The sequence below is a fragment of the Flavobacterium sp. MR2016-29 genome (assembly GCF_015350695.1).
Taxonomy (GTDB): domain Bacteria; phylum Bacteroidota; class Bacteroidia; order Flavobacteriales; family Flavobacteriaceae; genus Flavobacterium.
On record NZ_JADKPU010000001.1, the window covers coordinates 1 to 57,671 of the forward strand.

A 57,671-nucleotide genomic window follows, 5' to 3' on the forward strand; every position below is an offset into this window, starting at 1 on the left:
TGTTTTGCACCCTTTTCTAAAAATAATGTTCTATAGATTCTACTACGAATTATAGAAGTCCATTTATCTTTTTATACTACTTGTTTATTAAGTGACAATTTGTAATTTTTGCTTTTAATTCCTTCAAATATGAATTTTAAGACAAGATTTTAAGCTACAATATTCAAATCACAATGAAGGATGTTTAGACTCCTTATAAATTTTATTTGAATTACAATTATGTCATTAGGGTCTAAACACTTTTACTTTATTAAACAAAAGAAAATTATGGAAGATTGTATACTTAATGGATACTGGGCGCAAGTAGCAGTTTTAAATGACTTGGGTTAAATAATAGCGGCAAATATCTGTCAATAAACATTCTTCACATTTTGGAGTAGGTCTGCAGGTTTCTCTTCCTAAAAATGAAATTGCCATTCCAATTTCCGACCAGATATTTTTAGGTAATGCTTGCATTAAATCTTTTTCAACTTTATTTCCGTCTTTACTTTCTTTTATTATTCCGATTCGTGGAGCTACTCTAATAACATGTAAATCAGCTATAATACCTTCAGCAGGTTTGTTAGTTTCTCTTAAAATTACATTTGCAGATTTTCTTCCAATACCTTTTAAGGCTGTCAATCCATCCATGGTTAAAGGAATATCTTCGTCATTTTTAATAGTTTGAGCAATTTCTAAAAGCCATTTTGCCTTTGTTGGATAATTTCGAACTTTGCTAATATAAGGTATGAGTGTGTCAGAATCTGCTTTGGATAAACTTTTTAATGTAGAATACTTTTCAAATAAAGCTGGAGCAATTTTATTAATATTTGCATCTGAATCTTGCGCTGACAAAATCACCATAATCATTAACTGATAGGTGTTTTCATATTCTAAAGGATGTTTTTTTCCTTTATATTTTTTTAAAATTGGTTTTAATTTTGTTTCCCAATTCAATTTTTCTCCAAATAAATCCATTTTAATTTTCTTTTTAAATGAAATAAATATTTGCAACTCTTATAAAATTAAGTGATTTTAATGAAATCTAGTATTTTTTTTATAACATTTTGATTTCCTAATATTTTTCTATGTCCTAAACCATCTGTCAAAAATAAGGTTCCTTCCATTAAATGTTGATAAATATGAATTCCTGCTTTTACTGGAACTTCTGGATCATCGTTATCATGAATTACTAAAACTGGAATTTTTATTTTTTGTGCCGCTTTATATGCTGAAAAGTCATCCATTTTAACTTTATATTTATCTTCAAAAAGATCTCGAAGATGTTCACTCATTTTTTTCTTTAGACCTAATTTTGCAATAAACTCCTCCAAAATATCCTGCACAATATCACCACTTCCAATGATTACAGCTTTCTTTACCTGAAAGCCATCTTTTATTGCATTCAAAACAGACATTCCTCCTAATGAATGTCCAATTGCAATTTCAAAAGCACCAAACTGTTTTTCAATTTCTAATATGGAAGCAATAAATTCAGACATTATTGTGGTTTTTCCTTTAGATTTACCATGTGCAGGAGCATCAAAACTAATTGTAGAATATCCAATTTTTAAAAGCTCATCGGCTATTTTAAAGAGCTGTGTGCCTCTGCCTGACCATCCATGAACTAATAAAATCTTTCGTTCACTTTTTCCATATTCATAAGTAATAATGCTTTTGTTAATACTAGGTACATAAACCGTTTTTTGAATGCTCTTATGGTCCATGTCTAGCTCTCTTTTTGGAACCTTATGTTTTATTGGTGTTGTAAAAAGTCTTCCTGCATATTTTGTTCCTAGCTTAGTTGAAATAAAAGTGCATATTCTACTTGATAATATGATAAACTGTGGAATTTTTAAAGATTGCGTAGGATTAGTAGTCTTTTTTGTCATATCAATAATTTTTTTTTGGAGTCTTTAGTTTGCTTATTTTTTCCTAAATTTAGGAAACATAAAAGTAGTACAATAAATACAGGTTTGTTTCAAAAATACTTTTCAAATTAAGATATTAATAGGTTTATAAAGTTCTAAAATGGAAATATTTCATATCAGTGCAGAATGTTACCCAATGGCAAAGGTTGGAGGTTTAGCTGATGTAGTTGGCGCATTGCCTAAGTATCAGACAAATGCAGGGCATAAAGTTAGAGTTGTAGTTCCTTGTTATGATACAAAATTTAGAAAACAAAATGATTTTGAATGTGTTCATTGGGGAAGTGTTAAGCTTGGAAATTTTGATTTTCCGTTTAGTATTTTAAGGGAGACAACAAATAAACTCGGTTATGAATTATATCTGGTAGAAATTGATGAATTGTTTAATCGTCCAAATATTTATGGATATGAAGATGATATCGAAAGATTTTTATCTTTTCAAATTGCTGTATTAGATTGGATTTTAGCAAGAAAAACAATTCCGGATGTTATTAATTGTCATGACCATCATACCGGATTGATTCCGTTTTTGGTTAAATATGCGTATAAATATGAACTTCTGCAAAGTGTTAGAACTGTAATAACAATTCATAATGGTTTGTACCAAGGCTGGTTTGGCTTTGACAAATTGCATTATTTGCCTGAGTTCAATTTAATTCATGTTGGATTTTTGGAGTGGAATAATTCTTTGAATTCATTAGCAGTTGGTGTTAAGTGCGCACATGCAGTTACAACCGTTTCTCCTAGTTATTTAAATGAAATTAATCATGCAGCAAATGGATTGGAGTCGTTGTTCAATTCAGTTAAAAGTAAATCAAAGGGAATTTTAAATGGAATTGATATTGAAGTTTGGGATCCGCTAAGAGATCAAATGATAGAGGCTAATTATTCAATTGAAACTTTTGAAATAGGAAAACAGAAAAATAAGGAAAAATTATGCGAACAATTTGAATTAGATCCGACAAAACCGCTTTTTAGTTTTATAGGAAGATTATTTGAGGAGAAAGGAGGCGATTTACTGCCACAAGCCTCTGCTTTAGCACTTTCTGAGAATTTCGAGAATATAAATATCTTAATTTTAGGATCAGGAAGTTTAATTATCGAAGAGCAGTTAGTGCAATTACGAAATGATTATAAAGGAAATTACAATGTTTTTATTGGTTATAATGAAGAATTAGCGCATTTAATATATGCTGGATCAGATTATATTTTAATGCCATCTAGAGTAGAACCTTGCGGATTAAACCAAATGTATGCTTTGCGATATGGTACAATTCCGATTGTTAGAAGAACAGGAGGTTTGCGAGATACGGTAATTGATTTTGGTGATGATGGAAACGGAATTTGCCATGATCAGGCTTCAGTTGGAGATATTTGCTATTCTATAAATCGTGCTGTAAAATTGTACGCTGACAGAGCAAATTTTAATAAAATTAGAAAAATAGGAATGGAAACTGACCATTCCTGGGAAAGTGTTTGCCAAGAATATATCGAGATATACAACTTAATAATTGAGAAAAATGAAGTTTAAAAAGAAAAATGTAGTTGCTATTATTTTAGGAGGAGGCCAGGGTTCGCGTTTGTTCCCTTTAACAGAAACAAGATCAAAGCCGGCAGTTCCGATTGGTGGAAAATACAGATTGGTTGATATTCCTATTTCAAATTGTATCAATTCTGATATATTTAAAATATTTGTTTTGACACAGTTTAACTCTGCATCATTAAATGCACATATCAAAAACACTTTTAATTTTAGCATTTTCAGTCAGTCATTTGTTGATATTCTAGCTGCTGAGCAAACTCCAGATAACCCAACCTGGTTTCAGGGAACTGCCGATGCCGTTAGACAATGTATGTCGCATTTTTTGAAACACGATTTTGACCATGCTTTAATTCTTTCTGGTGATCAATTGTATCAAATGGATTTTAACGAAATGTTAGAAGCACATATTGCCGCAGACGCAGAAATTTCTATTGCAACCTTACCTGTTAATGCTAAAGATGCACCAGAATTTGGAATTCTTAAAACGGATCATGAAAATAGGATTCAGGCCTTCATTGAAAAACCACATCCTTCATTATTGCCAGAATGGGAATCTGAAGTAAGTGAGCAAATGCAGGAAAAAGGTAAAAAATATCTTGCATCAATGGGGATTTATATTTTTAATAAGCCATTACTGGTAGAATTAATGTGCAATCCTGAAACTAAAGATTTTGGAAAAGAAATTATTCCCGAAGCAGTTGGAAAACATAAAATACTAAGTTATCAATATGAAGGATATTGGACAGATATTGGAAATATAGAATCATTTTTTGAAGCCAATATTGGTTTAACGGCAGATATTCCGGAGTTTAATTTATTCGATAATGAGAATAAAATTTTTACCAGACCGAGATTATTGCCACCGTCAAAATTTAGAAACTCAATTATAAATCAGTCTTTAATTTCTGAAGGATGTATTATTAATGCAAAAGAAATTAAAAGCTCAGTAATTGGTATTCGCTCTAGAATTGGTGTGGGAACGGTGCTTGAAAATTGCTATGTAATGGGAAATGATTTCTATCAGGATCTTGACGAAATGAATCATGAAAGCACGATCAATAAAATTCATGTTGGAATAGGTGAAAATTGTTTTATAAAAAATGCGCTTGTGGATAAAAATGTACGTATAGGAAATAATGTACATATTAATGGAGGCAAACATTTAGATAATTTTACAAACGATTTATACAGTATTAAAGACGGAATTATTGTTATAAAAAAAGGAGCTGTTCTTTCTGATAATTTTAGAATTGAATAAATACTTAAAATTAATTATTGCCTTAAAAACTATATATGTCTAAAGTAATCACGCATTCTCTATTTACTGATTTTGATATTGATTTATTCAAAGCAGGAAAACACTTCAAATTATACGAAAAATTAGGAGCGCATTTAGTTGAAGTTAATGGAGTAAAAGGTGTTTATTTTGCAGTTTGGGCTCCAACTGCACACTCTGTCTCTGTTGTGGGCGACTTTAATTATTGGACACAAGGCGAACATCTTTTACAGGTTCGTTGGGATTCTTCTGGCATTTGGGAAGGATTTATACCTGAGATTGCAAAGGGAACACTCTATAAATATAAAATCCAGTCGAATATTGATGGAATTGTAACTGAAAAAGCAGATCCTTTTTCTCTTTATTGTGAAAAACCACCTCATACCGCTTCAGTTATTTGGGATTTGGATTACAATTGGAAAGACGAAAAATGGATGAATACTCGCCAACAAAATAATGCATTAGACAAACCATATTCGGTTTATGAAGTGCATTTAGGATCTTGGAAACGAGCTGATCATAATCGTTTTTTGACGTATTTAGAATTAGCAGATGATTTAGTTGCATATGTAAAAGAAATGGGTTTTACGCATGTGGAGTTTATGCCTATAATGGAATATCCTTATGATCCTTCTTGGGGTTATCAATTGACAGGATATTTTGCTCCAACTTCTCGTTTTGGCAAACCGCAGGATTTTATGGTTTTAGTCGATAAATTGCATGAGGCTGGTATTGGCGTAATTTTAGACTGGGTTCCATCACATTTTCCTGATGATGCGCACGGTTTAGGGTTCTTTGACGGCTCACATTTATACGAACATCCCGACCGCAGAAAAGGGTATCATCCGGATTGGAAAAGTTTAGTTTTTAATTATGGGCGTAATGAAGTTCGTGCCTTTCTTATTAGCAATGCGGTTTTTTGGCTGCAGCTTTATCACGTCGATGGATTGAGAGTTGATGCAGTTGCTTCGATGTTATATCTTGATTATTCTCGAGAAGAAGGTGAGTGGGAACCAAATATTTATGGCGGAAGAGAAAACCTTGATACTATAAGTTTTCTTAAAGAATTCAATGAAGTAATTTATGCTAATTTTGATGGAGTTCAGACTATTGCTGAGGAAAGCACTTCTTTTCCGATGGTTTCCAGACCAACGTTTACTGGAGGTTTGGGATTTGGAATGAAATGGATGATGGGCTGGATGCATGATACTTTAAAATATTTTCAAAAAGAAACAGTCTACCGAAAATACCATCAAAACGATCTAACTTTTTCAATGACTTATGCGTTTACTGAAAATTTTATGCTTCCATTTTCTCACGATGAAGTCGTTTATGGAAAAAAATCTATTGCTAATAAAATGCCTGGCGATGAATGGCAAAAGTTTGCAAATTTGAGATTGCTGTATGGATATATGTTTACGCACCCAGGAACCAAATTATTATTCATGGGATCTGAATTTGGCCAAAGCGACGAATGGAATTTTGAGAAAAGCTTAGATTGGCATTTGCTTCAATATGATTATCATTCTGGAATAAAAAAGTTAGTTACAGATTTAAATCAATTGTATAAATCATGTCCAGCTTTATATCAAAAACAGTTTACTGGTGAAGGTTTTGAATGGATTAATTATTCAGATCATCAAAATGCTGTTTTATCTTATATTCGAAAAGGAAATAATCCTGATCAAAATGTAGTTATAGTTTGCAATTTTACACAAGTAGTTAGAGAAAATTACAGAATCGGAATTTCACAAAAAGGTCAATTAGAAGAGATTTTTAATAGTGATGCTGTTATTTACGGAGGAAGCGGTGTTTGTAATATTAAAACAATTAAAATTGAATCTTCGCCTTACGATGGAAGAGATTATTCTGTCGAATTAATCTTGCCTCCGCTAAGTGTGACTGTTTATTCTTTCGCATAAAGTCTCAATAATTATTTTTCTTAATTCTGTTTTATCAGTTTTGCGTGCTTAAATTATCGAATTGTCGTTTTTTGGATGGCTAATTTAGCACTCATTCATAAAAAACGTTTTCGTTAATAAACCTTTTATTCATAGTCGTTTACTAACTTTTTTTGTATGTTTGAAATAGAGATTAGCGTTATATAATTAATTCATTAGCGATATGATTACAAATACATCATTAGAATATAAAGGCGATTTATATCCATCAAAAATCGTTTCGCATGAGCATGAAGGCGATTCCATTTTTTTTCATACAGATAATAAAGTAATCTTAAAAGTCACTATTCTTAGAGACAGTTTAATCCGATTTCGCTTTACTACAAAAGGTTATTTCAGCAATGATTTTTCGTATGCAATAGATAAAACACAGCTTCACGGTTATAATTTTTTAGAACTTACAGAAGAAGAGACTTATTTTCAAATTAGAACCAGTAAGGTTAAATGCAAAATTCAAAAAGCAGATCTTCGTTTGTCTATTTACGATTTAAGCGATTTTTTAATTCTCGAAGATGAACTTGGTTTTCATTGGGAAGAAAGTTACGAATATGGAGGTAATATCGTAAAAATGAGCAAATCTTCTAAAGATGGAGAATGTTTTTACGGTCTTGGCGACAAAGCCACTCAAATGAATTTAAAAGGCAAAAGACTCGAAAATTTTGCTACAGATCAATATGCGTACCAAAAAGATCAAGAGCCTTTGTATAAAGTAGTTCCATTTTATATTGGCTTACATAATAAACAATCTTACGGCATTTTCTTTGATAATACCTTCAGAACTTTCTTTGATTTTTGTCAGGAAAGAAGAAATGTTTCCAGTTTTTGGGCAGAAGGCGGTGAAATGAACTATTATTTTATTTATGGCCCACAAATGGAAGATGTAGTAACTACTTATACTGATCTTACAGGTAAGCCTGAATTGCCGCCATTATGGGTTTTAGGATATCATCAATGTAAGTGGAGCTATTATCCTGAAAGTAAGGTAAAAGAAATCACATCAAAGTTTAGAGAATTAAAAATTCCGTGCGATGCCATTTATTTGGATATTGATTATATGGAAGGTTTTAGATGTTTTACATGGAGTAAAGAATATTTTCCAGATCCAAAAAGAATGGTGGCAGAATTGGCTGAAGATGGTTTTAAAACGGTTGTAATCATCGATCCTGGAATTAAAATTGATAAAGATTATTGGGTTTATCAGGAAGCTTTAGAAAAAGATTATTTCTGCAAAAGAGCCGACGGTCCTTATATGAAAGGAAAAGTTTGGCCGGGAGAATGTAATTTTCCAGATTATACAAATCCTGTAGTTAGAGAATGGTGGGCTGGATTATTTAAAGAATTAATTTCAGACATTGGCGTAAAAGGTGTATGGAATGATATGAATGAACCAGCTGTAATGGAGGTTCCTAATAAGACTTTCCCGATGGATGTTCGTCATTCTTATGACGGAAATCCTTGTAGTCATAGAAAAGCACATAATATTTATGGCACACAAATGGCCAGAGCAACTTATCATGGTGTAAAACGTTTTGCTTATCCTAAACGTCCTTTCGTAATAACAAGATCTGCTTATTCTGGTGCACAACGTTATACGTCTTCATGGACAGGAGATAACGTTGCAACTTGGGAACATTTATGGATTGCTAATATCCAAGTTCAGAGAATGTGTATTTCGGGAATGGGTTTTACAGGTTCTGATATTGGAGGTTTTGCGGAACAGCCAACGGGAGAATTATATGCGCGTTGGATTCAGCTTGGTGTTTTTCATCCTTTCTGCAGAACCCACTCATCTGGAGATCATGGCAATCAGGAACCCTGGGCTTTTGATGAAGAAGTAATCAATATTACTCGAAAATTTGTAAGTCTTCGTTATCAATTGCTTCCTTATTTATATACCATGTTTTGGCAATATATTGAAGAAGGAATTCCGATGTTAAAACCTTTAGTATATTACGATCAAGATGATACTCAAACTCATTACCGAAATGATGAATTCATCTTTGGAAATCAAATTTTAGTTTGCCCAATTCTTGAACCTAATGCTGTAGGCAGACGTATGTATATACCTAGAGGAGAATGGTATAATTACTGGACAAATGAGTTTACTACCGGGGGAAGAGAAGTTTGGGTTGATACTAAATTTGATGAAATCCCGGTTTTTGTAAAAGCAGGTGCAATAATTCCAAAATATCCGGTGCAGCAATATGTTGGGGAACTTGAGTTTGATGAATTGACACTTGATTTATACTTTAAACAGGGTAAAGAAAAATCTGTTGTTTATGAAGACGCACAAGATGGTTATGATTATAAAAAAGGACGTTACAGCTTTTTATCTTTTAGAACCATCGGGAAAGAGAAAGAATTAATTGTGCAGCTTCATAAAGAAGGAAAGTACGATACACCATACAGTAAATATAAAATCAATTTAATTGGATTGCCTTTTAGAGTAACTGAAATTGAAATTGATAATGAAAAAGTGGCATTTGATCAAGTTAGCTTTGATACAGACCATTTCTTAATTGTTGATAAAGAATTCAATGAACTTCATATAATTGGAGAATAAGTAAAAATTATGATAGTTTTTATGTTAATTATGTAAGATTTCGAAATTATGATTTTCGTATTTTTACTTTAAATTAAAATTAAAAAATATGAAAAATTATTTACTTATAGCGGCTTCAACAGTGCTCTTGTGTAGTGCCTGCGCAACTAATCCGATTACAGGAAAACAGAACTTGAATTTTGTTTCAAACAGCGAATTATTCCCAACTGCTTTTCAGGAATACAATAAATTTATTGCTGAAAACAAAGTTATCACAGGAACTGCAGATGCAAGAAGAGTTGAAACTGTTGGTTCAAGAATTAAAGCTGCCGCCGAAAAATATTTAACTTATTTAGGACAGACACAATATTTACAAGATTACCGCTGGGAATACAAATTAGTCGAAAATAAAGAAGTTAATGCATGGTGTATGCCAGGAGGAAAAATTGTGGTGTATTCAGGAATTTTACCAATTACAAAAGATGATGCTGGCTTAGCCACAGTTTTAGGACATGAAGTGTCTCACGCTTTGGCCAATCATGGTGCACAGAGAATGAGTGCAGCACAGTTACAGCAAATTGGAGGTGCAGCATTAGATGCAGCAACAAGTTCTAAATCTGAATCAACAAGACAAATATTTTCGCAAGCTTACGGATTAGGTTCTGAAGTGGGAGTGATGCTTCCATTTAGCAGAAGCAACGAAAGTGAAGCAGATAAAATAGGATTAACATTAATGGCAATTGCTGGATATAATCCAGATGACTCTATTACATTTTGGACAAGAATGTCTGCCAATGCAGGAGGTGGAACGCCAGAATTTATGAGCACCCATCCATCAGATGCGACAAGAATTGCAAATTTGAAAAAATTAATTCCTGAAGCAAAAGCTACAGCACTTAAAGTAGGTGTAATCAGATAATAATATCTCAAAAAAAATATAAAAGCTATTCTTTAAGAGTAGCTTTTTTTATGCGAATTCAGATTCTAAAAAGTTTATAATTTAATAATATAGATTTAGAAAAAATCACTTTGATTATGATAAAAAATGGATAAATTCGTAACCAATTAACTAAATCATTTTTATGAGAAACCTACCTAAAGGAGATAAAAAATTATTAAATGCATGGGCTTTTTACGATTGGGCTAATTCTGTTTATCCATTAGTTATTTCATCGGCAGTTTTTCCTATTTTTTATGAAAAGTTATTTTTAAATAGAGATCATTATATCGATGTCTTTGGTATGAATCTTAAAAATTCTGCTTTAATAAGTTTTGTTACCGCTGCAGCGTTTTTAGCAGTTGCTTTTATTTCACCATTTTTATCAGGTATTGCTGATTATGTTGGTAATAAAAAAATATTTATGAAATTTTTTTGCTACATGGGCGCCTTGTCATGTATAGGATTGTATTGGTTTAAGCTTGAAGATATTTATGTAGGAATACTTTTTTATTTTTTAGGATTAATAGGCTTCTGGGGAAGTTTGGTTTTTTACAACTCTTATTTGCCAGATATTGCTTTTCCTGAACAACAGGATAAATTAAGTGCCAAAGGATATTCTTTAGGTTATATAGGCAGTGTTGTTTTATTGGTGGTAAATTTAACTATGATTATGGGAGCCGAAAATGTTGCAGATGCAATGGTAGCAATGCGCTGCTCATTCTTGATGGTTGGCATTTGGTGGATTCTTTTCAGTCAATATACCTATTATTATTTGCCAAAAGGAAATAGTAAAGAGAATCAGAAAGTTACTAAAGATGTAATTTTTAACGGTTTTAAGGAATTGAAAAAAGTTTGGAAATTACTAGGAGAAAATATTTCTTTAAAACGATATTTAGGAAGTTTTTTTGTTTACAGCATGGCTGTTCAAACCGTTATGATTGTTGCGACTTACTTTGGAGCACAAGAAATTAAATGGTCTTCGGAAAGCGAAAGCACAGTAGGACTAATTATCTGCATATTAGTAATTCAGCTGGTCGCGATAATTGGAGCATTTTTAACATCAAGAGCATCAGCTAAATTTGGAAATATTCCAACTTTGATTGTTATAAATTGTATTTGGGTTGTATTATGTATTTTGGCTTATTTTATAACATTGCCAATTCATTTTTACGTTATGGCAACTTTAATTGGTTTTGTTATGGGTGGAATTCAGGCATTATCACGCTCAACCTATTCTAAATTATTGCCTGAATCAGAAGATACTGCCTCATTTTTTAGTTTTTATGATGTGGCCGAGAAAATCGGAATTGTAATTGGAATGTGCATTTACGGAATAATTGATCAGATTACAGGAAGTCCAAGATTTGCAATCGTAATTTTAGCATTATTTTTTGCCATTGGAGTTTTATTGTTAAGAAGAGTACCAAAAAAAGGTGTCTTAAATGAATAAGACACCCCACTAGTTTTTATTTAGAAAGCTCAATAATAAAGACGAAGATTCTGTTCTTTTTTTGATTAGATGATTTTTGAAATCTTTTATTATTGAGCTTTTTAATTTATGCTTTTGAAATATTTCCTGAACCAGAAACTTTTACATCTCTTTTTTCTGGATTCCCCGTATATTTAATATCTCCCGAACCAGAAACTCTTGCAGTTAAGCTTTCGTTGCAATTTACTTTGCTATTTCCAGAACCTGAAACATTTACATCTACATTTTTAGATTTTAAATCAGAAGCATCAATATCACCAGATCCAGAAAGTTTTGTTGTGAAATTAGAAGCATTTCCTTTTAAATGAACATTTCCAGATCCACTTAAATTAAGTTCTAAAGAGCTTGAATCTATTGCTAAATCAAAGTTTCCAGAACCAGAAAGTTTAGCCAGGAATTTATCATTTTTGATTGTGCTTTTCGATTGAATATCTCCTGATCCAGCCAAACTTAATTCAGAAATTTTATCGAACGGAACTGTAACTTGAACTTTTTTGCCAATACTTGAACGAATGTTAGTATTTTTCTTTACATAAATTTTCAAAGTATTTTCTTCTACTTCAACAATAATTGCATCTAGAATATTTTCTTCTCCTTTCAATATAATTTTGCCCTCTTTTCCTGCAACTAAGTCGACATCAAAAGAACCAGAAATTTTTATTGCGTCATATTCTGAAGTCGTTCTTGTGTCTGTTGTTACTTTACCATTCCCGGTAATTTTATTTGATTGTGCATTCGTCATAAAACTTATTAAAAATGCACCACAAACTGTTAATTGAATAAATTTTTTCATTGGTTTAATATTTTGATTATTGTCTTTTGATTAATGCTACGTTTCCGTAGTTAGAAGTTATTACTACTTTATTCTGTCCTTTTTTCTTATTGAATCCGCTTATTCTTTTGCTTGTATTTTTGCTTTCGTTTACTGAAATATTCAAAGTGTTGTCGCTTTTAATATTTCCGTATTTAGTATTAATATCAAAATCAAAAGCATAATTTATGTCATAACCCAGCGAAACGTCAGAATAACCTGAGTTTATATTTACATTATTCGCTTTGCTGGTTATGGTAGAAATATTTAGTTTGCTGTAATTCGTTTCTACATTTACACTATTAGAAATTTCGGCAATAGAGATCGTAAGATAATTTCCTGATCCTGAGAATGAATTTATTTTCTGAAATTTTAAATTTCCGTAATTACAGTCATACTTAATGTTTTGACCATCAGAAAGAACTAAATCACTATAGCTCGTATCAAGATTTAAATTGCCCGAGTCGTTTATTTTTAAACCAGAATATTTCGCTTCGATTGTTCCGTTTTTAATATAATCAATAGTCGAATTTTGGCAATATTCAATCTGAATTCTATTAGCTGTATTATTTAATTTTCCGAGTACAACCTTCCCATATTTGCACGTAATATCTGTAGAACCTTCTAAAGAAATAGCGTTAATATTTCCGTATTTATTCAGCAATTTCACAGTTCCGTTTTTTGGAATCTTTATCACATAATTAATTTCAAAACTATTGCTGCTCCCTTTGCTTTTTAAAGAAGAATTTCCAAGTTTGGTAATTGCTGTAACCATTGATTTCAGTGCTGTAATATCAACATCAATACTATTTAATTTTTCATTAACCCAAGTCTCATTTCCTCCTGTTACTTTAATCGTGATGTCAAGGTCAATTTTGTCTTCATCCCATGTAGATATTGAAATGTTGCCATATTTATTGTCAATATCAATTCCTGCATTCGAGTTTACGATAAACGTTTTTTTAATATTTTTTTGTTTTGAAATAAAAGTATAGTCATTTGAGAATCCTAAAAAAGGAATCAAAATAAATAGAATAAGAATTTTATAATGTTTTTTCATCAGTGGTGTTTTTTAGATTTTCGTTTTCTTCAATTCGCTGTAAAACGGTCTGCAAAAATGAAATTCGAGTTTGCAGATTGCTGATCATGGCATAAATTATTTGCTTGTTTTCGCCATTCTTTTGCAATTCATTAATAATTTTTTGATAATCCGCATCAAAAACTTTCATTTGCTTCAATGCGTCATTGATAATTTGTTCGTTTTCAGGTGAACTTTTTTGTTTCAGTTTTACGAGTTCATTATCAATTAATATTGAGAAAATAGAATCAGTTCGCTGTGTTTCCTTAGATGCAAATTTGAATTCTTTAGGTTTTTCATTTTTGTAAAAAACAGATATTCCCAGCATTAAAACTATCGAAGCTGCAATAGCAGTCACGAACCAGTAATTTTTTTTCTTTGGCTTTTTTGTGTTTAATTTATTTAAGAAATCTATTTGATGATCAGAATTCATTTCATGAACATCCCATTGATTCTCAAACTTGCTGAATAATTGCTCTAAATCGTCATTTTCCTTTTTCATATTTCCTCTAATTTTTTTCGTAAACTTTCTTTAGCTCTGCTTAACGTAGTTCTGCAGTTCGCATAGCTAATATTCAAAACTTCGCAAATTTCTTCTTGGTCATAACCTTCAATAAAAAAGAGCGTCAATACCATTCGGTAATTATCTTTTAAATCCAAAATAGCATTTAGAACCTCTTTTACTTTAAGTGAATCCAAATCAATATTTTCAGAAAAAAAGCTGTCATTTTCTTCGATTTTATAAAGCGTTTTGCTCAGATCTTCGAACTGGAAAGTGTTGTTCTTCTTATAGAAATCAATGCTGTAATTGACAACGATTTTCTTTAGCCACGCCCCAAAAGCGACTTCTTGTTTGTAGTCGTTTATTTTTGTAAACGCTTTCAAAAAACCTTCTTGCATGACGTCTTGTGCAAAATGTTCGTCTTTTACAATACGATACGCCACATTGTACATGGCTTTACTGTAACGATTGTAAATTTCGAATTGTGCCTTTTGATTGTTTTCTCTACAAAGCGCGATTAATTCTTCGATATTTTGATTGGTTATGCTCAAGTAATGGTTGCTAGTTTTTTATAAGGACTTTACTTTTTTTGATATGTTACACTTTTGATAAAATTAATTGTAATTTTTTTTAAAATAGTGCGTTTCTCAGTATTAATTGATCTCTAATTTGAATTTCCAAAGTCTATTTTTTTGCTTTTGGCATAATGATTGTCTATTTTTATCGCCTATCTTGTAAATGAAACGCTTAGCAAAGTTTTACTTAAAACTGCCTTATCTAATGTTATTTTTATAGTTAGAATAAAACTTTTAATGACAAAACGACTTATATATTATTATGTCAAACCATAAAATACTTACCATTGACAATCTGTCACTTCAAGAATTTGATTCAGAAGCAGAATTAATTCCATTATTAACTCCAGAAGACGAAGAAGAAATGAATAACGAAGAGCTGCCTCTTTCGTTGCCAATTTTGCCTTTACGTAATACTGTTTTATTTCCAGGAGTTGTTATTCCAATTTCTGCAGGAAGAGATAAATCTATAAAGCTTATAAACGATGCCAATGCAGCAGGAAAAATTATTGGCGTAGTTTCTCAAATTAATGAAGAAGACGAAGATCCATCAAAAGAGGATATTCATAAAATAGGAACTGTAGCAAGAATTCTGCGCGTTTTAAAAATGCCTGACGGAAATGTTACGGTTATTTTGCAAGGAAAAAAACGTTTTGAAATTGATGAAGTTGTTTCAGAAGAACCTTATATGACAGCTACTATTAAAGAGGTTTCAGAAGAACGTCCTGATGAAAATGATACTGAGTTTACCGCTATTTTAGATTCTGTTAAAGAATTAGCGATTCAAATTATCAAAGAAAGTCCAAATATTCCTTCAGAAGCTACTTTTGCGATTAAAAACATTGAAAGCCAGTCGTTTTTAATCAATTTTGTTTCTTCTAATATGAATTTATCCGTAAAAGAAAAACAAGGTCTTCTTTCGATAAATGGATTAAAAGAACGCGCTTTAGAGACTTTGCGTTATATGAATGTAGAGCTTCAAAAATTAGAATTGAAGAATGACATTCAGTCCAAAGTTCGTTTTGATTTAGATCAGCAGCAACGTGAATATTTCTTGCACCAGCAAATGAAAACAATTCAGGAAGAATTGGGAGGCGTTTCGCAGGAAGAAGAAATGGACGAAATGGGACTGAAAGCGAAAACCAAAAAATGGGATGAAAAAACGCAGAAACATTTCGAAAAGGAATTGTCTAAAATGCGTCGCATGAATCCCCAATCTCCTGATTTTGGAATTCAGCGCAACTATTTAGAATTGTTTTTAGAATTGCCTTGGGGTGAATATTCTAAAGATAAATTCGATTTAAAATTTGCTCAAAAAATATTAGATAAGGATCATTTTGGACTTGAAGAAGTTAAAAAAAGAATGATTGAACATTTAGCAGTTTTAAAACTGAGAAATGACATGAAATCGCCAATTATTTGTTTGACAGGGCCTCCGGGAGTTGGAAAAACATCTATTGGGCGTTCTGTAGCTGAAGCTCTAGGCCGTGAATATGTACGTATTTCATTAGGTGGTCTTCGTGACGAAGCTGAGATTCGCGGACACAGGAAAACCTATATTGGTGCAATGCCAGGCCGTATTATACAAAGTTTGAAAAAAGCCGGAACATCAAATCCAGTTTTTATTTTAGATGAAATTGATAAATTATCAAGCGGAAACAGCGGCGATCCTTCTTCAGCTTTATTAGAAGTTTTAGATCCGGAACAAAACAATGCCTTTTATGATAATTTCCTTGAAATGGGTTATGACTTATCAAAAGTAATGTTTATTGCTACCTCTAATAATATGGCTGCAATTCAGCCAGCATTGCGTGACAGAATGGAAGTGATCAAAATGTCAGGTTATACGATTGAAGAAAAAGTAGAAATCGCTAAAAGACATTTATTCCCTAAACAATTAGAAGCACACGGTCTAACTAATAAAGATTTGACAATTGGTAAAAAACAATTAGAAAAAATTGTAGAAGGCTACACTCGCGAATCTGGAGTTCGTAATCTAGAAACTAAGATTGCTCAAGTAATTCGTAATGCAGCAAAAGCAGTTGCGATGGAAGAGGAGTACAATAAAAAAGTTACAGATGAAGACATTGTAACTGTTTTAGGTGTGCCAAGATTAGAACGTGATAAATACGAAAACAATGATGTTGCCGGAGTTGTTACAGGTCTTGCCTGGACAAGCGTTGGCGGCGATATTCTTTTTATTGAATCATTAATTTCTGAAGGAAAAGGTTCGCTGACTATTACAGGAAATCTTGGAAATGTTATGAAAGAATCAGCAACAATTGCTTTAGAATATATTAAAGCAAATGCAAAGAAGTTAGGATTAGATGTAGCTTTATTTCAAAAATATAACATTCACTTACACGTTCCAGAAGGAGCAACACCAAAAGATGGTCCAAGCGCAGGTATTGCGATGCTGACCTCTCTAGTTTCCTTGCTGACGCAAAAGAAAGTAAAGAAAAGTTTAGCGATGACAGGTGAAATTACACTTCGCGGAAAAGTTTTGCCAGTTGGAGGTATTAAAGAAAAAATTCTAGCCGCAAAAAGAGCTGGGATTAAAGAAATCATTTTATGCCACGAAAATAAAAGTGATATTGATGAAATCAAAGCGGAATATCTGGAAGGTCTTACTTTTCATTATGTAAAAGAAATGAGCGAAGTTTTAGCTTTGGCCTTAACGGATCAAAATGCAAAAAATGCAAAAACATTGAAATAAACTTCAATAAAAAAAATAATATTTAAAATCCAAATTCCAATTTTACTATTGGAATTTGGATTTTTTTTTATTGGAATTTATTTAATAGTTAATTTTATTTTTCCTGTTATATAATTTTATATTTGTATTTGCGTTATTCCCATATAGGAATCGCCCCAAAAGCATGTTAAAACGATCTGTTTTACTTTTTTTTATCTTAGTTTGCTCCGTTTCTTTCGGACAAGTTGGAGGGCGTTACACTTATCAATTCCTTAATTTAACGTCTTCGCCAAGGCAGGCAGCGTTAGGAGGAAAAACAATTACCATTTATGATGATGATGTCAATCAAGTTATGTTTAATCCAGCTGTTTTAAACGAGGATATGGATAATCACCTTGCAATGAACTATGGCAGTTATTATGGAGAAGCTTCTTATGGAACCGCTTCGTATGCATATACTTATGACAGACACGTACAAACTTTTTACGCAGGAGTCAGTTATGTAAATTACGGATCCTTTGAAGGTTATGATGAAAATGGGCAGGCGACTACAAATTTTTCAGGTAGTGAAGGCGCGCTGACACTGGGCTACGCTTACAATGTTCCCTTTACAGACCTGCATATTGGTGTAAATACAAAGCTAATAACTTCTACTTTAGAAACTTATAATTCTATTGGCGGTGCAATTGATGTGGGAATTATGTATGAAATTCCAAATAATTATGTAAATTTGGCCCTAGTATTTCGAAACATTGGTACGCAGTTTACTACTTATTCAGGAATACAGGAGAATTTGCCCTTTGAAATCATTGCTGGAGTTTCTCAAGAATTGGAGCATGTTCCGCTTCGTTGGCATCTTTCGTTAGAAAATTTGCAACAATGGAATATCTCTTTTTCGAACCCCGTTCGAGGAGAAACTAATATTGATGGGTCAACAAGCAGTGAAAAGATTTCGTTCGTAAACAACGCTTTACGACATGTTGTTTTTGGAGTTGAATTATTTCCTAAAAAAGCATTTAATCTGCGTTTAGGTTATAATTTTAGAAGAGGAGAAGAATTAAGAGTTGAAGATCAACGTAATTTTTCAGGAGTTTCATTAGGATTCGGTTTAAAAATGAATAGGTTAAAATTTAATTATTCATATTCGAGATATACATTGGCAGCTAATACAAGTCTTTTTGGTCTAATTTTAAATTTTCAATAATTATATGAAAATATTCCATCTATTTTTGTTTATTACCGTAGGGTTTTTAACGGGTTCAAAACTTTACAACAAAAAAGAAACTACCATTACCAATTTAGAAATAGAAAGGATAAATAATAGGGTAAGTGAAATAAGAAATATGATTAGTATTGATCCTAAATACAATACTAAGATTGCTTTCTTTGTTGACATGAGAATACCTTCTGGCAAAAACCGTTTTTTTGTTTACGATTTAGTAAACAATAAAATTCTAGATCAAGGTCTTGTAGCTCACGGATCTGGATCAGAAACTGGAGTAAAAGGAAGTTTAAGATTTAGCAATACGCCTAACTCTAACTGCACAGCATTAGGCAGATACGTTATCGGAAAAAACTACAAAGGAATTTTCGGAAAAGCATATCGATTAACAGGTCTTGATGAAACCAACAATAATGCTTTATCAAGAGCGATTGTTTTACATTATTACTCGGCTGTGCCTTATGAAGAGCAAGATTATTATATAAGTAATAGTCATGGATGTCCAATGGTTAACGAACAATTCTTTAAAAGAATTGAAAAATACATTGATAATTCAAAATCAAATATCGTCCTAGATATTTATTACTAGAAAATATTCATTGAAATATATAAAACTATTGTTATTGAGGAATTTTCATCAGTAACAATAGTTTTTTTTTGAAATTATTTTAATTCATAACTTCGTATAAGGCAATGTATTTCATATAATATTGTTATTGCTTACTGATAGACTGTTCCATATAAAAAGCAAAAGCAATATATTTGCATTATTAAAGTTTCCTAAAACTTTAAGCCCACAAAAATTTAAAAAATAAAAAATTGGAAAAAATCACCATTGCTATCGACGGATTTTCATCAACAGGAAAGAGCACTTTGGCAAAACAATTGGCAAAAGAGTTAGAATATGTTTATGTTGATACTGGTGCTATGTATCGTGCTGTGGCTTATTTCGCTATGAAAAATCAACTTATCGGAGGTGACTTTTTTGATAAAAAAACTTTAATTGAAGCTTTGCCTAAAATTCAGCTGGAATTTAAATTTAATGCTGACTTAGGTTTTGGTGAAATGTATTTAAATGGTGAAAATATAGAAAAGCAAATTAGAACTATTGAGGTTTCAAATTTTGTAAGCAAAGTAGCCGAAGTTTCTGAAGTGCGTTCTAAATTAGTAGAACAGCAAAAAGAAATGGGAAAAAACAAAGGTATTGTGATGGATGGAAGAGATATAGGAACTGTAGTTTTTCCAGATGCTGAACTTAAAATTTTCATGACGGCAAGTGCTGAAACTCGTGCACAGCGTCGTTTTGACGAATTACAGCAAAAAGGTGATAATGTATCATACGAAGAAGTTCTGAAGAATGTGGTTGATCGTGACCATATAGATACGCACCGTGAAGATTCTCCTTTGATAATTGCCGATGACGCAATTGAAATAGATAATTCTTACTTAACCAGGGAAGAACAATTTACTGCCGTTTTAGAATTAGTAAATGATGTTGTTAAAACAGCTTAATTTTTTGTAGATATCATTTTTAATGGTAGTTTTACCGCTTCATTTTATCTTAAAGACAATTTCATCATATGGGAATTAAAAACAGGTTAATTGTAATGAGTTTTCTTCAGTTTTTTGTTTGGGGAGCGTGGCTTATTACTATTGGAAATTATTGGTTTGGAACTAAAAATTGGGAAGGAACTCAGTTTGGTTTAGTGTTTGGGACCATGGGAATTGCTTCTTTATTTATGCCTACTCTTACAGGTATTATCGCTGACAGATGGGTTAATGCCGAAAAGTTATACGGTTTTCTACATATATTGTATGCAGTTGTTTTGTTTGGAATCGCTCAAATAACAACACCAGATAATTTTATTTACGTGATGTTTGCTGCGATGTGCTGTTATATGCCGACAATTGCTTTGAGCAACTCTATTTCGTATACTTCTTTAAAATTAAATAATAAAAATATAGTAAAAGATTTTCCGCCAATTCGAGTTTGGGGAACAATTGGTTTTATTGCCGCAATGTGGATTACCAACTTAAGCGGAAGCAAAGCAACCGAATATCAGTTTTATATTGCTGGAATTGGTGCTTTGATTCTGGGAATTTACGCTTTTACATTACCAAAATGTGAACCACAGCGTTTAACTAAAGAAAATGCTTCATTGGTAGAAACTTTAGGTTTAGAAGCTTTTAAACTTTTTGGAAACTATAAAATGGCTTTGTTTTTTGTATTCTCTATGTTTTTAGGAGGTGCATTACAGTTGACAAATGCTTACGGAGATGTTTTCTTAGATGAATTCAAGCATTTTCCAAAATATGCTGATTCTTTCGTAATTAAATATTCGACTATTATTATGTCGATTTCTCAGGTTTCTGAAACCTTATTTATTCTGGCAATTCCGTTTTTCTTAAGACGTTTTGGAATCAAACAAGTTATGTTGATTAGTATGCTGGCTTGGGTATTGCGTTTCGGATTATTTGCTTTTGGAGATCCTGTAGGCGGATTATGGATGATTATTTTATCTTGTATTGTGTACGGAATGGCATTTGATTTCTTTAATATTTCAGGTTCATTATTTGTAGAAAGTAATACAGATTCTAAAATACGTTCTTCTGCACAAGGATTGTTTATGATGATGACAAATGGAGTAGGAGCAGTTTTAGGAAGTTTAACTTCTGGCTGGGCAATTGACCGTTTCTTTACCAAATCATTTCATAATACAACTGAATTAGCTGGATTTTTACAAACCGAAACTACAAACTCAAAAATGTTGGATTTTGTAAAAGGTCAAGGAAATTCAATTTCTACAGATGGAATATTTAGCAATCCAATTTTAATGAAAGACTGGCATACGATCTGGTTGTCATTTGCGGCTTATGCTTTGGTTATTGCAATTGCTTTTGCTGTTTTGTTTAAACATAAACATGATCCGAAGGAGTTGGAGAATTTGAGTCATTAATTACAAGCAAGCTTTTATATTAGCAAACCCGACAGATTTTTAAATCTCTCGGGTTTTTTTAAGAGTATGATAAACTCTAAATTAACGTAAAAAGTTTAAATTTGATTTTGCAAAATTAAAATTTTAAAGTTATTATGAGACAAATTTTAGGAGTAATAGCTGGCTATGCCATTTTTGTTTTCAGTTCTATATTTTTGTTTAGATTTTCTGAAGTAAACCCGCATGAAGGTGCTTCGAAATTATTTATGGTTTTGACGTTTGTTTACGGAACTTTTTTCTCTTTCATCAGTGGAATGATGACGCAATTAATTGCAAAGACTAAAAACTTAAAAGTGAATTATATTCTCTTTGCTATTATGGCTGGGTTTGCGGCTTTTTCGCTTTTTAAATCAAATGGTAGCTCTTGGACGCAATTGCTGGCAATTTTTGTATTTGCTCCAGTTTCTATTCTGGGAGGGTATTTTTGGATTAAGAAAAAGAGTAGATAATATGCATCTTTGTAAAGTTTAAAACTTTTACAAGAATGGTCGCACATTTGGATTAGTTAGTTTTAAAAATCGCTATACATTCTTATCTAGCCCCGATAGAAGTGGAAACCCTTTTATGGCCGGTGTTCGGCATAAAAGATTGAAACGGATAGCGGGAATTTAGGCCTTTGAAAAACCTGAAATGTTCTGCTCCCTAATAAAGATCTGACAGTTATTTAGATTAATTTTGAAAAAATAGGCATTATTGTTTACCTTGTATAAATTAGTAAGAATATTTTTAACAGTATAGAATTAGTTGATATTATTCCAAAGAAGCTTTAAAAATTAATAAAAACTTTAAATAATTAAAATAGCTATGGAGAAATATTACAAACCATCAGGCAAATTTTCGTCAATTTTTATCTTGTATTTTTTACTGGTTACTGTTGTCGCATTTCCAATTTTGGGATTAATATATGCTTACTTTATATGGTATATTCCTTTTGTGTATATAAACTTTTTTATTACAATAGGTTTTGGCTTTTTCGTTGGATTTGTAATTGCTCAATTTGTTATTCAAAAGGGAAAAGTCAGAAATCCATTATTAGCGCTTATCATTGGATTGACAGGTGCTTTTTTAGCATTGTACATTCACTGGGCCATTTGGATTGATTTGGTTATTAATGCTGGAGAAAGCTACGGTTCAAATAAAATTGGTATTACAGTAAGTAATATTGATTTTTTGCAAGTTTTTTCATTAATACTTAAACCTGATTTAGTTTTTGAATATATCGGTCAAGTAAACCAATCCGGTACATGGGGTATCCGAGGAGCAACAGTCAGCGGTGCATTTCTTTGGTTTATCTGGTTAATAGAACTTATTATTGTTATTGCGGTTTCGGGTTTTCTATCTTATTTAGAAGCCAAAAAACCTTTTTCGGAATCTACTAATTCATGGTATGAAGAAATAGTACTTCCTGCTTTTAACTATATAGAGAACAAGGAGCAAATGATCGCAGCTATATCGCAAAGTACTCATGATAATTTTAATTTTTTAAATAAAGACATTAACAGCAAAACAGATAGTCACAGTATATTTACTCTTTATAAATCTAAATCTGGAAAAAACTATTTATCAATAGATAACAAGACATCAAAGACAGATGATAAAGGTAATGTTTCATTCAATAATGATCAAATTGTAGAATACATCGCTATTAATAGTGAATTTTCAAAGGTATTATTGCATAAATAATAAGTGACCTATCTATTTGTAATTACAAATAAATGTAGTAATTTTGCAAACCTTTTGGCAAAGAAGAGTTTCCTTTAGGTATCAACTATTTATGTAAAACAACTTCTGTTTTTTCTACTGCTTTATGAAACTCAAGAAAAACAGAATACAAATTTTTTATCAGCATGTCTGAACAATTAAAATCACAAGAAGAGTTTTTAGCAAATTTTAACTGGCATAACTTCCAAGAAGGAATTGATGCAGTAGATGAGAAAAACTTACAAGAATTCGAAGAACTAGTTTCAAAAACTTTCATCGCTACAGATCAAGAAGAAGTAGTTGAAGGTGTAGTTGTTAGAATTACAGATAGAGACGTTATCGTTGATATCAACGCAAAATCGGAAGGTGTTATTTCTTTAAACGAATTCCGTTACAACCCGAACTTAAAAGTTGGTGACAAAGTAGAAGTATTAATCGACATCCGTGAGGACAAAACAGGTCAATTAGTATTATCTCACAGAAAAGCACGTACTATTAAATCATGGGATAGAGTTATTTCTGCAAATGAAACAGGAGAAATCGTTAATGGTTTTGTAAAATGCAGAACTAAAGGTGGTATGATCGTTGACGTTTTCGGAATTGAAGCTTTCTTACCTGGTTCTCAAATTGACGTTAAGCCAATTAGAGACTACGATGTATATGTAAACAAAATGATGGAATTCAAAGTGGTAAAAATTAACCACGAATTCAAAAACGTTGTTGTATCTCATAAAGCGCTTATCGAAGCTGATATCGAAGTACAGAAAAAAGAAATCATCGGTCAATTACAAAAAGGACAAGTATTAGAAGGTGTTGTTAAAAACATTACTTCTTATGGAGTGTTTATTGACTTAGGTGGTGTTGACGGATTAATTCACATTACTGACCTTTCTTGGAGTAGAATCAACCACCCAAGTGAAGTTCTTGAATTAGACCAAAAATTAAACGTTGTAATCCTTGATTTCGATGATGAGAAAACAAGAATTCAATTAGGATTGAAACAATTAAACGCTCACCCATGGGATGCTTTAGATGCTAATTTAACTATTGGTGATAAAGTAAAAGGTAAAGTAGTTGTAATCGCTGATTACGGTGCTTTCATCGAAGTTGCTGAAGGTGTTGAAGGTTTAATCCACGTTTCTGAAATGTCATGGTCAACTCATTTACGTTCTGCTCAAGATTTCGTAAAAGTTGGAGATGTTGTTGAAGCTGTTATCTTAACTTTAGATAGAGATGACCGTAAAATGTCATTAGGTATCAAACAATTGACTCAAGATCCATGGACTGACATTACTTCTAAATACCCAGTAGGTTCTAAACATACAGGTATCGTTAGAAACTTTACAAACTTTGGTATTTTCGTAGAATTAGAAGAAGGAATTGATGGATTAATTTACATCTCTGACTTATCTTGGACTAAGAAAATCAAACACCCATCTGAATTTGTAAATGTTGGTGAAAAACTTGATGTAGTTGTATTAGAATTAGATGTTGAAGGACGTAAATTATCTTTAGGTCATAAACAAACTACTGCTAATCCTTGGGATCAATACGAAGATTCTTTCGCTGTAGGAACTATCCACAATGGTGAAATTTCTGAAATCGTTGACAAAGGAGCTACTGTAGAATTCGGAGATGATATCGTTGCTTTCATTCCTACTCGTCACCTTGAGAAAGAAGACGGAAAGAAATTGAAAAAAGGTGATACAGCTGATTTCAAAGTAATCGAATTCAACAAAGAATTTAAAAGAGTAGTTGCTTCTCACACTGCTATCTTCCGTGAAGAAGAAGAGAAAAACGTGAAAGCTGCAACTGAAAATACTTCATCTAACTCTACTACTAATGCACCAGCTGCAACTTTAGGAGATAACAATGATGTATTAGCTGCATTAAAAGCTAAAATGGAAAAAACTGAGAAAAAATAATTCTTAGTTTCCTCTAAATAGAAAGTCCCACATTACTGTGGGACTTTTTTTTATGCTTTATATTTTTTTGTTTAAGGTTTTTATTTGTTTCAAATTTCAGGTTTCCTATTTAATAGAAATTTGATTATTTTACAGCTAATAATTTTGATTCTTCTGGAGTAAATTCATCCAAAATTGAATAAGAATTTATGCCTGCAATTTTCATTTCATCTAAAATATCAACTAAATTACCGTAATTAGATTTATTGCTAGGTTTAATAATAACTGTAATTCCTTTGCCAGGTTTTCCTCGTTGCGCTGAATATTCTAAAACTTTTTTATTTCTTTCTAGTAGTTCCTTTCTAATCCCACTTTTACCATATTTCATTTCTTTTGGGCCATCAATAGGGACAAATAGTAATCCCGAATAAGTAATTATTTTATTATGATCATCTAAAAGTATTGTAAAAGTGCGGTTTTCATCTGGCATCTGACAAGCAGAATTTTCAAAGCAATCATCACAATCGGGTCTGCCGTATTCTAAAACTTTAGGTTTAGCCAATTCAATTGTAACCATAAAAAATATAATCAGCAAAAACGAAACACTGACCATTGCGGTTAAATCAACTCTTGTACTTAATTTTTTACTTCTAACTTTTTTAGGTAGATTTTGCATACTGAATGAGTTTTGAATTTAAAATTAGGAATAAAAAGAAAGCAAAATCACGAAATTATTAAAAATAATAAAAAATATTTTTTATCATCAATAGCCTGTTTTACAATGTGTTTTGAGAATTATTCAATAATAAATTCAATTATTTTAATTTTCCGTAAAACCAAAACCAATATTCCCGCGTAAATGAGCTTATAACTTAAAACATTCATTATGAAAACTAGAAAATTTTTAGCAGTAGCAATTTTAGCATTAGGATTTGGATTTACATCATTTGCACAAAAAACTGTAATGGTTGGTGGAGCAGCAATGTACCCAACAAAAAACATTGTTGAGAATGCAGTAAACTCAAAAGATCATACTACATTAGTTGCCGCAGTAAAAGCAGCTGGATTAGTAGAAACATTACAAAGCAAAGGACCATTTACTGTTTTTGCTCCAACAAATGCTGCATTCGATAAATTGCCAGCAGGAACTGTTGAGACTTTATTGAAACCAGAAAACCTTAAAATGTTACAAACAATTTTGACTTACCATGTTGTGGCAGGAAAAATGAATTCTTCTGACATCGCTAAAGCAATTAAAATGGGTAAAGGAAAAGCGACTCTTAAAACTGTAAGCGGTGGAACTTTGACTGCTTGGATGGACGGAAAAGATTTATACATTACTGACGAAAATGGTAACAAATCTAAAGTTACAATTGCAGATGTTAATCAATCAAACGGTGTGATTCATGTTGTGGATACTGTTTTGTTGCCAAAACAATAATCTTCAAAAGCAAAAGAATACAATCAAAAAAGTCCTGTAAATACAGGACTTTTTTATTTTTATAAAGTGATGATTTTAATTATCTTTTAGCAGTCAACGTTGATCCCGCGGAAGCAATTACAACACAAACGACAGCTAGAATTTCATAAAAGCTAAGATTCTCCTGCAAGAAAATAAAAGCGCAAATAGAAGCAGCTGCAGGCTCTAAACTCATTAGAATACTAAAAGTGCGAGGAGGAAGCTGACCCAAAGCTTTCATTTCTAATGTAAACGGAATTGCACTAGATAAAAAGGCTAAAGCAATGCCCATTCCAAAAAGTTTCGGAGTAAGATTAGCCAAACCATTTTCGTAAAAACCAAAAGGTAATATTAATATTGCTGCAAATAACATTCCGGTCGATACGGCTTGACCACCATTCATAATTTTAGATATTTTGCCTCCCAAAATAATATAAGCTGCCCAAAGCGCACCAGCTAAAAGGGCAAATATAACACCAAGAGAATCGACACGATCGTTTGTCCAAGGAGCGATTAAAACTATTCCGGCTCCAGCGAGCAAGACCCAGCAATAATCTATTAAACGTCTAGAACCAATTATTGCGACCAATAAAGGTCCGATGAATTCTAGAGTAACGGCTAAACCAATTGGAATTCGTTCAATGGCCATATAAAAAATCAAATTCATTGCCCCTAACGATAAACCGTACGGAACAACAATTCTCCATTGTTGTGATGTGATTTTAAACAGATTTGGCCTGTATGCTATAAGTAAAATTATAGCAGAAATACCAATTCTAATCGAGGCTGTTTCCGCAGCTCCAATCGCAGGGAATAGCGTTTTTGCAATTGCAGCACCAGATTGAACACTTATGATTGCTAAAAGTACTGCCGGAACTGGCGGAATATTAAATCCTTTATTTTTCATGAGGAAGAAACTTGTAATAGAAGAATTAGAAATGAGTTAAAAAACATTTCTTATTTTATAGTAAGAATAAGTCGCTGAAATTCATTCAACTTTAATAAAACTTCTAACTACCCCAAAGCACGTTTTGTTATGTAAGCACGATATCCAATAATAGCCATTTGCCATTTTTTTGCTTTAGAAATGTCTAAACCTTGTTTCGTAAAACTAGGTAAAAGAATTTTATTTATTTTGGCTAAAATTTTATACATGGCAGGTTTATTTTTTTCAAAGATATAAAAAAAGACTTTGCGGTTAGGCAAAGTCTTTTTTTGGTTTTGGCTAGTTTTGGATTATGATTTTTCGTTCAGTTTCTTTTCAATTTTTTCCAGCATTTCTTTAGCATTGGTGTTTTCTGGAGATAATTCTAAAGTTTTTTTATAATTTTTCTTTGAATCTTGTAATTGATTATTTTTAAAATAAACATCAGCCAGACTATCATAAGCATTTCCAGAATTTGGATTTTCTTTCACATTTAATTCAAAAACTTTTATTGCATCATTTATTCTGCCATGCGATAATAACGTATAGCCAATAACATTTAGTCGATATTCAAAATTCCAATCGGGATGATTCTTTTTTGTATTCAAATAATTTTGTTCTGATTTTGTGATTTCGAGTTTCAAAAAATCTTGATTAATTTTTTCACCGGATAAAAGATAATCATCAACTAAGGATTTATCTACAATAGATGCAACATGATTTATAACCTGACTTTGAACATATAAATTAGAATATTTATGGCCATTTGATAAAAATATGATAGTTAAATTGTTATCAATAAATTTTCTAAATGCTGTTTCATTTCCGCCAGTAAAACCATATGAAAGCGTTTTATTCACGGGAACAATTTCCCACCCATATGCAAAACGATCTGTGTTGTTTGCAAAAGGATAAGGTTTCCACATATTGTATCTGGTTTCTTCTTTTAAATAAATATCATTATCTAGATTCTGATTCCATTTTAGAAATTCAGTAAGTGTAAGATTTAAACCGTTTGCCGAATGAGAGTCTGGACCGCTGTTATAATTATTTTTTTCGTATTTTTTGGTTTCGGTATTGTAATTATAGCGAATTGCGCCTCTAGGGGTGATTTGCCCAAAATTAGATAAGAAGAAAACACTAGATTTTGCTTTTGGAAATTGATTGCTTAAAATATATTCTTCAAAAGTCAAACTTGTAATCTTTTCAATAATTTTAGCTAGAAATAAATAATTGGTCTGATTGTAACGATATTGATTTCCGGTAACAAATTGCATTGGTTTTTTTGACAGCAAAGAAATTTTTTCAGTATAAGGTAAGGAAAACGGAATATCTTCAAACTGAACAATATCTGGAAGCCCAGAAGAATGTGTTAGTAAATTTTTAATTTTTATTTCCTGCCAATCTTCAGGAAGATTTTCTAAATATTTAGAAATAGGATCTTCTAAAGTTAATTTTCCTTTTTCTATAAGTTGAAAAATACCGACACTTGTAATTAATTTGGTTGTAGAAAAAATTTTAAAAGCAGTGTTTTTATCCACTGCTTTATTTTCTTCTATAGATGCTTTTCCATAATATTTCTCATAAACGATTTTTCCATCTTTTATCACGGCTAGTGCTGCACCAGGAATTTCATTTAATTCAATTACTTCTTTAATATAACTATCAATTTTCTGTTCGGTTACGTTATCTGTTTGACTAAAAGATAAATTTAAACCAAATAGAAGGCACACAATAAAAAGGATCTTTTTCATTTATGAGAACGATTAAGATTTTTTACTTTCTTTTTCCCATTTCTTTATGTCCTTTTCATTTTCTTTCATGTTTTTCTCGTAAACTTTCATTTCCTTTTCAAATTTTTTCATTTTTTCTTCAAAATCTTTTCCGAATGATTGTTCCATAGAAGCACTGTATTTTTCCATATCTGCGCTAAATTTTTCCATAGCAATTTCGTATTTTGCCATTTCTTTTTCATAATTAGCGCCTCTTTTCGACATTGCTTCCTCTACTTGTTTTTCGTAAGCAGATAAATCTGGTTGAAAGGCTTCCATCTTTTTTTCAAATTCAGCCATTTCTTTTTCGAAATTTTTCATAGCAGCCTTATCGTTCACATTTGCTGGAACACTTGGCGCTTTAGGCATTTTCGACATATCAAGAGGAGGAACTGGAGGCACCAGTCCTGCAGGAAATGCAGGTGCAACAGGAGCAGGAGGAACAACAGGCGAAACTGGCGGAACAGGAGGAGCTGGAGGCGCTATATCTGCAATTGAAGCACCATCACCGTCTGTTTCTTTAATTTCTACAACGCGATTTCTGATTGTCATTGGCTTATCAATACCGCCATCTGTAACTACGTCAATTTTTTTAGAGCCGTTATCTTCTGTTGTAATAACAATTCCACAGCTTTTAATCGCTTTTTCACCTTCAATTTGAATGGTTTGAATTTCTTCTGTTCCTTTTGTAACTTCTACTGTAATAGCAGTTAATTCTTTTTCAGCATTTCTTTTTACATTAGAAATAGCGACATCAACATCATGATTTTTTTTCAGTTTTTCAGACATTGTTTTTAATTCTTCATCTGTTGTATTTTTTTTGATTTTGTATACATCTATAGAAGATATTTTTTCAGAAACTTCGTGAGCTTCTTTTTTCTCTTGTGCAATAGTTTTAATTTGAAATAAAAACACAAAGGCTACAAGGGCAGGAAGTATTGCATAATACTTCAAGTAATTACTTTTTTTTGATTGATTTTTGTTTAACATGACAATTCGTTTTTTGATTAATGATTGATAAAAATGATTTGTGATTGCAACACAACTTTCATGTGTTGTAATTTTTAAAAGCGTGTATTGGTACGCTTTTTTGTCTGATATTTTTTTTGCGGCTTCACTATCAGCGATAAATTCAAGATTTTGAAGAATTGCTTTTTTGTAAAGCCAAATTATTGGATTGAACCAAAACAACACACAAAATATTCTAGAAATCAATACATCTACAGTATGATGCTGATCGCTGTGTACTTTTTCGTGCTCAATAATATTTTCTAATTCTGATGCCGTATACATTGATGAGTTGTATACGATATAATCAAAATAAGAAAAAGGAGCGATATTTTCATTTACATCGACAAATTTAAAATCAGCTTGCTGTTCTACTTTTTTGCCTTTTAAAACCGAATTCAAACTATAAAAATCTGCTGCAAATTTTATTATTAGAGCAATAAAGCCAATTATGTATATAGCAAGCGCAACATAATTCCAGTTGATTTCGAATGTTTCTTCTTGAACAGTTTGAGGATAATAAACTTGAGAATAATTCATTACAGGCAGTGGAGTAGGATCGACCCAGACAATTTTAGTATAAACTAAAAAAGGCAAAGCGACTGAGGTTACTAAACCTGCCAATAAAAACCACCTATTACTTTTAAAGAAAGTTTCTTTGCGCAATAAAAAATAATAAGCAAAGTAGAACAGTACTAAGAGTCCACTTGATTTTGCAATAAAAATGAAAAGTGCTTCCATAAACGATTATTTATCTTCTTTCGGAGTTTCAATCATAGCTAAGATTTCGCGTAATTCTGCCGCAGAAATTTTTTCCTCTTTGGCAAAAAATGAAACCATACTTTTATAAGAACTGTTGAAATAATTATCAATTGCAGTACTCATAAAGCCTTTGCTGTAATCTTCAATACTTATAATTGGATAATATTGATGCGTATTTCCAAAGGCATTATGACTTACATATCCTTTCTCTTCGAGATTGCGAACAATAGTCGAAAGCGTATTATAATGCGGCTGATCTTCGGTGATTTCTGCCTGAATTTCTTTTACAAAAGCTTTTTTGAGCTTCCATAAAATATGCATTATTTCTTCTTCTTTATTGGTTAGTTTGTGCATGGTAATTGTTTTTTTTTAAGAAATTGAAATAAATATTATTTAGTTTCAATTTCAAGGACACCATTTTTACCTTGGTCTCCATATTTGCCTGTTGCATTGTCGCCAGTCAGTACATTAACAGATCCAATCTTCAAATTTTCAAGATCTTTAGTGTTTGTAATATTTGAAATCACTCCATCAATGACAACTAGTTGTGTCAAATGCGTACTTGTATTTTTACCATCTGTAGATACGTGAACCACTGTAGGCGTTTTAGCATTACTGTTTACGTTTACGCTAACAGAAGTATTTGTATTAGCTTTTCCGTTTACATTAGTATCGTTAGTATTTGTACTAGTGCTTGTGCTAATGCTTGTATAAGTATTATTAGTAGTTTTAACATCACTTGCAATTTTAGAATTTTGAACTTTTTTTACTTCAACTTTACGTTCTTTATCGATGGCTTTTACTTCATTTTCTTTATCCTCAGTCTTTAAGCCTATTTTCTTAGAACCGTCACTTTCAGTTTCAATAACAATTTCACAATCCTTGATTGCTTTGCTCCCTTTAACGCGATACGATTGCGATTGCTCAGAACCTCTTGTTAAATCAAATCTAATGGCGATTAATTCATTGTTTGAATTTCTTTCAACATCCGTGATCTTTGCGTCAACATTGTGATTTAGTTTCATTTTTTCAGCCATTTCTTTTAATTGCTGATCTGTAGTTGTTTTGCTGATTTTATAAACATCAACAGATTCTTTTTTACCTTTAATTTCTTTTGAAATTTCTCTTTTTTCTTTAGCAATTACTTCAATTTGAAATAAAAGCACAAAAGCGGCAAGTGCTGGAATTACTACATAATACTTCCAAGAATTTCTCTTTTTTGATTGATTTTTGTTTAACATAACGATTCGTTTTTTGATTAATGATTGATAAAAATGATTAGTGATTGATAGACAACTTTCATGAGTTGTAATTTTTAAAAGCGTGTATTGATAGGCTTTTTTATCTGATATTTTTTGTGCAGCTTCTTTGTCAGCAATAAATTCAAGATTTTGAACAATTGCTTTTTTATAAAACCACATTACAGGATTGAACCAAAAGAGAATACAAAAGGCTCTCGAAATTAAAACATCGATAGTGTGATTTTGATCGCTGTGCACTTTTTCATGCTCAATAATATTTTCTAATTCTGATTCCGTAAACATTGATGAGTTGTAAACGATATATTCAAAATAAGAAAAAGGTGCGATGTTTTCATTAACATCAACAAATTTAAAGTCTGCCTGCTGCTGTATTTTTTTTCCTTTTAAAACAGAATTTAAGCTGTAAAAGTCGAAAGCAAATTTCACTACTAAAGCTAAAACGCCAAGTCCGTAAATGGTAAGTAAAACTAAATTCCAATTAATTTCAAAAGTATCTTTTTCAACTTGTTGGCTGTACGATAAATAATTTAAGTTTGAAATTGGAGTAGGATCAACCCAGACAGTTTTAGTATAAACCAAGAAGGGAAGCGTTGCAGATGTTATTAATCCAGCTAATAAAAACCATCGATTACTATTAAAAAAAGTTTCTTTGCGCAACAAAAAATAATAGGCACAATAAAACAATATGATTAATCCAGCTGATTTTGCGATATAAGTGAAAAGTGCTTCCATAAACAACTATTTTTCTTCTTTTGGATTTTCGATCATGGCTAAAATTTCGCGTAATTCTGCGGCAGAGATTTTTTCTTCTTTAGCAAAAAACGAAACCATATTTTTATAAGAACTGTTGAAATAATTATCAATAGCCGTTTTCATATACTTTTTGCTGTACGCTTCTAAAGTTATAATTGGATAATATTGGTGTGTATTTCCAAAAGCATTGTGCGCTACAAAACCTTTCTCCTCAAGATTACGAACAATAGTCGAAAGTGTGTTATAATGAGGCTGATCTTCTGTGATTTCTGCCTGCACTTCTTTTACGAATGCTTTTTTAAGCTTCCATAAAATATGCATGATTTCTTCTTCTTTGTTGGTTAACTTTTGCATGTGTTCTAATTTTAAATCAAACTTACAACTATTTTTATAGTTACACAACTACAAAAGTAGTTATTTAACTATTTTTTAAGTTTGATTTAAAATAAACATATAATAAAAACCTTTCAAATTTAATCTAATAAATTGAAATTGAATTGTTTATATGAAATTAAAATTTTTTAGGAAACTTTTTCTCGAAGTAATGCATTTTTTATCCATACACAGCAAAGAGTAGCAAAAACTCCTGTCGAAGCCATAAAAAGCCAGTTGGTTTGATAACCGAGACGAGTAATGATTTCGAAACCAACTTTAGAACTGATAATGTGCGCTAGACTAAAACTCATCGTATAAAGTGCCATGTAACGACCTTCCTGGCCACGCGGTGCACGGCTTAAAGCAAAAGCATTCGAAAAAGGGAACGTTAGAATTTCGCCAATTGAGATACAAATCATACTAAAAACCAGTACGCCAGCCCAAACGTTAATTAATAATAAGAAGAAACTCAAGGCCATAATAAAAGAACCCAGAATGATAATTCTGATTTTAGGAAAGCCTTTTCTTTCCATAAAACCAACAGTTGGCATTTCGAGAGCAAAAATCAAAAGCCCGTTTAAGGTCATTAAAAGTCCGGTTTGGAATTCGCTTAAACCAAACTTCTCGTTATGATATAAAGGTAAAGTTGTAAAAAGCTGAAAGAAAATCATGGCGGTAACAAAACTCACAAATAAGAAAACCCAAAAAATACGATCATGAAAAACCGATTTTATTTCTGCTGGAATTTCCATTTTATCGTCGTGAACAGCTTTTTTCTTCTCCTTAACTAATAGAGCAAATATTAAAATCGAAATAATGCAAGATGCTCCGTCAACCCAAAATAGTCCTTGATATCCAATTCCCATAATAATTAAACCGCCTAAAGCTGGTCCTGCAGCAAAGCCAAGATTTACCGCCAAACGTACTAAAGTTAAGGCACGCGTTCTATTTTCTGGTTTTGCATAAGCGCCAAGAGAAACAAACATTGCTGGTCGAAACATATCGGCAATAACCATTAAAACAAACATGGCGATGCAAAGTCCCCAGAAAGTTGTAATATATTGTATAAAGAAAAGCGAAACGCCGCTGGTAAACAGACTAAAAATCATTATTTTGTAAAATCCAATTTTATCTGAAAGTTTTCCGCCAAGCCACGAACCTAACATCGATCCTAAACCAAAAGAAACCATTATCCAACCTACTTGATTATAAGTAAATTGAAGATCTTCTTTTAGATATTTAGATAAAAAAGGAAGTACCATCGTGCCAGCGCGATTGATAAATGTAACTAGGGTAAGTATCCAAATTTCTCTTGAAAATCCACGAAAATTATTGATATAATGGTTGAAAGCAGTTTTGAGCATTATAAATTCTGTTGTTTGCAGCAAAGTTAGAAAACTTTGTCACGTATTCTGGTTGTCGCTTTGTTACTTTTAAACTATTTTTGCTCAAAATTTATAAGATGAAAAATAGTATTGTTTATATCGTTTTGCTGCTTGTTAATTTCGGCTTTAGCCAAAAGAAATTTGATCAAAATGAAGTTGTCAAATTTCAGAAAACAATAAATGCCGAATATGCTGATGCTAAGACAAGTCCGTTGATGGAGGAAGATTTAAAAACTTTTAAGGCTTTAGAATTTTACCCCATAAATGAAAAGTTTTTCGTGAACGCAAAGTTGGTAAAAGCTAAAAATGAGAAAGTTTTTGAAATGAAAACTACCGGAACGAGAACACCAAAATACATTAAGTACGGCACTTTATATTTTACTCTAAACGGCGTTGCTTTGCAATTGAATGTTTATCGAAGCATTGATCTTTCAAAACAAAAAGAATACAAAGATCATTTGTTTTTGCCTTTTTCTGATTTAACGAGCGGGAAAGAAAGTTATATAGGTGGAAGATATATCGATCTTAAAATTCCAAAGGGAGATAGTATAGTGGTCGATTTTAATCAAGCATATAATCCGTACTGCGCTTATAATCATAAATATTCATGTCCGCTTGTTCCTTTAGAAAACGATTTGAATGTTGAGATTAGGGCAGGAGTTAAAACGTTTCATTAATGGAATTTTTTAATTTTCATACACATCAATTTACCAGCCAGTCTAACGTTTTAGAATTGGTAAATCAATATCCGCAAGAATTTGATGCTTCAATTCCGTTTTATTCAATCGGAATTCATCCTTGGCATATTGTGGCAGACAGAGTTGATGCTGATTTGAAAATTATAGAAGAAAAATTACAAACTGAAAATTGTTTCGCAATTGGAGAATGTGGTTTAGATAAACGAATCGAAATACCGCTGGAACAACAAATTACAGTTTTTGAAAAACAATTGGCTTTGGCAGAAAAATATAAAAAACCAGTTGTAATTCATTGTGTTGCTGCTTTTCAGGAAGTAACTGCAATAAAGAAAAAAATGAAAATTTCGGTTCCGATGATTATTCATGGCTTTTCAAAAAACAGCCAAATTGCGAATCAGCTTATTAAGGACGGATTTTATCTTTCATTTGGAAAATATTTGCTCAGAAATCCAGAATTAAAAACAGTTTTTCAGGACATACCGAACGATCGCTTTTTTTTAGAAACCGATACAATTGAAGAAGATATTACACAGGTTTATAATCTTGCTAAAGAATATAAGAATATAACTATCAAAGAGTTACAAGATATTATCTCTAGTAATTTTGAAGAAGTATTTGAGAGGAAGTTTTGAGTTATGGTGAAACTTTAAACCTGAAACGTGAAACTTTAATCTTTAACCTTGAAATAAATTTAAATTAAAATAAACAAAAGAATTATATGGCAGAGTGGACAGAAAGAGCCGAGCTTTTATTTACAAAAGATGGATTACAAAATTTGCAAAACTCAAATGTTTTAGTAGTTGGGTTAGGTGGCGTTGGATCATTTGCTGCTGAGTTTTTAGCAAGAGCAGGAGTGGGGAATATGACGATTGTTGATGGAGATGTCGTGGATATTACAAATATTAACAGACAATTGCCAGCTTTGCATTCAACTGTTGGACAGCCAAAAATTACTATTGTTGGTGATCGTTTAATGGATATTAATCCAGAATTAAAACTCACTCGAGTTCAGGAATTTTTATCTCCAGAGCGCGCGTTCGAAATTGTTTCTCCAGAATTTGATTATGTTTTAGATTGTATTGACAGCATTACGCCAAAACTTAATTTGATTATTGCAGCAAAACGCAAAAGAGTCAAAATCATTAGCAGCATGGGTGCAGGCGGAAAAATGATGGCCTCAAAAGTAAAAGTGGCTGATATCTCTAAAACGATAAACTGCTATTTCTCAAAAGCAATCCGCAAGAGATTAAAAGCTGTAAAAATCAACAAATTGAAAGTAGTTTTCTCATCTGAAATTCAAGATGAAAAAAGCTTAAAACTAACCGACGGAAAAAACTTTAAAAAATCTTTCTACGGAACAAACAGTTATATGCCAGGTTTATTTGGTCTTCACGCTGCAGAAACGGTAATTAGACATTTGTTGAGCAAATAGAGATATTAAGCTGCTAAGTGTTTAACTTAAAGCAAAAAAAACTTAATGACTTACTAACTCAGAATCTTAGAAACTTAAAAAAAATGATTAAAACAGTAATTTTTGATATGGACGGCGTAATTGTGGACACAGAACCCGTTCACCGTTATGCTTATTACAAACAATTTTCAGAACTAAATATCGAAGTTACTGAAGAAATGTACACTTCGTTTACCGGATTTTCTACACGAAATACATTTCAAACTTTAAAAGGATTTTTTCCTACTATAGAGCATGAGGTTGAAGATTTGATTCAGAGAAAAAGAAATATTTTTAACGATGCTTTTGATACTAAAGAAGATTTATTTCTATTAGAAGGAGTTGAAGATTTAATTAAAGATTTATACGCAAACGGAATTCAGTTAATTTTAGCTTCTTCTGCATCTAAAGTTACAATTGATCGTGTTTTTACAAGATTTAATCTGCACCAATATTTCACGCACATTGTAAGTGGAGAAGATTTTCCGCAATCTAAACCAAATCCAGCCATTTTCTTGCACGCAGCTTCGTTATCAATTGCTCCAAAGGAAAATTGTATTGTTATTGAAGACAGTACAAATGGAATAAAAGCAGCAAAAGCAGCAGGAATTTATTGTGTTGGTTATAACAGTCATCATTCGAAATTACAGGATTTATCAGATGCTGATTTGATTATCAATGATTTTACTGAATTAAACGCGCAAAAAATATCACAACTTGTTTCTTGAATTAAGTTAAATTTAACAATTGTTCGCTAATTGAATTTGTAAATTTGAAGAAAACAAATAAACCTAAGAATGAAAAAACTACTTATTGCATTAGCTATTATAATAGTACCTTTTGCTGCAGATGCACAAATTAAAACACCACAAGCGAGTCCAAAAGGATACATTAAACAAACAGTTGGTTTGACAGATGTTGAAGTAACGTATTCAAGACCGGGAGCTAGAGGCAGAGCGGTATTTGGAAATTTAGTTCCGTTTGGTAAATTGTGGAGAACTGGTGCTAATGAAAACACCATTATCAATTTTAGTGATGATGTTGTTATCGACGGAAAAACTTTGAAAAAAGGAAAATACGCAATTTATACTATTCCGAAAATTGAAAGCTGGGAAGTAATTTTCTACCTTTCTACAGACAACTGGGGATTGCCAGAAAATTGGAGTGATGCATATGTTGCTTTGAGAACTACTGTTAAAGAAGATGCTTTGCCAACTCCTGTTGAGACTTTTACAATTGGAATTAATGGTTTAGATCCTAATTTTGGCTATTTAGAAATGGCTTGGGAGAATTCTCATGTAGCTTTAAAATTTGAAGTTCCAACTGCTAAAAATGCAACTGCAAGTATCGAAAAAACTTTGGCTGGACCAACTGCAAACGATTATTATGCTGCTTCGCAATATTTATTTTCATCAAACGGAAGTATTGAAACAGCTAGAACGTATGTTGATAAATCTTTAGAAATGAGCACAGATAAACCTTATTTTATCTTGAGATTAAAATCATTGATTCAAGCAAAACAAGGAGATAAAAAAGGCGCAATCGAAACAGCAAAAGCTTCATTAGCTGCTGCTGAGACTGCAAACAATCAAGATTACGTAAAAATGAACAAGGACAGTATCGCTGAGTGGAGCAGATAATCTCTTTTAATTTTTTTAATTATAAAATATAAAAATCCAAAGCTTTTAGTTTTGGATTTTTTTGTTATTTGAAAGAGTAGAAAAATGAAACCTTAAACTTGAAACAAATCAAACTATACTAAACTTGACTTTCAATTCAAGCTCGGCGGTTCTGGAATTTTAATTGTTTTTTTTGTTTTCTTTACGATAAGCAAATAAAAAGTTATGCCTCCAAGAATAATAAGCAACGCAATTTCAAGCTGTCCAAGACTATTATTATCATTATACATGGCATTGGCACTTGCTAATTTTGCTTTCCCTTCCTTAATCTGAATTTGTGACAAGGATTCTAATGTTTTCAAGGCCGCTTCACTCGAATAAGCAATTTTATTCCAGTTATTATTTTCAACTTGATCATTTATTTCTTTACAGGAAGCTAAGAAAGCATCAAAATGTTCTTTCTCCTTATTTGTCAAAACAGTTTTAGCGTATAAATCATCAATATTATGAACGATGTTTAAAGTTTGAATTATTTCCTTTTTTTTGATATTATCGCTCAAATTAAGCTTTTCGGCTTCAGTTTTTATAAAGTTAAGTTCTTTTGAATATTGAAAAATATAATGCGCAACAACCAATCGATCTTTATAAATTGCATTAATATTTTCGTTTACTTTTTTTGAATTTTGAAGTGTGTTGAAATTATTTAAAACAATAATCAGCATAACGACAAGCAAGATAAAAGCGGCTTTTGTTTTGTTGCTGTATTTTTTTAAATCTTTCATAATGCTGATTTTAAAAGAAATTTACAAATGATTAGCTTCTCAAAGATAAAGATTTTGATGGAGAATTAGCATCTTATAATCTTTGTTAAAATTGTTTATCAAAAACATATTGAAGTAATATTAAAAAAATAAAATAAAGCAAAGTTTGAATTAAACTGATACAAACACCAAAAATAAGAATCCGTTTAATCATATTTTATTTTTAATTATGCTGCTTCGAAATGACTTAACATTTATATTTTATTTATCTGTTTGCTTTATTATTTACTCCAAAACAACTTCATCTTCACTTGGTTTACCTTTAAAAAAGATAAGCTGCATCAACAACGACAGTACAATAGTCAAAATTGCTCCAATGAAATTCAGCCATAAATAACCTAGTTTTTCTTGCTTGTAAATCATGAAATAATAGATGATAAAGATGGTAATCTGACTAATTATTGCGCTATAAAACATTGGCTGTGCCTGAACGCGACGAAGGTAAAATCCGACTAAGAAGATCCCTAAAACAGTTCCATAGAAAATAGAACCAATTATGTTTACCAACTGAATTAAATTTTCAAATAAAGTTCCTACACAGGCAAAAAGAATAGCTACAATTCCCCAGAAAAGTGTAAAAAATTTGGTTGCATTTAAATAATGCTTCTCTGATTTCTCAGCTTTAAGATTTCGTTTGTAAATGTCAATTGCTGTTGTCGAAGCCAAAGCGTTTAATCCTGAAGCTGTTGAAGACATTGCTGCAGATAGAATTACAGCCAACAATAATCCGATGAGTCCTTTTGGCAAATAATGCAGAATAAAGTGAAAAAACACATAATCTTTATCATTGGTTTCACTATTGCTGTCTGCTCTCGAAATAATTTCTTTTGCACGGTCGCGCAAATCTTTTTCTTTATTGGACAGTGCTACTAGTTCTTTTCGCAAAATTGGATTATCGTAATCCTGATTTAGCTGATCGATATACAATAAATTGATGACTTTTTTGTCTTCTGAAAGTGTGCTTAATTTTTTTTCTAGAGCGTGATATTCTTCTTTATAAGCTGATTTTTCAATAACAATTTTATTATTTGGATTAAAATTTAACGGAACTGGATTGAATTGAAAAAACACAAAAACCATAACTCCGGTCAACAGAATAAAAAACTGCATTGGCACTTTTAAAAGTCCGTTCATGATTAATCCCATTTGGCTTTCACGAACTGATTTTCCAGATAAATAACGTCCAACTTGAGATTGATCTGTTCCGAAATAGGCGAGTGCCAAGAAAAAACCACCCGTTATACCGCTCCAAAAAGTATATTTTTCTTCAGGATCAAAAGAAAAATCAACAATATTCATTTTATCATTCGCGCCCGCAATATGCATCGCGCTTGTAAAAGTCATATCGTTTGGCAAATAATGCAAAATCAAGAAAAATGTAATAAACATTCCCGACATGATCACAAACATCTGTTGTTTTTGGGTTACGTTAACCGCCTTTGTTCCTCCAGAAAAAGTATAGATAATGACAAGAACACCAATTATAATGTTCATTAAAGTTAAATTCCATCCTAAAAGTGCCGATAAAATAATTGCTGGAGCATAAATAGTAAGTCCGGTTCCTAAACCTCTCTGTACTAAAAAAAGTATTGCAGCAAGCGATCGCGTTTTTAAGTCGAAACGCTTTTCTAGAAATTCATAAGCCGTAAAGACTTTATTTTTATGATATAACGGAATAAAGGTCAAGCAAATTACAATCATTGCAATTGGCAGTCCAAAATAAAACTGCACAAAACCCATTCCGTCATGATAAGCCTGTCCAGGAGTTGATAAAAAAGTAATAGCACTCGCTTGCGTCGCCATTACCGAAAGTCCAACTGTGTACCAAGGTGTTTCGTTGTTTCCTAAAATAAAATCTTCAACGTTTTTACTGCCTTTGGTTTTCCAAGAGCCATATCCAACAATAAATAAAAGCGTGACAATCAGTACGATCCAATCAAATAATTGCATAGGTTATGAGTATAATTGCATTATTAAGAAAAAAATTAGAATGTAAATAGCATTCGCCACCAAAACATAAGTGTAGCTTTTTTTCCATTTTTTTGTTTTTTTAGCTTCCATTTTTATGAATGTTTATTGCTTAAATTCTTGTTTAGGAGCTTCTATTGGCTGTTTCAGCGAAATTATATTTGAAAGTAATCGATACGCACCGGCTACACCTTCTGGCAACTCTCTAAAAAAGCTTAAACCGGTGTAAATATAATATCCTTTTCCATACGGCGCTACTAATAATGCCCCATCTTTAGCAGATTCACCTTTATCATGAGAAGATATAATAGGAGTGAAGGCAGGGTCATATTCATTAGGATAATACAAACCTTGCTCTTGTGTCCAGCCTTCAAAATCTTTTGTACTGATTTTGTTTGGTGTATTTAAAACAGGATGATTAGGTGCTAGAAAAGTAATTTTAGCATTTTCTTCAGTCACACGATCATTTGAAACTTTTAGCGAATAAGGCGCAATCTGGTCAGTGACCATTTTGCCATATGTATTGTATTGCACAATCATATTTTTACCGCTTTTTACAAAATCAAAAAGTATTTTTTGTTTGTTTGCTAAAGCATTTACAGTATTATATGCCCGAATTCCAGTAATAACGGTACTAAATGAATCAAGTTTTTCAGGCGTGATTTCTTCTGGTTTTAAAAGAGTGACTTTATATCCCATTTGAGTTAAACTTTCTGGAACTTCGTCGCCAGCACCCATAATGTAGCCAATAGCATCTCCAGAAGTTTTTAGGTCAATTCGAATGCATTTTGATTCGGCCGGTTTTAAAACCATTTGTTTGGTAATGTGCGGATAATCAATAATAGTCTGGTCTTTATCAAAACGTTTATTATCCACGGTAACAATACTTTTGGCAACAGCTTCTTCTGGATTTACTGGAGGAATAACTTCAAAATAAAAGGTTTGCTCGTTTCCTTTTTTATCTAAAGAAAATGCAATTTGTTTGGGAGAAACTACCCAGCTTTTTGGTAAATCAAGTTGTAAATTTCCTTTTATTGCATCTTTTCCAGCACGAACTTTTACTGGAATCATTTTGCTTTTAGTGTCTTTAAAAATCAATACTTTTTCTAAAATCGAAGTTGTAACTTCTGGAACTATATCGAGAAAATTATACATTTCGCCTTTTACGCCATCATTGTATTTGTAAACAACTGTGCGCTCAAACGGAATTTCAACACCGCTGATTTTTACATTAAAAACAACCTTAACTTCTCTGATAATATCTGGAATCCCAATGTTTTCTTGATTAGAAACCGTGTACATTCCAACGCTTGCTTTTTCCTTTAACCAATAAGGCTGTGTATATTCCAAATTATTTGGAAGCTGTATTTGAATGTTTATTTTTTGATCGTTATTGTTTTTTAAAATACTATTTTGGATCGTCGTTTTATTGTCAGGCAATGAGGTTACACTTGCCAATTGCATTTCAACAGCACATCTGTTTATCGCTTCTAGACTTAATTTAATAGTACTTCCTGGTGTTGCTTCTTGTTCGCTGGCAACAGCTTCTAGATATAATCCGGAGCAAGAGGCTATAATATTTTTTATTGCTGTTGCTTTTAGGGTTTTCCAATGATCGTCGTCTAAAGCTTCAATCATTTCGTATGCCTTTACCAAATCAGGAATGCTGGCTGACGGATTGCTGAAATCATATTTCGTCATAATTTTAGAAATCAAATCACCAACTGGTTTTCCGTTTTTAACTCGGTTCCAAGTCGTGTCAATTCCATCAAACAAATTATCACGTTCTTTGGGATTTTCTCCATTAATAAGTTCTAGAAATTCAGTTTCTTCTCCACGTGCTCCAGTACTTCCAAATCCTTGTGATTGGTGGCGGCTTCGGCTTAAAGCAGCAATTTCCTGATTCGATTTTCCAATTCCAGTATAATAAACGCCAGTTTCTAATTTGGTGAATTTCGATTTATTAGCAGCATCAAATTTTTCCTGGCTTCCATAAAACCACCAAGACGGATTAAAAAATTGTCTTTTTACCTGCCAAGGTTTAACATATTTTAATTGTTCGGGATATATTTTAGGATCATTTGTTAATTTAAAACTTTCAACGCTCAGTATGGCTGAAGAAGTATGATGTCCGTGCGTAGTTCCTGGCGATCGATGATCAAATCGGTTAATAATAACGTCTGGCTGAAATTTTCTGATGGTCCAAACTACATCAGCAAGAACTTTATCTTTATCCCATATTTGTAAAGTTTCGTCTGGAGTTTTAGAAAAACCAAAATCGTTTGCGCGCGAAAAAAACTGTTCACCGCCATCAATTTTACGAGCTTCAATTAATTCCTGAGTTCTTATAACACCTAATAGTTCGCGCAATTGCGGGCCAATTAAATTCTGTCCTCCATCGCCTCGTGTTAAGGATAAATACCCAGTTCTGGCATTCATTTCGTTTGCCATATAAGAAATCAAACGTGTGTTTTCGTCATCTGGATGAGCAGCAACATATAAAACGGAACCTAAAAAGTTTAGTTTTTTAATTTGATTGTAAATTTCTACAGAACTTGGTTTTTGTGGTTGTTGTGCAAAACAAATAGAAATCCCTGTTAAAAAAAATAAAAGAATTTGTAACTGAATTTTTCGCATAGCGTGATTAGGTGTTTTTGAAAGTGCTTCAAAAATACTAATTATATTGTTGATGAGTATTTAAATGAAATGTTAATGTTTGGTTATTGATTCTCTTTTTTAAGAAAATGTATTACAAAAATAAAGGCCTCTAATTATATCTAAGCTCTTAAGCTATTGTTTGTTTATATTGATTAATCAACATTAGAATTGGTACTACTAGTTTTTTATTAAAAAAAAGAGCATCAAAATATTTGATGCTCTTTTTTAAAATTGTTATTTAACAGTTTTTATCTTCTTCCGTGACCATTTCCATGGTGATCATCGTGTCTGTCGTCTCTATCGTGTCTATCATGTTTGTCATGATGTCTATCATTGTGTTTGAAATCTCTGTGATCATCATGACGATCGTTGTAACCATAAACGGGTCTTGGTTTATAAGGTCTTTGTGGTTCACCGTGATATCCTTTATAGTATTTTACTCTATGACGATCAAAATAAGTATATGGTGTTCTTCCGTGGTAGTCGTTTAAAACAACTTTGTATCCTCCATATAAATCATAGTTTCTGTATTGTCTTGGCAAATAGGTTGTTCTAACCCATCTTCCGCCTCCATAATAAATAAATTGAGAAGCTCGAACATCATAATAAGCCTCAATGTCTGGCAAATAATAATATTCCATTTCTGAATATCCTGAAGGACCCCAAGCTGGAGGTGTTCCTATATTAACGTTAATTGATACTTGGGCTTGTGTGGCATTTGCAACCAATAGAAATAATCCTGCGATTGCTATTTTTATTGTTTTCATTTTTTTAAGTTTTAATGTTAATCTTGTTTAGGGATATTCATATACTGTGCCAAAAATAAAAACAGAATGTATTTGGTCGAATAAATTGAGCATTTTAACGAGCTAATTAAAGCTAGTATTTTTATAAGTTTTTGATTTTTAAATTGTTCCGACAATTTAAAAACAAGAAAAAAAATGCAAAATATTTTATCTTATTTATAATCTACAACTCTGGGTTTAGCCAGTTCAAAATTTTGTAAACCGTAATCTGTAGTTTCAAAAGTATTGGTTTTAAATACATTATCACCATCAAAAGGTATTGTTGGATAATATGACAGTGATAATTGAAAAGAACTGAATACTAAGTAATCATTACTGATTAAAAGACCAAGAGTTACTTTAGAATATGCTTTGTTTCGAGACATGGCATTATTCGGACTTCCTAAAACTGCAATTGAATAATTAAAAAACGGATTCATACGAAAGCCCCAAAGCGCATGAGGCGTATAAGTTTGTGTCTGAAGCGATAATAGTAATTTGTTCGTTCCGTAAATAGCGCTGTTAAAACCTGCTAATCCATTTTCTTCATTAATATTAAGCTCGTCTCCAATAATGTTTTCTCGGTTTATACCAAGAACCAATTTTGGATTAACAAATTGTCTTAATTTCCATTTTCCTATACTGTATAGTTTTGTAAAGTAATTTGTTTCCATCGAAAATGCCGTTTGATAGGTTTTCGATTCATGAAAGAAAGTACCAGCTTCAAAATTCATACTCATAAATCCCCATCGGTAATAATTTCCAAATGAAAATTGCCCGCCTACATACGGCCTCCATATTGTATTTTTATATTGATAACCTAAAGTAACGCCATAAATTCTTCCTATGGGTACATCTTCAGTCTGTCCGTTTCTAAAGATGTAGCTGTCTTTTATAAATTTTCGAGTATTGATTCCAATCCCAGATAAAATAAGTTTTTCATCTGAATAAAAATGAGTCGGATCGTATACCTCAGTTGGAGTTTCGGTAAAATTTACATTTAAAAAACGACCTGTTACAATCAAATTTGTAACCCCATTTTTTTCATCAGCAAAAACCTTGCTGGCCTTTCCTGCCCATAAATCTTGCGAGTTATATTTAAATGGCTGATAAGCATACGTCATATCTGGAGCCTGCAATGTATCTTTCCTAAAATTTTGAGCAATGTAAACACCGCCAGCCCATTTGGTTAAAGGAGAATAGAATAACCGTTCAATATTGATACTTTTTACATAATTATCATCAAGGTCCATTTTGTAATGCAAAGCAGCTCCTATATAGGTGTTTTTGATATTTGGAACTGTGTAGGTAACATCATTTCCATTTTGACCATCATCAAAACGATTCGTAAAGCGATATTCAAGCTGTTGTCCTGAGCCAAAAAAATCTTTTTCTTTAAACCCGACTGAAACTTGATTGCTTGATATAGAAAATCTCGGAATCGTACTCCAAGAATCTAAAACTCGTATGGTTACATCAACAGAATCTGATGCAGCACCAACTACTTCATTTGTAATTCGAACTGCAGTAACATATTTCTGCGATCGAATCAAACGTTCAGATTCCTGTACTTTATAGCTGTCATAAGATGAGTTTTTTTTGAAAAGCAATAAATTAGTGATGGCAATTCTTTTTGTTTTTAAATGAAGTCTGTTACCCGTACGTTCTCCCCAATTTTTTGGAGTTTGTGTGGTATCCATAAGAGAATGACCAAATGGATCTAATGTTATAATATTAATTTTTCGAATGATTTTGCCATTATAATTTGCAGTATCACTTGGGATAATTAAATCTTCCTTTTTTCTGGGTTTATTTGCTCTAAACAAAAGTTTATGCAGTGTTTGGGTAAATTTATTCTTTTTAGAATAATTTCTAATTTTAGTGTATACTTCTGCGCTGTCTCTTTTAACTGTATTATTTTTTTTTGTTTTATCTACTTGAGCATATGTGCTTTGCAGACAAAAACATAAAAAGACAAAAACGATTATTTTATTGTTTAGCGACATTCAGTATTTTTTCTATATAAAATTAGGTTTTGCATGAATATATGTACTATTTTTCTTACTTTAAGAATAATATTGTTTAATTCTCAATCTTAGCTCGACGAACTCTCCAAGTAAATTTTTTAGGCATATGGTTTCCCATTAAGTAGCCCCAAGGTTCTAATGATTCAATTCTTTCAAAAATAATTTTCAAAATCGCTAAAAGCGGAATAGCCAAAAACATACCCGAAATTCCAGCCGCCGCGCCGCCAACGATAATTCCCATGATAGATACAAAGGCATTAATTTCGACTTTTGAATTGATTATTAATGGCACAAGTATATTATTATCAATTAATTGAACAATGACATTGACAATTAAAATGCCTAGAATTATTGATGTATCTGGAGTTCCAGTTAATGATGCTAAGACTGTAATGATTCCTGCAATTAAAATTCCGATATAAGGTATTAGATTCAGAATTCCAGTTATTAATCCTAATAAAATAAAATATTTTACTCCAATTATCCAAAGTCCTAAACTTGTTAATACTGAAACAACAATCATCTCAAATATTAAACTGATAATGTAATTATTAATAGAAACTTTGATTTGTGCTAAAATATCTTTTAAGGAGGCGTGGTTTTCTTTAGAAATTAATTTTGCTAAAAACAGTACAAAGTGATCTTTATATAATAAAAATAAAAAGGTATAAATTGGAATAATAGTGCAGTCTAAAAGAAGATCCGTTATTGATATTATAGCTGAGCCAATAGTACCTCCGCCATTTTTTACAGAATCTTTGGTAACGTTATCTAAATATTTCTTCTGTTCTCCAATACTTACATGAAAATTCTCTTTGACAAATTTATGTATCTCTGTTATAAAAACATTTGTATTTTTCTTAATAGTTTCAAAATCATTCGCCATATCACTGACTTCGTAGGAAATAAAAAAGAGTATACCAGCAATAAAAGAAGCAAATAACAAAACACAAATGGCTGCAGCAAGATGTCTAGGGAACTTCAGCCTTGTGTTCAAAAATGTAAAAAGAGGAAGCAGTAAAACAGCAAATAAAAATGCCATTAAGACAGGAGTAATTATATCTTTTCCAATACAAAAAATAAAAGCAAAACAAATTAAACTTACTAAAATCAAAGAAAGTTTAGCATAAAATGGAAATTGTATTGTTCGAATCATTTGTATTAAAAAATTTAGGTTTTATAGTTTAGTAAAATATCTAAACAAAATTCCTTTTTTAATACATAAATAACGTTCTACGTTTCTAAAATAACGTTATAAAATTCCCACCAAATTTTTAATCAAAAACTCTTTTTCTTCGTAATGCGCTGGCATGATGGATATTCCTTTTTGCAATAGCAAATTATTTGGAAAAATGATTCTTTCGCCTTCTTTTGTTCTCAAATTTACGTGAAAGGCACTTATATCTTCAATTTCGGCTTCTATAGGAAAATCTTTGTCGTGAATTTTTATAGTATCTCCAATTCTAAAGGGAAATGAAAAAAACAAAATCATTCCAGAAGTAATGTTGCTTAAAATAGACCATTGTGCAAACATTGCGACACCAATAACAGTAGCGATCGACGATACCGTTATAAAAATGTCTTTCGTATCAACTCCCCAAATCACAATCAGACTGATAGTTACTAGAATATTCATCAACAAATGAATGTATTTGATAACCAAATTTGTGCGATGTTCTAATAGCTGACTAGTGCTGGCGTAACGTCGAATCAATTTTGCAATAATAACTCTTAAAGCTACTAGAGTAAGAAGAAGAATTACGGTGGCTAATATTTCCTGGCTATATTCTTTAAAAGAAAACATAAATTAATTTTTACACTAAAGTACTCAAATATTCATAAACTTTAGCTGTAGGAAGTCCCATAACATTGGTATAAGAGCCTTCGACTTTTGCAACTGCCATAAAACCAAACCATTCCTGAATTCCGTAAGCACCGGCTTTATCATAAGGTTTGTAATTATCAATATAATACAAAATAGCCTCGTCTGACAATTCGTTAAAAGTAACTTTTGTAATATCATTTAATAGCGTAGAAGAAGTGTTAGTTTTAAAGCAAACCGACGTAATTACTTCATGCGTTGTATTCGACATGGATTTGATCATTTCAAAAGCATCTTCCGCACTTTTTGGTTTTCCTAATGCTTTATTTTGATGCCAGACAATGGTGTCGCTTGTTACTAATATCTCATTTTTTTTTAATTCGCCTTCGAAAGCACTTGCCTTTAGTTCAGCCAAGTAATCTGTAATCTCAACCGCTTTTAATTCAGGAGGATAAATCTCTTCTATATCTTTTAGTCTAATTTCAAAATCAAGATCTAAATCTTTAAAAAATTGTTGTCTTCTAGGAGATCCAGAAGCTAAAATTAAAGTGTATTTTTTAAGTTTTTCTCTAAGCATTATATAGATGATTTAGGTGAATTACCAGTATTGACAGAATTCCGAAAAGCAAAATCAGTTTTAAAATAGTACTCAAATGATGAAAATCTTTTGGCGATTTTGCAGTAAATATTTTAACTATAAAGTACAATAAAGGTGCTAAAATAAAGGCAAAAGCATAAAGCGTTACAATGTACAGTTTGTTTGAAAAAAAGTATGTATTGATGTAAAGCAAACATAAAATAAATGCAATAACAGCAAATCCTAAAGCAATTTTAGAGGCTCTGTTAATTCCAATTGCAATAGGCAAAGTATTCATTCCTTGATTGTAATCACCATTTACATCTTCTATATCTTTAATTATTTCTCTAATAAAGTTTATCATAAAAGCATATAATGCATAATCGAGCAAAATAGAAAATACACTCGCCATTTGTGCTTGATTGTCAGGAATTGTTGCCGGAAATAAATCAAAAATTCCAATGATTATAACGCTCAGCGCCAATAATAAGGCAACTATAAAATTACCTAAAATCATAATTTGCTTTAAACTAGTAGAATAAAAGTAAAGCAGTGATGCAATTAAAATAAAAATGGTAGCAAAACTCGGCTTCATGATAATATTTGACAACACAAAACCAATAGCAACACCCGTAATATTCAATCCGATATAGATATTATAAGCGCTGGTTTCAGATATTCCTTTTCCAACAAGCACATCATTTGGTTTATTAATTGTGTCTGTAGCAACATCAAGAATATTATTGATAACATAACCTGCTGCGGCCAATAAAACAGTGCTTAAAACTAATAGCCCATATTGCCAGTCTGCTAAAGCGAGCGGAATATTTTGCTGTTTTAAAAAAGCATAACGAAACAAAATCTGCATAAAAGCAAGCATCAATAAGTTTTTATATCGAATGAGTTTGAGGTATTTCATTTTTTTCTTAAGTTTTAAAGGTTCATAGCAACAAAGGTTCAATGTCTTGCTCTATAATTCACAATTCATAATTCACAATTCACAATTATCTAATCGTGTTTTCCATTAAAATATTCCATCCATTTTCCCTGTACTTTCATTACTTGTTCTATTACATCGCGTGCAGCACCTTTTCCGCCCTTCACGTGCGAGATATAGCGGCAAATATTTTTAATTTCTGGACTTGCATCTTGTGGGCATGTTGGCAACCCAACTAATTTCATTACATGATAATCCGGAATATCATCGCCCATATACAACACTTGTTCTGGGTTTATATTGTAAGTATCAGTATATTCTTTAAAAGTTTTTACTTTATCTGGCGTTCCTAAATGAATGTCGGCGATTCCTAAATTGCGAAGACGAACACGAACACCTTCGTTGCTTCCTCCAGAAATAATACAGACATTATAACCGCTCTCAACAGCTGCTTTCATTGCATAACCGTCCCGGATATTCATTGTACGAAGAATTTCTCCTTCATTGGTTACAAAAACGGAACTGTCTGTAAGTACGCCATCAACATCAAAAACAAATGTTGTAATGTCGTTCATTATTTCTTTATAACTTTTTGCCATTATTTTGTATAGATTGTGTTAGTATTTTATAGATATTCTTTTGATTTTGATTGGTTAGATAATCCAAATGCGATTCAATTGTTATTGAGTCATTGCGTTTTGCCGGGCCTGTTTGAGCATCAATCGGATCAAGCGTATTGATTTTTTCAGCGGTTTCCTGAATTAAAGGTTTTAGAATATCAAAAGGAACCTGATGTTCATCACAAATTTCCTGACCAATTTGATATAAATGATTCGTGAAATTATTCACAAAAACAGCTGAAACATGCAAAGCTTTCCGCTGATCTGAATTTATTGGGAAAACAGCATTTGAAATACCTTTTGCAACAGTTTCTAAAACACGAAAATCAAAAGTATTCTCAGCTTCCAGACAAAGCGGAACAGTAGAAAAATCAACCTCTTTGCTTTTAGAGAAAGTTTGAAGCGGATAAAAAACGCCTCTTCTGTTTTTTAAGTCTAAAGTTTCTAAAGAAGCAGCGCCAGAAGTATGAGCCACAAGCTGGTTTTGAAAAGACAATTGTTTAGAAACTTCTAAAATTGCATTATCAGAAACTGCTATAATATATAAATCAGCTTCTTTTAATTCTGCAAAATCATCAACAATTTTTTCATAATCAATTAAAGAAGCTAAAGTTTCCTTTTTTCTAGAAAATACTTGTACAATTTCGACAGTCTCACTTTTAGAGAAAGCTTTTATTAAATGCTGCCCAACATTTCCGGAACCAATTAGCGTTATTCGAATCATATCGCAAAATTAGCATTATTTTTTTTAAATCGAATGGCTTTAAATTCGTTTGTCTTACGTTTAAAATAACTTCTAAATTCAATATTTTGGACAAAATTTAAAAGCCCGCAGTTATAATTACCAAAGTAATTACAAAAAGCGGACTTAAGCATTGATTTTGATTTATTTAGAATTTTACTATGCCTTTAGGAACCGATTCTCCAATAACTGTTTTTTTAGAAAAATCTGATTTTTTATCGGAAACAAATTCAATATTCGAACTTGCCTCACCATCAATTGTAATTGCTTTTGCTGAATTAGAACTGAATTCAATATTTTTGAAAGTCATATTTTTACCATTATAAATTTCAAATACTGTTGGTTTTGCAATATCTAATTTAGCATTGCTGATTTTTATTCCGTTTGCGTCGATAATAGAAAAACCGTTTTCTGCTTTTGCAGTCAGATTTGATATTTCGATATTCTCGAGATTCATTTCAGGCAGACCTTGCAAAAATACAGCTTGATAAGCGCCGGCAATTGTAATATTTTTTATTAAAATATTTTTAAATTGAGGAGTTTCTTCGTTAACAGGCATTAATTTATTGGCTACTTTACTGCCGCCTTCAGCAAGCGTTTCAGCAATAGATTTTCCTCCATAGTACAAATCAAAAGAAATTGCCTGTGATGGAATATCAGTCATAAAAATATCTGAAATAAAGATATTTTCAACAACTCCGCCACGCCCGCGCGTGCTTTTAAAACGCAATCCAACATCGGTCCCCATAAAAGTACAATTTGATACATGAAGATTTTTTACGCCTCCAGACATCTCGCTTCCAACTGTTACACCACCGTGTCCGTGATAAACGATATTGTTTTTGACAATAATATTTTCGCACGGAACACCGCGATCGCGTCCGTCTTTATCTTTACCTGATTTTATACAAATTGCATCGTCACCAACATCAAAACTTGAATTTTCAATTACCACATTTTTGCAAGATTCAACGTCAAGACCGTCTCCGTTTTGAGAATACCAAGGATTTCGAACCGTAACATTACGAACGATTAAATCTTCGACCATTAATGGATGAATGTTCCAGGCTGGAGAATTCTGAAAAACAGGTCCGTCAAAAAGCACTCTTTTACTGTTTTGAATGCTTACCATTACCGGACGCAGGAAATCATGAATCGCCTCAAATTCTTCTTTGGTTTTTAAATCCAGACGTACATTTTGATCAGCTCCAACAGAAGCTTTCATGAAAGTCTCAGATGGATACCAGCTTTCTTTTTTATCATTTAAAACACCGCCTGAAGCAATAATTTTTTTCCATTGGCTTTCTGTCAATTTACTCTTTTTAACTTGTCTCCAAACTTCTCCTGAACCATCCCAAACACCGTTTCCAGTAAAGGCAACATTTTCTAGATTTTTACCATAAATAGGAGAGATGCAGCGCCATGTATTTAGTCCTTCAAAACTGGTTTCAATAATGGGATATAAGCTTTTATCTGGAGAAAATTTTATTAATGAGCCAGTTTCAGCATGCAATTCGATATTACTTTTTAGGATAATTGGGCCTGTAAGCCAAACTCCAGGCGGAATAATAACTTTACCGCCACCTTTTTTAGAAACAGCCTCTATGGCATCGGAGAAAGCCTTTGTGTTTAAAACATAACCACCGTTTACTGCACCAAAATCTGTAATGTTTACCGTATTTTTTGGAATAATAGGCTCCTTGACTTTTGCCATTTTAAATTCAATATTCTTATACGTTTCGTCAGATTTTGAATTTTGAGCAAAGGAGTCTGTACATAAGCCAGTCATAACAATTGTCAATGCAAAGAAGAATGAATTAATTGGTTTAGTTTTCATGCAATTATAATTAGAGGTTTGGTTAGAGATAGCCGTAATTCTTAATAGGGAAACCATTTTTTAAAGATAATTTAAAAATCGCTAACCTTAAAATAAGAATTAATAATGTAATCGATTACACAAATCTATAAAAAAATATCAATATTCAAAGAAATTAGTGCAAAGTATTTCTTTGTAAGAATTAACGTCTAGATGCGCTATATTAGCATCTAAAATCAAGTCATTTTTAGTTTTAATTAACAAATCACAAATATTAGAACTCAACATTTTTGAGTACTTTTGTGGCACTTTTATACAATGTAATTCCTCAAAAATGAATAAAAAAATATTCTCTTTTTTGTTTTCTACACGATTAATGGCCGTTCTTTTTTTAACATTTGCAATCGCAATGGGTGTTGGAACTTTTATCGAAAGTAAGTACAACACAGATACAGCCAGAATTTTAATTTACAATACTTGGTGGTTTGAAGCAATAATGGCTGTTTTCATGCTTAATTTCTTCGGAAATATTAAACGGTACCAATTGCATAAAAAAGAAAAATGGGCAACTTTATTACTTCATATTGCTTTTGTTTTTATCATTTTAGGAGCTTTTATTACACGTTATATCAGCTATGAAGGCATGATGCCCATTCGTGAAGGCGCTGCAGAAAACCAAATTTATTCAGACAAAACATTCCTGACTGTTTTTGCAGATGGAGAATATAAAGGTGAAATGAAACGAAGAGTTTTTGAGAAAAACCTTTTATTGTCACCGGTTACTAATAATAATTTCAGTATGTCTGGCAAGTTTGATGAAACGCCTTTTGAGGTGAGTTATGTAAACTATATTATGGGTGCTAAAGAAACTATAAAACCAGACCCAAGAGGAACTTTGTACCTTAAATTAGTTGAAGCCGGAGCAGGCGGACGTGAAGAACATTTCTTAAAGGAGGGAGAAGTTCAAAACATTCACAATGTTTTGTTTGCTTTGAATAAACAGACTGATGGAGCAATTAATATAAATACAAAAGGAGAAAAATATACAATTCAGACACCTTTTGAAGGAGAATTTATGCGAATGGCAGACAAATTTAAAGGAAGCGTGACCAAAGATAACGTCCAGCCTTTAATGATGCGTTCGTTATATAGTATAGGTGATATTAGAATTGTTTTTCCAGATCCTGCTGTAAAAGGAATTGTTGATTATGAGTCTAATAATGATTTTAAAGCGAAATCGCATACCGATGCCTTGATTGTAAAAGTAAAAGCAGAAGGACAGGAAAAAGAAGTAAGACTTTTAGGTTCTAAAGGCAGTATTGGTGAACCGCAAACCGTTAAAATTGGAAAAATAGAATACAGTTTATTCTACGGAAGCAAGGCTTACGTTTTGCCTTTCAAAATTAAATTGAACGATTTTATTGCAACTAAATATCCAGGAACAGAAAAAAGCTATTCGGCTTTTGAAAGTAAAGTTACCGTTCAGGATTCTGCAGAAACTTTTAATGAAGATATTTATATGAATCACGTTTTAGATCATAAAGGATATCGCTTTTTTCAATCATCTTTTGATCCGGATGAAAAAGGAACAGTTTTATCTGTAAACCACGATTTTTGGGGAACTTCGATAACTTATTTAGGGTATTTTATGTTATTTTTCGGCTTAATGGCAATTATGTTTACTAAAGATTCTCGTTTTACTGATTTGAAAAGAAAATTAGAAAATGTAAAAAAGAAAAAAGAAAAACTGATTACAATTTTAGTATTAATGATCAGTTTGAGTGGTTTTGCTCAAGCACCTCACGTTCACACTCCTGGCCACGATCACAATCACACGACAGACCCAAATGATCATGCAAATCACGTTACTGCTGCACCAAGTCAGAGACAGTTAGATTCGTTATTAACGATTTATAAAGCTCCAGAAGCGCATGCAGCAAAATTTGGACGTTTGATTATCCAGGATGCTGGAGGAAGAATGAAGCCTATTAATACTTTTTCATCTGAATTGTTGAGAAAAGTAAGTCAGAGTGATACGTATAACGGAATGAATTCTGATCAGGTATTTTTGTCAATGACACAATACGCTCAGGTTTGGATTCAGATTCCGCTTATTTATTTAAGATCAGGGAATGACAGTATTCGTAAAATTATTGGTGTAGAAAAAGATGCAAAACATGCTCCGTTTGTACAATTTTTTGATGCTAACGGTAATTATAAACTTTCTCCTTATTTAGATGCAGCTTATAAAGCAGCAAATCCGAATCAGTTTGAAAAAGATTTTATCGAAACGGATAAAAAAGTTAATCTAATGGAATCAGCTTTGAGCGGCAGTATTTTGAAAATTTTCCCTATTCCGAATGATCCAAACAATAAATGGGTTTCGTATTTAGAAAGAGAGCACGGCGCATTAAAAGGAATGGATTCTACGTATGTAAAGCAAATTCTGCCATTATATTTCAGTGCTTTAAATAATGCTTCCATTTCTAAAAATTTCAATACAGCTGATCAATTGGTTGAAAGCATTAATGGTTTTCAAAAGAAATTTGGAAGCAAAGTACGTCCTAGCGAACAAAAAATTGATGCAGAAATCGCTTATAATAAATATGACGTTTTCAAAAAATTGCCATATTGGTATATTACAGCGTCAATCTTGATGTTGATTTTTACGATTATAAATATCTTTTTTGAGAAAAAATGGCTTCGTTTTACAGTAAATGGATTCCATATTATTGTTGGGTTTTTATTTGCTCTTCATACTTTAGGATTAGTTGCCCGCTGGTATATTTCAGGACACGCACCTTGGAGTAATGCTTATGAATCAATTATATATGTGGCATGGGCGACCATGTTCTTTGGATTGGCTTTTGACAGAAAATCAAAACTGACTGTAGCATCATCTGCTTTTGTTACAGCAATGATTTTAATGGCTGCCTACATGAACTGGATTGATCCAGAAATCGCCAATTTACAGCCTGTCTTAAACTCTTATTGGTTAATGATTCACGTTGCTGTAATTGTAGCAAGTTATGGCCCATTTGCACTAGGAATGATCTTAGGTTTCGTTGCACTGCTGTTGATTTTCTTTACAACTGAAAAGAACAGAGCTAAAATGGAATTAAACATAAAAGAGATTACCTATATCAATGAAATGGCTTTGACAATTGGTCTAATTATGTTAACTATTGGTAACTTTTTAGGAGGACAATGGGCGAATGAAAGCTGGGGACGTTACTGGGGCTGGGATCCAAAAGAAACTTGGGCCTTAATCTCTATTATGGTTTATGCATTTGTAATTCACGCACGTTTTGTGCCGGCTTTACGCGGAAAATGGTTCTTTAATTTAATGAGTATGTTCGCGTTTATCTCTATTTTATTCACATATTATGGAGTAAATTTCCATTTGGTAGGACTGCATTCATACGCAAGCGGAGAAGCACATTCTCTAAATTGGATTTGGTATTCATTGGCAACAATTTCTGTTATTGGAGCTATTACATATCCTAAATACCATAAATATTACAAGAATAAAAAAGTAAAAAAATAGATAATTATTAGAAGTAATTATTAATTCATAAAAAAGGTTCAACGATAAGTTGAACCTTTTTTTATTTGACTATTTCTATAAATTGTTAATCTTACCTGAAATCTTTAGAAAAACTTTTTTCTAAACCAAAAGGCTACATTTACTAAAGCAATCAAAGCAGGTACTTCAACCAAAGGCCCAATCACACCGGTAAATGCCTGACCACTATTAATGCCAAAAACTCCAATAGCAACAGCAATGGCCAATTCAAAATTATTTCCGGTGGCAGTAAACGCAATTGCAGCACTCTTAGAATAATCTGCACCAAAATACTTTCCTGTAAAGAAACTCAGAATAAACATAACTAAAAAATAAATAAATAAAGGAATCGCAATTCGTATCACATCCATCGGAATCTGAACAATCATTTCACCTTTCAGATTAAACATAATAAAAATGGTAAATAATAATGCAATTAATGTGATAGGTGAAATAAACGGATTATATTTATTGTGAAACCATTCTTCTCCCTTCACTTTTATTAAAATGTAGCGGCTTATAATTCCGAGTGCGAACGGAATTCCTAAGTAGATTCCAACACTTTCTGCAATTTGAGTAATACTTATATTTATTTTAAAACCAGAATAACCAAAATAAGGAGGTAAAATCGTGATAAAAAAATAAGCATATATGCTATAAAGTAAAACCTGAAAAATACTGTTTAAAGCGATTAATCCGGCGGCATATTCACGGTTTCCATAA

General features: G+C 31.9%; 49 protein-coding genes (1 of these 49 running past the window's edge). 21 read left to right on the forward strand and 28 right to left on the reverse strand.

The window, feature by feature from the left end; genetic code table 11:
• Window positions 1-312 precede the first annotated feature (312 nt).
• Both IR010_RS00005 and IR010_RS00010 read right to left on the reverse strand, forming a co-directional pair.
• Window positions 313-957 (reverse strand): endonuclease III domain-containing protein, encoded by a 645-nt coding sequence (locus IR010_RS00005; protein ID WP_194600517.1) that lies wholly within the window; start codon window positions 955-957, stop codon window positions 313-315.
• Between the two features lie 47 nt (window positions 958-1,004).
• On the reverse strand, window positions 1,005-1,871 hold the full coding sequence (locus IR010_RS00010; protein ID WP_194565923.1) for an alpha/beta hydrolase: 867 nt from the start codon (window positions 1,869-1,871) through the stop codon (window positions 1,005-1,007).
• A 139-nt stretch (window positions 1,872-2,010) separates the two neighbouring features.
• Here IR010_RS00010 and IR010_RS00015 point away from each other — a divergent pair, with 139 nt between their 5' ends.
• The 6 genes from IR010_RS00015 (at window position 2,011) to IR010_RS00040 (ending at window position 11,619) form a co-directional block, all read left to right on the forward strand.
• Complete coding sequence (locus tag IR010_RS00015) at window positions 2,011-3,438, forward strand: glycogen synthase (RefSeq protein ID WP_194565925.1); 1,428 nt, start codon at window positions 2,011-2,013, stop codon at window positions 3,436-3,438.
• On the forward strand, window positions 3,428-4,708 hold the full coding sequence (locus IR010_RS00020; protein ID WP_194600522.1) for a glucose-1-phosphate adenylyltransferase: 1,281 nt from the start codon (window positions 3,428-3,430) through the stop codon (window positions 4,706-4,708). Before IR010_RS00015 ends, IR010_RS00020 begins: the two co-directional genes overlap by 11 nt.
• A 35-nt stretch (window positions 4,709-4,743) precedes the next feature.
• On the forward strand, window positions 4,744-6,648 hold the full coding sequence (glgB, locus tag IR010_RS00025) for a 1,4-alpha-glucan branching protein GlgB (RefSeq protein ID WP_194600525.1): 1,905 nt from the start codon (window positions 4,744-4,746) through the stop codon (window positions 6,646-6,648).
• A 202-nt stretch (window positions 6,649-6,850) separates the two neighbouring features.
• The gene (locus tag IR010_RS00030; RefSeq protein WP_194565929.1) at window positions 6,851-9,250 is read left to right on the forward strand and encodes a glycoside hydrolase family 31 protein; all 2,400 of its coding nucleotides are present in this window, start codon (window positions 6,851-6,853) and stop codon (window positions 9,248-9,250) included.
• An 88-nt stretch (window positions 9,251-9,338) separates the two neighbouring features.
• Window positions 9,339-10,148, forward strand: a complete 810-nt coding sequence (locus tag IR010_RS00035) for a M48 family metallopeptidase (RefSeq protein ID WP_194565931.1) — start codon at window positions 9,339-9,341, stop codon at window positions 10,146-10,148.
• Between the two features lie 163 nt (window positions 10,149-10,311).
• Window positions 10,312-11,619 carry an MFS transporter gene (locus IR010_RS00040; RefSeq protein WP_194565933.1) on the forward strand — a complete coding sequence of 436 codons (1,308 nt, stop codon included), beginning with the start codon at window positions 10,312-10,314 and terminating at the stop codon, window positions 11,617-11,619.
• A 106-nt stretch (window positions 11,620-11,725) separates the two neighbouring features.
• On the opposite strand, the gene IR010_RS00045 is transcribed toward IR010_RS00040, so the two are convergent.
• Genes IR010_RS00045 through IR010_RS00060 form a run of 4 tightly spaced genes read right to left on the reverse strand, consistent with a single transcriptional unit; the run spans window position 11,726 to window position 14,600 of the window.
• Window positions 11,726-12,451, reverse strand: a complete 726-nt coding sequence (locus IR010_RS00045; protein ID WP_194565935.1) for a head GIN domain-containing protein — start codon at window positions 12,449-12,451, stop codon at window positions 11,726-11,728.
• Between the two features lie 16 nt (window positions 12,452-12,467).
• The gene (locus tag IR010_RS00050) at window positions 12,468-13,529 is read right to left on the reverse strand and encodes a hypothetical protein (RefSeq protein WP_194600528.1); all 1,062 of its coding nucleotides are present in this window, start codon (window positions 13,527-13,529) and stop codon (window positions 12,468-12,470) included.
• A complete protein-coding gene (locus IR010_RS00055) occupies window positions 13,513-14,049 on the reverse strand; it encodes an anti-sigma factor (RefSeq protein WP_194565939.1) in 537 nt (178 codons plus the stop codon). The genes IR010_RS00050 and IR010_RS00055 overlap by 17 nt, the downstream gene beginning before the upstream one ends.
• Window positions 14,046-14,600, reverse strand: a complete 555-nt coding sequence (locus IR010_RS00060) for an RNA polymerase sigma factor (protein ID WP_029270502.1) — start codon at window positions 14,598-14,600, stop codon at window positions 14,046-14,048. Before IR010_RS00060 ends, IR010_RS00055 begins: the two co-directional genes overlap by 4 nt.
• A 286-nt stretch (window positions 14,601-14,886) precedes the next feature.
• On the opposite strand from IR010_RS00060, the gene lon reads away from it, so the two are divergent.
• The 8 genes from lon (at window position 14,887) to rpsA (ending at window position 25,163) form a co-directional block, all read left to right on the forward strand.
• Entirely contained in the window at window positions 14,887-17,340 is a 2,454-nt protein-coding gene (lon, locus tag IR010_RS00065) for an endopeptidase La (RefSeq protein ID WP_194565941.1), read from the forward strand.
• A 163-nt stretch (window positions 17,341-17,503) separates the two neighbouring features.
• On the forward strand, window positions 17,504-18,523 hold the full coding sequence (gene porQ, locus IR010_RS00070; protein WP_194565942.1) for a type IX secretion system protein PorQ: 1,020 nt from the start codon (window positions 17,504-17,506) through the stop codon (window positions 18,521-18,523).
• A 4-nt stretch (window positions 18,524-18,527) separates the two neighbouring features.
• Window positions 18,528-19,130, forward strand: coding sequence for a murein L,D-transpeptidase catalytic domain-containing protein (locus IR010_RS00075; RefSeq protein WP_029270496.1), 603 nt, complete (start codon window positions 18,528-18,530; stop codon window positions 19,128-19,130).
• 230 nt (window positions 19,131-19,360) lie between these two features.
• Entirely contained in the window at window positions 19,361-20,053 is a 693-nt protein-coding gene (cmk, locus tag IR010_RS00080) for a (d)CMP kinase (protein ID WP_194565943.1), read from the forward strand.
• A gap of 68 nt (window positions 20,054-20,121) precedes the next feature.
• Window positions 20,122-21,498, forward strand: a complete 1,377-nt coding sequence (locus IR010_RS00085; RefSeq protein ID WP_029270494.1) for a nucleoside permease — start codon at window positions 20,122-20,124, stop codon at window positions 21,496-21,498.
• A 134-nt stretch (window positions 21,499-21,632) separates the two neighbouring features.
• On the forward strand, window positions 21,633-21,986 hold the full coding sequence (locus tag IR010_RS00090) for a hypothetical protein (protein ID WP_194565944.1): 354 nt from the start codon (window positions 21,633-21,635) through the stop codon (window positions 21,984-21,986).
• A gap of 355 nt (window positions 21,987-22,341) precedes the next feature.
• Window positions 22,342-23,220, forward strand: coding sequence for a hypothetical protein (locus IR010_RS00095; RefSeq protein WP_194565945.1), 879 nt, complete (start codon window positions 22,342-22,344; stop codon window positions 23,218-23,220).
• 164 nt (window positions 23,221-23,384) lie between these two features.
• On the forward strand, window positions 23,385-25,163 hold the full coding sequence (gene rpsA / locus IR010_RS00100) for a 30S ribosomal protein S1 (RefSeq protein ID WP_029270489.1): 1,779 nt from the start codon (window positions 23,385-23,387) through the stop codon (window positions 25,161-25,163).
• 124 nt (window positions 25,164-25,287) lie between these two features.
• Here rpsA and IR010_RS00105 read toward each other — a convergent pair whose 3' ends face one another.
• The gene (locus IR010_RS00105) at window positions 25,288-25,818 is read right to left on the reverse strand and encodes an ExbD/TolR family protein (RefSeq protein ID WP_194565946.1); all 531 of its coding nucleotides are present in this window, start codon (window positions 25,816-25,818) and stop codon (window positions 25,288-25,290) included.
• Window positions 25,819-26,028: 210 nt separating this feature from the next.
• Here IR010_RS00105 and IR010_RS00110 point away from each other — a divergent pair, with 210 nt between their 5' ends.
• Window positions 26,029-26,583 (forward strand): fasciclin domain-containing protein, encoded by a 555-nt coding sequence (locus IR010_RS00110; RefSeq protein ID WP_029270485.1) that lies wholly within the window; start codon window positions 26,029-26,031, stop codon window positions 26,581-26,583.
• Window positions 26,584-26,662: 79 nt separating this feature from the next.
• Here IR010_RS00110 and IR010_RS00115 read toward each other — a convergent pair whose 3' ends face one another.
• The 8 genes from IR010_RS00115 to IR010_RS00150 all read right to left on the reverse strand — a co-directional run bounded on the left by IR010_RS00115 (window position 26,663) and on the right by IR010_RS00150 (window position 34,822).
• The gene (locus IR010_RS00115) at window positions 26,663-27,508 is read right to left on the reverse strand and encodes an EamA family transporter (protein WP_194600531.1); all 846 of its coding nucleotides are present in this window, start codon (window positions 27,506-27,508) and stop codon (window positions 26,663-26,665) included.
• Between the two features lie 107 nt (window positions 27,509-27,615).
• Window positions 27,616-27,756 (reverse strand): SsrA-binding protein, encoded by a 141-nt coding sequence (locus tag IR010_RS00120; RefSeq protein ID WP_194602416.1) that lies wholly within the window; start codon window positions 27,754-27,756, stop codon window positions 27,616-27,618.
• 81 nt (window positions 27,757-27,837) lie between these two features.
• The gene (locus IR010_RS00125) at window positions 27,838-29,280 is read right to left on the reverse strand and encodes a serine hydrolase domain-containing protein (RefSeq protein WP_194600534.1); all 1,443 of its coding nucleotides are present in this window, start codon (window positions 29,278-29,280) and stop codon (window positions 27,838-27,840) included.
• A gap of 12 nt (window positions 29,281-29,292) precedes the next feature.
• Window positions 29,293-31,047 carry a M56 family metallopeptidase gene (locus IR010_RS00130; RefSeq protein ID WP_194600537.1) on the reverse strand — a complete coding sequence of 585 codons (1,755 nt, stop codon included), beginning with the start codon at window positions 31,045-31,047 and terminating at the stop codon, window positions 29,293-29,295.
• A 6-nt stretch (window positions 31,048-31,053) separates the two neighbouring features.
• The gene (locus tag IR010_RS00135; protein ID WP_194565956.1) at window positions 31,054-31,422 is read right to left on the reverse strand and encodes a BlaI/MecI/CopY family transcriptional regulator; all 369 of its coding nucleotides are present in this window, start codon (window positions 31,420-31,422) and stop codon (window positions 31,054-31,056) included.
• A 35-nt stretch (window positions 31,423-31,457) separates the two neighbouring features.
• Window positions 31,458-33,062: a M56 family metallopeptidase gene (locus tag IR010_RS00140; RefSeq protein WP_194565958.1), complete on the reverse strand. Its 1,605-nt coding sequence runs from the start codon at window positions 33,060-33,062 to the stop codon at window positions 31,458-31,460.
• Between the two features lie 6 nt (window positions 33,063-33,068).
• Window positions 33,069-33,437: a BlaI/MecI/CopY family transcriptional regulator gene (locus tag IR010_RS00145; RefSeq protein ID WP_056253675.1), complete on the reverse strand. Its 369-nt coding sequence runs from the start codon at window positions 33,435-33,437 to the stop codon at window positions 33,069-33,071.
• A gap of 167 nt (window positions 33,438-33,604) precedes the next feature.
• Window positions 33,605-34,822: an MDR family MFS transporter gene (locus IR010_RS00150; RefSeq protein WP_194565960.1), complete on the reverse strand. Its 1,218-nt coding sequence runs from the start codon at window positions 34,820-34,822 to the stop codon at window positions 33,605-33,607.
• A 98-nt stretch (window positions 34,823-34,920) separates the two neighbouring features.
• Here IR010_RS00150 and IR010_RS00155 point away from each other — a divergent pair, with 98 nt between their 5' ends.
• The 5 genes from IR010_RS00155 to IR010_RS00175 all read left to right on the forward strand — a co-directional run bounded on the left by IR010_RS00155 (window position 34,921) and on the right by IR010_RS00175 (window position 38,631).
• Window positions 34,921-35,520 carry a DUF1684 domain-containing protein gene (locus IR010_RS00155; RefSeq protein WP_194600540.1) on the forward strand — a complete coding sequence of 200 codons (600 nt, stop codon included), beginning with the start codon at window positions 34,921-34,923 and terminating at the stop codon, window positions 35,518-35,520.
• Window positions 35,520-36,173 (forward strand): TatD family hydrolase, encoded by a 654-nt coding sequence (locus IR010_RS00160; RefSeq protein WP_194600543.1) that lies wholly within the window; start codon window positions 35,520-35,522, stop codon window positions 36,171-36,173. Before IR010_RS00155 ends, IR010_RS00160 begins: the two co-directional genes overlap by 1 nt.
• An 86-nt stretch (window positions 36,174-36,259) precedes the next feature.
• Window positions 36,260-36,973, forward strand: coding sequence for a ThiF family adenylyltransferase (locus IR010_RS00165; RefSeq protein WP_029270464.1), 714 nt, complete (start codon window positions 36,260-36,262; stop codon window positions 36,971-36,973).
• A gap of 83 nt (window positions 36,974-37,056) precedes the next feature.
• Window positions 37,057-37,719: an HAD family hydrolase gene (locus tag IR010_RS00170; protein WP_194600546.1), complete on the forward strand. Its 663-nt coding sequence runs from the start codon at window positions 37,057-37,059 to the stop codon at window positions 37,717-37,719.
• Window positions 37,720-37,788: 69 nt separating this feature from the next.
• Window positions 37,789-38,631, forward strand: a complete 843-nt coding sequence (locus IR010_RS00175; RefSeq protein WP_194600549.1) for a DUF2911 domain-containing protein — start codon at window positions 37,789-37,791, stop codon at window positions 38,629-38,631.
• 131 nt (window positions 38,632-38,762) lie between these two features.
• On the opposite strand, the gene IR010_RS00180 is transcribed toward IR010_RS00175, so the two are convergent.
• The 12 genes from IR010_RS00180 to IR010_RS00235 form a co-directional block, all read right to left on the reverse strand.
• Complete coding sequence (locus IR010_RS00180) at window positions 38,763-39,392, reverse strand: MCP four helix bundle domain-containing protein (RefSeq protein WP_194600552.1); 630 nt, start codon at window positions 39,390-39,392, stop codon at window positions 38,763-38,765.
• A 264-nt stretch (window positions 39,393-39,656) separates the two neighbouring features.
• Window positions 39,657-41,381 carry a sodium:solute symporter gene (locus tag IR010_RS00185; protein WP_194600555.1) on the reverse strand — a complete coding sequence of 575 codons (1,725 nt, stop codon included), beginning with the start codon at window positions 41,379-41,381 and terminating at the stop codon, window positions 39,657-39,659.
• 123 nt (window positions 41,382-41,504) lie between these two features.
• Window positions 41,505-44,036 (reverse strand): PIG-L family deacetylase, encoded by a 2,532-nt coding sequence (locus IR010_RS00190; protein WP_194600558.1) that lies wholly within the window; start codon window positions 44,034-44,036, stop codon window positions 41,505-41,507.
• 269 nt (window positions 44,037-44,305) lie between these two features.
• A complete protein-coding gene (locus IR010_RS00195) occupies window positions 44,306-44,824 on the reverse strand; it encodes a hypothetical protein (protein WP_029270452.1) in 519 nt (172 codons plus the stop codon).
• 191 nt (window positions 44,825-45,015) lie between these two features.
• The gene (locus IR010_RS00200) at window positions 45,016-46,848 is read right to left on the reverse strand and encodes a hypothetical protein (protein ID WP_194600561.1); all 1,833 of its coding nucleotides are present in this window, start codon (window positions 46,846-46,848) and stop codon (window positions 45,016-45,018) included.
• A 76-nt stretch (window positions 46,849-46,924) separates the two neighbouring features.
• Window positions 46,925-48,025: an AI-2E family transporter gene (locus tag IR010_RS00205; protein WP_194600564.1), complete on the reverse strand. Its 1,101-nt coding sequence runs from the start codon at window positions 48,023-48,025 to the stop codon at window positions 46,925-46,927.
• A gap of 96 nt (window positions 48,026-48,121) precedes the next feature.
• A complete protein-coding gene (locus IR010_RS00210) occupies window positions 48,122-48,673 on the reverse strand; it encodes a mechanosensitive ion channel domain-containing protein (RefSeq protein ID WP_194600567.1) in 552 nt (183 codons plus the stop codon).
• 10 nt (window positions 48,674-48,683) lie between these two features.
• Window positions 48,684-49,268 (reverse strand): Maf-like protein, encoded by a 585-nt coding sequence (locus IR010_RS00215; protein WP_194565981.1) that lies wholly within the window; start codon window positions 49,266-49,268, stop codon window positions 48,684-48,686.
• Window positions 49,261-50,187, reverse strand: coding sequence for a geranylgeranylglycerol-phosphate geranylgeranyltransferase (locus tag IR010_RS00220; RefSeq protein ID WP_082447130.1), 927 nt, complete (start codon window positions 50,185-50,187; stop codon window positions 49,261-49,263). Before IR010_RS00220 ends, IR010_RS00215 begins: the two co-directional genes overlap by 8 nt.
• Before the next feature lie 89 nt (window positions 50,188-50,276).
• Window positions 50,277-50,804 (reverse strand): KdsC family phosphatase, encoded by a 528-nt coding sequence (locus tag IR010_RS00225; RefSeq protein WP_194565985.1) that lies wholly within the window; start codon window positions 50,802-50,804, stop codon window positions 50,277-50,279.
• Entirely contained in the window at window positions 50,788-51,549 is a 762-nt protein-coding gene (locus IR010_RS00230; RefSeq protein ID WP_194600570.1) for a Rossmann-like and DUF2520 domain-containing protein, read from the reverse strand. Before IR010_RS00230 ends, IR010_RS00225 begins: the two co-directional genes overlap by 17 nt.
• Window positions 51,550-51,715: 166 nt before the next feature.
• A complete protein-coding gene (locus IR010_RS00235; protein ID WP_194600573.1) occupies window positions 51,716-53,404 on the reverse strand; it encodes a glycoside hydrolase family 28 protein in 1,689 nt (562 codons plus the stop codon).
• 313 nt (window positions 53,405-53,717) lie between these two features.
• On the opposite strand from IR010_RS00235, the gene ccsA reads away from it, so the two are divergent.
• Window positions 53,718-56,930 carry a cytochrome c biogenesis protein CcsA gene (ccsA, locus tag IR010_RS00240; RefSeq protein ID WP_194600590.1) on the forward strand — a complete coding sequence of 1,071 codons (3,213 nt, stop codon included), beginning with the start codon at window positions 53,718-53,720 and terminating at the stop codon, window positions 56,928-56,930.
• A 104-nt stretch (window positions 56,931-57,034) separates the two neighbouring features.
• Here ccsA and arsB read toward each other — a convergent pair whose 3' ends face one another.
• Window positions 57,035-57,671, reverse strand: the 3' portion of a protein-coding gene (arsB, locus tag IR010_RS00245; RefSeq protein WP_194600594.1) for an ACR3 family arsenite efflux transporter. It continues 425 nt past the right edge of the window; the window shows 637 of its 1,062 coding nt (coding positions 426-1,062); its start codon lies off the right edge, out of view; it ends in the stop codon at window positions 57,035-57,037.

Coding starts and splice junctions, on each gene's coding strand:
- IR010_RS00005 (WP_194600517.1), bottom strand. CDS start 957: ATGGATTTATTTGGAGAAAAATTGAATTGGGAAACAAAATTAAAACCA.
- IR010_RS00010 (WP_194565923.1), bottom strand. CDS start 1,871: ATGACAAAAAAGACTACTAATCCTACGCAATCTTTAAAAATTCCACAG.
- IR010_RS00015 (WP_194565925.1), top strand. CDS start 2,011: ATGGAAATATTTCATATCAGTGCAGAATGTTACCCAATGGCAAAGGTT.
- IR010_RS00020 (WP_194600522.1), top strand. CDS start 3,428: ATGAAGTTTAAAAAGAAAAATGTAGTTGCTATTATTTTAGGAGGAGGC.
- glgB (WP_194600525.1), top strand. CDS start 4,744: ATGTCTAAAGTAATCACGCATTCTCTATTTACTGATTTTGATATTGAT.
- IR010_RS00030 (WP_194565929.1), top strand. CDS start 6,851: ATGATTACAAATACATCATTAGAATATAAAGGCGATTTATATCCATCA.
- IR010_RS00035 (WP_194565931.1), top strand. CDS start 9,339: ATGAAAAATTATTTACTTATAGCGGCTTCAACAGTGCTCTTGTGTAGT.
- IR010_RS00040 (WP_194565933.1), top strand. CDS start 10,312: ATGAGAAACCTACCTAAAGGAGATAAAAAATTATTAAATGCATGGGCT.
- IR010_RS00045 (WP_194565935.1), bottom strand. CDS start 12,451: ATGAAAAAATTTATTCAATTAACAGTTTGTGGTGCATTTTTAATAAGT.
- IR010_RS00050 (WP_194600528.1), bottom strand. CDS start 13,529: ATGAAAAAACATTATAAAATTCTTATTCTATTTATTTTGATTCCTTTT.
- IR010_RS00055 (WP_194565939.1), bottom strand. CDS start 14,049: ATGAAAAAGGAAAATGACGATTTAGAGCAATTATTCAGCAAGTTTGAG.
- lon (WP_194565941.1), top strand. CDS start 14,887: ATGTCAAACCATAAAATACTTACCATTGACAATCTGTCACTTCAAGAA.
- porQ (WP_194565942.1), top strand. CDS start 17,504: ATGTTAAAACGATCTGTTTTACTTTTTTTTATCTTAGTTTGCTCCGTT.
- IR010_RS00075 (WP_029270496.1), top strand. CDS start 18,528: ATGAAAATATTCCATCTATTTTTGTTTATTACCGTAGGGTTTTTAACG.
- IR010_RS00085 (WP_029270494.1), top strand. CDS start 20,122: ATGGGAATTAAAAACAGGTTAATTGTAATGAGTTTTCTTCAGTTTTTT.
- IR010_RS00090 (WP_194565944.1), top strand. CDS start 21,633: ATGAGACAAATTTTAGGAGTAATAGCTGGCTATGCCATTTTTGTTTTC.
- IR010_RS00095 (WP_194565945.1), top strand. CDS start 22,342: ATGGAGAAATATTACAAACCATCAGGCAAATTTTCGTCAATTTTTATC.
- rpsA (WP_029270489.1), top strand. CDS start 23,385: ATGTCTGAACAATTAAAATCACAAGAAGAGTTTTTAGCAAATTTTAAC.
- IR010_RS00105 (WP_194565946.1), bottom strand. CDS start 25,818: ATGCAAAATCTACCTAAAAAAGTTAGAAGTAAAAAATTAAGTACAAGA.
- IR010_RS00110 (WP_029270485.1), top strand. CDS start 26,029: ATGAAAACTAGAAAATTTTTAGCAGTAGCAATTTTAGCATTAGGATTT.
- IR010_RS00115 (WP_194600531.1), bottom strand. CDS start 27,508: ATGAAAAATAAAGGATTTAATATTCCGCCAGTTCCGGCAGTACTTTTA.
- IR010_RS00120 (WP_194602416.1), bottom strand. CDS start 27,756: ATGTATAAAATTTTAGCCAAAATAAATAAAATTCTTTTACCTAGTTTT.
- IR010_RS00125 (WP_194600534.1), bottom strand. CDS start 29,280: ATGAAAAAGATCCTTTTTATTGTGTGCCTTCTATTTGGTTTAAATTTA.
- IR010_RS00130 (WP_194600537.1), bottom strand. CDS start 31,047: ATGGAAGCACTTTTCATTTTTATTGCAAAATCAAGTGGACTCTTAGTA.
- IR010_RS00135 (WP_194565956.1), bottom strand. CDS start 31,422: ATGCACAAACTAACCAATAAAGAAGAAGAAATAATGCATATTTTATGG.
- IR010_RS00140 (WP_194565958.1), bottom strand. CDS start 33,062: ATGGAAGCACTTTTCACTTATATCGCAAAATCAGCTGGATTAATCATA.
- IR010_RS00145 (WP_056253675.1), bottom strand. CDS start 33,437: ATGCAAAAGTTAACCAACAAAGAAGAAGAAATCATGCATATTTTATGG.
- IR010_RS00150 (WP_194565960.1), bottom strand. CDS start 34,822: ATGCTCAAAACTGCTTTCAACCATTATATCAATAATTTTCGTGGATTT.
- IR010_RS00155 (WP_194600540.1), top strand. CDS start 34,921: ATGAAAAATAGTATTGTTTATATCGTTTTGCTGCTTGTTAATTTCGGC.
- IR010_RS00160 (WP_194600543.1), top strand. CDS start 35,520: ATGGAATTTTTTAATTTTCATACACATCAATTTACCAGCCAGTCTAAC.
- IR010_RS00165 (WP_029270464.1), top strand. CDS start 36,260: ATGGCAGAGTGGACAGAAAGAGCCGAGCTTTTATTTACAAAAGATGGA.
- IR010_RS00170 (WP_194600546.1), top strand. CDS start 37,057: ATGATTAAAACAGTAATTTTTGATATGGACGGCGTAATTGTGGACACA.
- IR010_RS00175 (WP_194600549.1), top strand. CDS start 37,789: ATGAAAAAACTACTTATTGCATTAGCTATTATAATAGTACCTTTTGCT.
- IR010_RS00180 (WP_194600552.1), bottom strand. CDS start 39,392: ATGAAAGATTTAAAAAAATACAGCAACAAAACAAAAGCCGCTTTTATC.
- IR010_RS00185 (WP_194600555.1), bottom strand. CDS start 41,381: ATGCAATTATTTGATTGGATCGTACTGATTGTCACGCTTTTATTTATT.
- IR010_RS00190 (WP_194600558.1), bottom strand. CDS start 44,036: ATGCGAAAAATTCAGTTACAAATTCTTTTATTTTTTTTAACAGGGATT.
- IR010_RS00195 (WP_029270452.1), bottom strand. CDS start 44,824: ATGAAAACAATAAAAATAGCAATCGCAGGATTATTTCTATTGGTTGCA.
- IR010_RS00200 (WP_194600561.1), bottom strand. CDS start 46,848: ATGTCGCTAAACAATAAAATAATCGTTTTTGTCTTTTTATGTTTTTGT.
- IR010_RS00205 (WP_194600564.1), bottom strand. CDS start 48,025: ATGATTCGAACAATACAATTTCCATTTTATGCTAAACTTTCTTTGATT.
- IR010_RS00210 (WP_194600567.1), bottom strand. CDS start 48,673: ATGTTTTCTTTTAAAGAATATAGCCAGGAAATATTAGCCACCGTAATT.
- IR010_RS00215 (WP_194565981.1), bottom strand. CDS start 49,268: ATGCTTAGAGAAAAACTTAAAAAATACACTTTAATTTTAGCTTCTGGA.
- IR010_RS00220 (WP_082447130.1), bottom strand. CDS start 50,187: ATGAAATACCTCAAACTCATTCGATATAAAAACTTATTGATGCTTGCT.
- IR010_RS00225 (WP_194565985.1), bottom strand. CDS start 50,804: ATGGCAAAAAGTTATAAAGAAATAATGAACGACATTACAACATTTGTT.
- IR010_RS00230 (WP_194600570.1), bottom strand. CDS start 51,549: ATGATTCGAATAACGCTAATTGGTTCCGGAAATGTTGGGCAGCATTTA.
- IR010_RS00235 (WP_194600573.1), bottom strand. CDS start 53,404: ATGAAAACTAAACCAATTAATTCATTCTTCTTTGCATTGACAATTGTT.
- ccsA (WP_194600590.1), top strand. CDS start 53,718: ATGAATAAAAAAATATTCTCTTTTTTGTTTTCTACACGATTAATGGCC.